This is a genomic window from Bradyrhizobium sp. USDA 336, assembly GCF_044908355.1.
Classification (GTDB): domain Bacteria; phylum Pseudomonadota; class Alphaproteobacteria; order Rhizobiales; family Xanthobacteraceae; genus Bradyrhizobium; species Bradyrhizobium yuanmingense.
In genome coordinates this window covers 7,422,868-7,480,538 of sequence record NZ_JBIYDC010000002.1, presented here as the reverse complement: position 1 = coordinate 7,480,538, position 57,671 = coordinate 7,422,868, and the positions used below count along the sequence as shown (strand labels likewise).

Here is a 57,671-nt window from a genome sequence, read left to right as displayed (position 1 = left end):
CGGACATTCTGAAGCGTGATTTCGGCCGCGCGCAGTCCGTCCTGCGTGGGATATGCGCGTCGCATAAGACCTGGCGCGTTAGCGTCGACCAGGAAAAGACCAATCCCGCCCCTTTCCCGCGCGCCCCCCGCCGTTCGCGCCGACACGATGATCTTGTCCGCCACATCGCCGTGGAGAACAAGACCCTTTGTGCCGTTGAGCACCCAACCCTCGCCGTCCCTCTTCGCCCGAGTTTCCACATCGAAAAGGTCATACCGGGATTGCGGTTCAGCGTAAGCGAAGGCGAGTTTCACCCGACCTTCGGTAATCGCGGGAACGAGATTCGACTTCTGGGCTTCGTTCGCACCATGTCGCAGGATACCGCCCCCGAGGACGACCGTTGCGAAATATGGCTCGAGGACGAGCGCCTTACCGAAAGCTTCCATGACGATCATGGTCTCGACCGCTCCGGCGCCGAGTCCGCCATCAGCCTCCGAGAAAGGCAGCCCAAGGAGCCCCAGCTCAGCATAGCGCGCCCACATCGCTTCACTGAAACCGGACTTCGCTGCCCGGTACTTACGGCGATCCTCAAAGCTATAATGCTCGCGCATCAAACGTTCGACGCCATCCTTAAGGAGCCGCTGCTCCTCGGAAAGATCAAGATCCACTAGAAAACCTCCTGAAACGGGGCCGCATCTTTGCCCCTCAAACCTTTAGAACCTGGGCAGTCAGCGACTTATGGATTTACGGAAGCGTCAGAGGCCGAGGACGACCTTTGCGATGATGTTTTTCTGGATCTCATCCGAGCCGCTATAGATCGGCACCTTACGTCCATTGAAATAGGCGGGCGCAATCGGTCCGGCCCATTCGGGACCGATCGATGCCTCTCCTCGCTGAAGCTCCTCCTCGGATTGATAGGGTAGCGCGTAAGGGCCGATCACATCCATCAGAAGCTCGGCGGTTGCCTGCTGAATCTCAGACCCCTTGATCTTGAGGATCGAGCTCGCGGGATCCTGAGTACCCTTTTCGCGTTTCGATTGGTTGGCAACGACCCGAAGCTGCGTCATCTCGAGCGCCTTGAGCTGGACTTCGACCGCCGCAATCTTCTTGCGGAAATCGGCCCTGCCGATCAATGACTCGCCACCGACGCGAGTCCGCGAAGCAAGCTCCTTAATGCGGCGGATGCGCTCCTTAGAGAGGCCAACACAAGCAATCGTGACGCGCCCATTGCCGAGGACGAACTTGGCGTAATCCCAGCCGCGGTTTTCCTCGCCAACACGATTTTCGACAGGAACCCGCACGTCGTCGAAGAACACCTCGCACACTTCGGGATATCCGTCGAACAACTGGATCGGGCGCACTGTCACGCCGGGAGACTTCAGGTCGATCAGCAGAAACGAGATGCCCCGCTGCTTCTTGGCCTCAAAGTCAGTCCTGACCAGGCAAAAGATCCAGTTGGAATATTGCGCCAACGACGTCCAGGTTTTTTGACCATTGACGACATAGTGGTCGCCATCGCGGACGGCCCGCGTCTTGAGCGAAGCCAGATCGGAGCCAGCTCCAGGCTCTGAGAAGCCCTCGCACCACCAGTCATCGACGTTAACAATGCGGGGCAGAAAATACTTCTTCTGCGCCTCATTTCCGAAGTTATAAATGACCGGACCAACCAAGTTGATGCCGCTACCGGCAGGCTCCGGCGCCGGCGTCTGGCTCACTTCCTCGCCGAAGATGTACTGCTGGACCGGAGTCCATCCCGTGCCACCGTACTCGACCGGCCAGTGCGGCACGGCCCACCCCTTCTGCGCCAGGATGCGCGTCCAGCGCACCTTGTCGTCCCTGCTGGGATGCCTGCCCGCAATCAGTTTCTCGCGGATGTCCACGGGGATTGCAGAGCGGCAGAATGCCCGGACCTCGTCGCGGAAGGCAAGTTCGTCGGGGGTAAAGTTTAGATCCATCGTGGCTTCCTAGTTGCGCGACAGGCGGCGCCGATCACCCATGTCTAATATACCCGCTCGACTGAAGCCAAAATCCGAAATCAAACCAGGAAGAGCTGAAAAGCTGCGCAGAACATCTGAATTTTGAAGTTTTCATGCGCCGCAAAGCTGAGTTGTCGCGGTCTGCGACGCGGTTTCGGGCCACCGTTCATCGGCGCAGATGGCCAACACGACTGGCCTGCCTGAAGGTGCCGCTGGAACGAGTTTCCAAGTAGCGGTCTGCCAAGCAGGGCGAGCCGCGCAGCCACACGGGCGCTCGGATCTGCAGAGCATCATAGCCTCAACGCTAGCCCATGAGAACTCCCGGAGAGGAGTCGCCGCCCACCCGTCCACCTTCAGCGCCGCGTCCTGAATCGCGCGTTGCGACTGATGGATCTGATCCAGGATTGCGCAAAGGGCCCAGCCCCGACTTAGCCAGTCACGCGCGATCGGTACCTGCGAATAAGCCCAGGCGGTGCCGGGCAACCAGAGGCATCGATCAGCGGCTTCACACCCTTGATCGGCAGCCGTTGGGCTTTCTGGTCAGACCGAGATCCAGGAAAGGGCCGCTCCCGCATTCATTCTTCAGATCAACGGGCTAAACGCCGAAAAACTGCGATCGGATCGAGTAAGGCTGCGCATTCATCAAGGCGAAGCGGATTCGGGTTTGGATTCACATCAGAGCCCCCTAAGTCCACCCGGTATCGATCACCGAGCATCACAGCTTTTCTCCTAAAGTAACAACGGGAATGGCTCATGAACAATCTCATTCTCAATGCAGTGAACAAGCATTTTTCATCGAGTTACTTCGAAGCTCGTCAGACGTTTCGCGACTACGTTAAGGATGCCGCCGTCGGTGAGGCACGAATATATCCATCGCCCGCATGCGGACCAGGAGGAGAAGAGCTCCCAACCGACGTTGCCTGGTTTGGTAATCGCCGGGCCTCGAGAGTTGGCGTTCTCATCTCAGCTACCCATGGCGCCGAAGGATATTGTGGATCCGCAGCCCAGCTGGACTGGCTGGCCGAGCGTGGATACGACAGGCTGAAGTCGGATGAAGCGATGCTGTTGATCCACGCCATCAACCCATACGGGTTCGCATGGGATCGGCGCGTTACGCAAGAAGGTTGTGACCTCAACAGAAACTTTATCGACTTTGCGGCTCCCCTACCGCAAAACGAGGCATATGACGCAATCGCAGACAGTCTGGTCCCAAGTGCTTTGGACGGGCCTGTCTTTGCGAAAGCCGAGGCGGCGATTGAAAAGTACCGGACAACATACGGTGAAACTGCCTACCGGAAGGCAAGGACCAGCGGTCAATATCGTCATCCGACGGGAATGTTCTTTGGCGGCTTCGGCCCTACCGTCGCTCGCCAAACTCTGGAACAGATTGTGTCGGACTACAGTATTGCGTCACGTCAGATCGTCCTGATCATCGACTATCACACAGGCCTGGGACCCTATGGCTATGGTGAACTGCAGTGCGAGCAGGCATCGGGAATGATTGGATATCAGCGGGCGCGCGACATCTTCGGTCATTCGGTCACCTCACCCGATCTCGGCACATCATCCTCCTTAGTCCTCAATGGCACGCAGGACGACTACTGGCAGCGGATCCTCGGCGAGCGCCATGTCTACGTTTGCCTGGAATTCGGAACCTACCCTCCGGAGGCGGCCAGACCAGTGTTGCGCGCTGACCATTGGCTCTATGCCTTCGGCCAAGCTCAGATTCATACTGACTTTGGGCGTGAGGTTCGCCGACGCGTGAAGCAGCACTATTACCCGGATATGCCCGATTGGAAGGAGATGGTGCTGTATCGTAGTCGTCAGGTTCTTCGGCAGATGATGGAAGGGATGAGAACGTGACGCATTACGAGCTCTGCCTTGGTTCAAACCACCTCACCTGGCGTTCGAGACCTGCGCATGGCCGAAAACCGTTGGGTGAGCCCGCCGCAGCGCGTCGGCGGCCTCCTCAAAGGGGGTCTATGTACGCTTTCTCTAACTGGCCCGCTCCACCGCAAGTGGGCGCCCCTTTTGTAAAATCATAATCGCCAAGCGAAGTCAGCGCAATTGTAGAAAACAATAGCTATTCAGTGTGGCGGCGCCAGCCAATCCAACTAACCTCGAGAGGACAACATGGTCAATCGCATGAAATTTTACATTGATGGCGCGTGGGTCGATCCCGCCATTATGAAAATGACGCCAATCGTCACTCCGGCGAGCGCGGAAGAAATGTACGAGATTGCGCTCGGCTCAAAAGCGGACGTCGACAAGGCAGTCATCGCAGCTAGGCGCGCATTTGCCAGCTTTTCTCGGACAACGCGCGAGCAGCGCATGAGCATTCTCCAAAACATTCTGGAGATCTACAAAACTCGTGCGAAGGAGATTGGAGATTCCATTTCGGATGAGATAGGCGCCCCGTTAGCAATGGCGGAACAGAAGCAGGCTGGCTCCGCCATCGCTCACCTGGCTACGACGCTTGATGTGCTCAAGAATTACTCTTTCGAGGAGCGAATCGACAGTACAATCGTGGTTCGCGAGCCTATTGGCGTGGTGGGGATGGTCACGCCGTGGAATTGGCCAATAAACCAAATAGCTTGCAAAGTCGCGCCGGCGCTCGCTGCAGGCTGTACAATGATTCTCAAGCCCTCGGAGTTCGCTCCTACTTGTGCACTGATCTTTGCAGAAATCCTTCACGAGGCTGGCGTACCGAAGGGTGTGTTCAACTTGATCAACGGGTTGGGACCTGACGTTGGCGCAGCCATGAGCGAGCATCCCGACATCGACATGATCTCGTTTACCGGATCGACACGTGCGGGGATCGACGTTGCGAGACGAGCCGCTTATACAATCAAGCGCGTTAGCCAAGAACTCGGGGGCAAATCCCCGTACATCGTTCTTGAGGACGCCGATTTTGAAAAGGCCGTTAGAAAATGTATCGCGACGCTTTTCCAAAACTCCGGGCAATCTTGTGACGCACCATCGCGGCTCATTGTCCCGAAATCTAAAATGGCGGAAGTCGCGAGCATCGCGAAAACCATAGCGAACGGGTACAGGGTTGGATACCCGCGCGCCGCGGGTATTCATATGGGCCCCGTCGTACACCGCGGCCAATGGGAGAAGATCCAGGCCCTGATCCAGCGAGGCATTGACGAAGGCGCCACCTTGATCGCAGGCGGATTAGGGCTACCCGAAGGCATCGACAAAGGCTTCTACGTTCGCCCTACCATCTTTGCGGATGTGACAAATGAAATGACTATTGCGCGCGAGGAGATATTTGGGCCGGTGCTAGCGATCATTGGTGCTGCGGACGAAGACGACGCAGTCCGTATTGCTAACGATACACCCTACGGCCTTGCCGGTTACGTATTCTCAGGCTCAACGGAACGCGCGCGAAACGTTGCTCGCCTAATTCGAGCCGGCACCATATATCTGCAAGGTGGATCACTCGACAGCTCCGCCCCTTTTGGCGGGTACAAACAATCGGGTAACGGTCGGGAGTGGGGACGCTTCGGCCTCGAAGATTACCTGGAGGTTAAGTCCGTTGCTGGGTCTGTTGAGCTGAATAGGTCCTAAGCTCATCGAGGTTCAGGATTGCAAGCCTTCGACTTGAGCAATTCGAATGCTTGCAATCTCACGTCAGATTTCGTTCGACTGGCAAGCTGAAAGCTGGTGATGAATTCTCTCACCAGATCCCCAAGCAAGCTCGTTCTTCACGAATTGGCATTTGGCCTCGGGCGCGGCAACTCGCCCGACACGCAATCGCGCTGCTTGGCTGTGCTCAGCTCTCCCACCGATGCCGCGATTAGTCAGATGCGCGGAAGACGGACGCCGTCCGGATGATACGCCAGCGAGGAGGCTTCGGGTGTACATCATGCAGCTCGGCTAAATTGCCCGCGTCCAGGTGACGTGGTTCCATCACCGGGATTCTCCCGTTCGGAGGCACTTCGCTCGACCCGGTTCAAAGCGTTACTATGATTGCGGTCACTCTTGCGAAGATGAAAAGCTCTCGCTGCAGCGGTGTAGCAACGCCTGATGCCGACAGGGAAGACGCAGCACAGAGGTGGTGGCCAGCCGTTTAGTTCAACGGTGTGACGAAGCGCTTCGGCTCACTGGTCGCGCTCGAGAACCATAACCTTCGTTCAGGTGAATCTTGTGCTGGTAGAGGCGCAAAGTTCTGTAGTTCTTGCGCGGTCTACTGCAGAGTATTCGGGGGACGATCGAATCACGTCCTTTTTCAAGCGAGCTTCTCCCAGGACCCACAGCACGCCTTCTGAGCGAGGGGGGTGCTTCTTCCTCGAAGGAGGCCCCCCAAATCGATCAATCTCAGAAAGATAGAGAACTCATGCGGTCCTGCGCGGCCTGAGGCTCAAGTGACTCAAGTGATCTGCACCTCGATCAGGCACGGCCCCGGTGTTGAAAGTCCACGAGCCACTTCGACATTAAACTCATCCATCGTGGTTACCCGAGCCGCCGCCATACCCATGCTTTTTGCAAGTCCCGCAAAATCAATGTCAGGCCGGCTCAAATCGAGCATGTCCAGAGCTTTGCGGCCGACATTTTGTGCCCCGACATTGGCCAGTTCATCCCGGAGGCAAGCATACGACTTGTTGTTGAACAGCACTGTTGTAATATTCAGGCCCTCGCGCACCTGTGTCCACAGTGACTGAATCGCGTACATCGAGCTGCCATCTGCCTGAAGGTTAAGCACAGGCCGATTGGGGCAAGCTATGGCAGCGCCGGTTGCCATCGGCATGCCAAGCCCAATCGAACCACCCATGTTCTGAAGATAAGTGTGTGGCTGCGAATTCCAGCTTGCAGCGAAAAAACTGGCGCTCGCCGAGATTGATTCATCCACCACGATCGCATTTTCCGGAATGAGCGCGCTCAGTGACTGCGAGATGTTGGCGCCGGTAATTGCCCCGGTAGCCAGCGATGGGGGTGCCAGCTTCGCGGCCTGGCTTGGAAACGATTGGGCATCCAGTTCGTTCGCAAGTCTCTCAAGCGAGTCCAAGACGTCTTCTTCGGCACGTGCAAGCGTCAAAAACTCCGTGTCTTCAGAAGCCATCAAGCTTGGTTTGTCCGGATAGGCAAAGAAGGCCACTGGAATGCGGCTCCCCACCAGGACGATATGCTTAAGCCCAGCAAGGCTCGCGCGTGCCTGGTTGACCGGGTATGGGAGCCGATCGACCGGAACGCGACCAGCGCCGCGCTCGATCCGGCCGGGAAAGGTTTGCGACATGAGCTTCGCGCCTGTCTTGGCACATATGCGCCCCGCTAGATCGAGACCGCGTTCTCGCAATGCCAGCCCTCCCAACAGCATCATCGTTGGCTCTCCGGAACAAAGCGCCTTAGCGGTGTCCTTGATGCGATCCTGCGAAACCCGCCTTCGCCTTGGTGCTTCGGCCACAGCAACGGGTCCACTGCCCTCGTTCCATGCGGTGTCGGCAGGAAGAATGAGGGTTGCCACCTGACCTGGCGCGGTGCGGGCGGCCGTGATAGCCGCGGCACCGTCAGCCGCGACACGCGTCGCGTCCGGCGAGGTATGGACCCAACCAGAAAACGGGGCCGCTGCCCCCTCGATATCGGACGTGAGCGGTGCATCGTAGCTGCGGTGGTAGGTTGCGTGATCTCCAACGATATTGACGATCGGCGTCGACGCTTTGGTGGCGTTGTGCAGATTGGCAAGACCATTCGCCAAGCCGGGCCCAAGATGTAACAGAGTGGCGGCCGGCTTGTCCGCCATACGCGCATAACCGTCTGCTGCGCCGGTAGCGATTCCTTCAAACAGCACGAGCACGCAGCGCATACCATCGACGCGGTCGAGGGCAGCGACAAAGTGCATCTCGGATGTGCCGGGATTTGCAAAGCAGGTGTCTACTCCTCCAACAACCAGCGTACGAACCAGGCTTTCAGCGCCGTTCATGGATAGGTTCCTCACACAAAAGTGGTTGCACACTGGCCCGAAGCATCGGGCGGAGCGATGAAAAAACGATAGTCGGTGAAAGTCCGCCAAGCCGCCCTCAAGCGGCGGCACGGGCGCCAGTAGATTGATCCGGCAGCTAGGCACGCAGCCGGATCGCGAAGGTTATTCCGTCAGAATTGTTGCATCATGAGCAGCCCACGATGCGAGGCAGGGGTCGCCGACCTCCGGCATTGTCTTGGCCGATACGTTCAGCACCTTCGACAACAAGTGTAATCCGGCTTCGCTCCGGAATTCGAAGATGGTCGCATCGCCAACGAAGGTCATGCCGCTGATGCGACCCTTGATTCCACCGCAGGAGCCAGACGCGGTCGCGTCGAGACGCATATGTTCAGGCCGCACGCAAAGCGTCGCATCCCGATCGGCATCCTGCCAGGCGGGAGCCGGCAGGATTTCGCCCGCGGGACCATGCACGGCGCCAGATTTAAGCTTGACCGGTATGAGATTGACCTCGCCGACGAAACCGGCCACGAACAAGTCGGCCGGTCTGCGATAAATATCCATCGGTGCCGAGACCTGCCGGATCCGTCCCTCGTGCATCACCGCAACCCGATCTGACATAGCGAGCGCCTCATCCTGGTCGTGGGTGACGTAGATCATTGTCTTGCCGACCTCCTTGTGGAGAGTCTTGATCTCGTTCCTCAGATGCTCACGTAACTTCTTGTCGAGGGCGCCGAGAGGTTCATCAAGCAGAAGAACGGGCGGATCGAAAACCAGGGCACGCGCGATCGCCACGCGCTGCTGCTGACCGCCGGACATCTGGTGCGGATAGCGCGAGGCCAAGGGACCAAGATGGACCTGATCGAGGATACGGCGCACCCGCGTTTCAACCTCCAGTTTGGGCAAACGTCGCATCCGAAGCGGATAAGCAACGTTTTCGGCGACCGTCATGTGCGGGAACAGGGCATAGTTCTGGAAGATCACCCCGAGCTGGCGCCGGTGAGGCGGCAGGCGCGTGATGTCCTTCTCATCCAACAGGACCTGACCGCTGTTCGGCAGCTCGAAACCAGCGATCATCATCAGTGTCGTTGTCTTGCCCGACCCGCTCGGTCCCAACAGCGAGATGAACTCGCCAGGTGACACGGAAAGACTGACATCGTCGACAGCGATCGCGCTACCGTACCGCTTCTGCAGGTTACGCAGGGCAATGCCTCCGGTTTTCACATCAGTGCCGCTCGCGGTCGCTTTCATCAACATTTCAGCTCCCTAGGGTGAATTTACCAATTGGCTTTCGATTGACCTGCGCTCAGACAGCGCCATCAGGTGGTCTTTTTCCGTCTGAGCAGGGTTCCGACCACAATCACGATTGTCGCAAATAGCATTTGCAGCGTCGCTACAGCAGCAATGGTGGGACTGATGTCCTGCCGGATTCCTTCCCACATGCGCATCGGCAAGGTCGTAATCTTGCCGATACCGAGGAATAATACGTAGACGACGTCGTCGAATGAGGTCAGGAAAGCAAAGAAGCTGGCGACGATGAGTGCCGGCATGACGAGCGGGGCAACGATGGTGCGAAAGGTCGCCCAAGACCCGGCACCAAGACTGCGAGCCGCCCGCTCGTAGCTCGGGTTAAGGTCGCGCAGATTGGCAACTACAATCACCACCACATAAGGGATGGCGTGGACCGCGTGACCCAGCGCCAAGCCGAACTCGGTGCCCTGCAGTCCAAACCGCGCCAGAAGGAAATAGGTCGCGACGGCCACGATAACCGTCGGCATAATAATCGGTGAGAGCAGAAGAGCCACCATTGCTCCGCGACCAGGCATGGCGCCGCGCGACAGACCGAAAGCAAGCATGGCGCCGAACGTAGTCGCCATGGTAACTGCCATCAGCGCAATCCGGATGCTGGTGAAGGTCGCACGCACCCACAGCGTATCGAAAAGAAAGGCTTCGTAGTTGCGCAGCGAGTAGCCTGGCAACGGGAATACAAAGTAGGACGAAGCGCTGAATGACAGATATGCAACGATCACGACTGGCAGCAGGAGAAGTACAGCCAGAAGGCATGCCAGGATCGCGATACCTTGGCCTCCCAGCGAAGGAATCCAGCGGTCAAGAGCGTTTGCCGCGGAACCGATCCGCATCAACATTTTGGCACCCATCTGACGGCGGGCAACGGTCGAACCGCGCTTTTCGTCGGAGAAGCCCAGAAGCTGCTCAATGGGGAAGAACCGCGAGCCAATCCACAATATGCTCAGGACGGCCACCAGCAGGACCACTGAAAGCGCAGCGCCAAAATTCCAATTGAGTTGCTCCAGGATCTGGGAGCTGATGGCCATCGTGATCATGACGTCCGACAACCCTCCCATCAAGGCAGGTGTAATGTAGAAGCCAAGACAGTAGATGAAGACGAGCAGCACCCCTGCAATCAGGCCCGGGAGGCTCAGCGGCAGAAACACAGTGAGGAAAGCCGCGAGTGAGCTCGCTCCGTTCGCCCTGGCAGCGCGCATCAGCTTCGGGTCAATGCTGGACATGACCGTGTACATCGGCAGGATCATCATGGGCATGACGATGTGGGTCATGCCGAGAATAACGCCAAACCGGTTGTAGAGCATCGCGATTGGTTGAGATGCCCAGCCGAGCTCAAGCAGATACTGGTTAATGACGCCGTTGCGCCCGAGAAGGACAATCCAGGCAAAGGTGCGCGCCAGAGTACTGGTGAAATAAGGCAGCACGACTCCAATGAGCAGGAAGGTACGCAACGCTGTTCCGGCCGTCGTGAGAGCGTACGCGATAGGATAGCTCAGCACGAAGGCGAGCGCAGTGACGGTGACGCTGATCTCTAGCGTGTTACGCATCACGGTCAGATAGATAGGGGTGTGGCCGATGCGCGCAAAATTCGCCCAAGTCCAGTTTGGCATCCCAAACGCGAGCAACACAAGGCCCGTGAGCGGGACGACAAAAAGCACCACAAGGAAGATACTGCCAGGCAGCAACAGCCAGGCCCAGGGTGTGGGCCACGAACGTAAATTTTGCGCCTGGTCTTTGATTGCAAGAGTACTCATTGTGCCCGCCATGACAACCAGCGCTCCTGAAGGTGGTCCAAATTCGTCTTTCCGTCGGATCGCTTATTGGCGAGCCAAGCAGAATCCTGCTCGACCACCACTGATGCAATTTCCTTATTGATATTGAGCAGCGGAGGAAGGTCGGATGGCAAGAACTCCAGCTGATTCGTATTGGGACCAGGAAGTAGCGTCCCGAGTGTGAAATTGGCGGCGTTCTGGGCGCGGTTTACGAATGCAAGAAACTTCTGAGCATTCGCGGTGTTAGGGCCACCTTTTAGAGGCACCCAATACACATAGACCAAATTGCCATCATCCCAAACGACACGAATGGGCGCCCCCTGACGGATCGCCGCCAAGGCGCGATTATCTCCACAGCTCGTCATTTCCAGTTCGCGGTTCAGCAACAACTGAACCGGTTCGCCTCCCGCGCCCCACCACTTCGTAATATGTGGCTTGATCTGATCGAGCTTCTTGAAAGCTCGATCGAGCTTGTCGTCGGTCACGGGCCAACGCTCGGCTGCCGGCAGCCCAGCAGCTGATAGCGCGAATGCTACATTGTGCCGGACGTTCGAGGCGAGCCCGCGTGGCCCCGGAAACGTTTTTACGTCCCAGAAGTCCGCCCAGCTTTTTGGCGCCTTATCTCGGAAGGCACGAGCATCATACGCGAGCACTGTTGTCGCCCGGTAAGCGACAGCCGCATCCTTAAGACGATTGCCCGCCGGAATGCCCAGCAGCGATTCCGCGTCCCACAAGCTGTAATCGATCGGCTGAAACATCCCGGCTTCGGACATAGCCGGATAAGTCTGCGCATCGATGAAGGCCAGATCCCAATCCATGCGCCCAGCTTCGTTCATTGCCCTCACCTGGGGCTCCGCAAAGTCTCCAGTCACATCGACTACAGCAATGCCTGTCGCTTTCGTGAAGGCCTCATAAATGTATTTCCGCATCCCCTGCGTGAACGAACCGCCGTAGCTGAAGACGACAACTTCCCCACTGCCGGCAAGCTTTTCCTGCGCCCAGGCCCGGGACGCCTTCGCGACAAACGGCGCACTCAGTAAAGCCGCTGTTGATCGAACAAACGATCGCCGGCCCACGACGCGCTGTAGATGGCTGATGCAGCTCTTTTCGGTCATGGCACAGGCTCCTTGACGCAGCACTACATGTTTTAACAGAACCATTTTCACCATCTACGGGCCCCATGACGCTCAAACACAGCAAAGGAGGCTAGATCAGTGAAGAAATTCTGCAAGTACACCGTGCGAACTCGCGGTTCTTCCCGCCGGTTTCGCCGCCCCGTGTTCCAGGGAGACCCACAACAACACCCCCACGCTGCCTCTCGAATTTCATATTTTGCGCCCCTGGCTGGCGCTCGCCGTTCCCAAAAAGGCGATAGCATCGCAGCAATATCAGTGTCTTCGATTGGTCGAACGGGATAGAAGGCCCGGCAAGCTCCATAATCACGAAGCAAACTTCCGGGAGTTCTTTGAGCCCAGCACGAACCTTCCATCGGGCCGATCGAAACCGCCAAAGCAAGCGACGATCAGGGAATTGAGGAGCTGGCGCGGATCGACAGAAGAACAGCCGAGCTCAAATCGCAGATTCTTTCGTAAGCTCGTCCATCACTTGCCTCGTCGCGCGATAGGCGAGTTCAACGATTTCATCGATTTCGTGTTCGGAAACGACGAGAGGTGGAGCAAATCCTAGAATGTCTCCGTGCGGCATTGCTCTGGCAATAAGTCCCCTGTCCCGCGCAGCCTTGGAGATCCGGGCGCCCACCTTCAGCTGCGGATCAAAGCGCCGTTTGGTCTGGCGATCGGCAACGAATTCCACTGCACCGAGCAAGCCTACGCCCCTCACTTCACCGACGATCTCGAGCTGCGCAAACCGCTCATTGAGTCGCCTTAAGAAATGAGCGCCAACGATTTTCGCGCGGTCCTTTAGGTGCTCCTTCTCCACGATATCGAGAACGGCATTCGCAGCCGCCGCCGCAATCGGATGTCCGGAATAGGTATATCCATGGGAGAATGCGCCGACACGGTCGGCGGCATCTTCCATGACCGAATAGACCCTCTCGCCAACGATTGCTGCAGAGAGCGGCATATAACCGGACGTCAGGCCCTTGGCCACCGTCACGAGGTCAGGCTCCATCCCGTAAAGAGTACTGCCGAACTCAGCGCCCGTGCGGCCAAATCCGCAAATCACTTCATCTGCGATCAACAGTACGTCGTAGCGTCGCAGCACGGCTTGAATTTCACGCCAATAACCATCGGGCGGCGGTGTGATGCCTCCCGTACCTAACACCGGCTCCGCAATAAAGGCTCCGATCGTTTCCGGCCCCTCCCGCAAAATCATCTTTTCAAGTTCGGCTGCACGCCGACGAGAGAACGCCTCTTCCGTTTCACCCGGCTCCGCTCCCCAGTAATGGTGCGGCGCCCCGGTGTGCAAAATACCTGCAAAGGGAAGGTCCATATGGTCATGATAGAACGACATACCGGTCATTGAGCCTGAAACGACAGAACAGCCGTGGTATCCGCGCTCGCGCGAGATGATTTTTTTCTTTTTGGGCTGTCCGCGCAAATTGTTGTAGTACCAAACAAGCTTTGCCTGAGTTTCGTTGGCGTCTGAGCCGGACAGACCGTAAAACACCTTGCTCGCCTTACCCGGCGCCATTCGCACGAGGCGATCGGAGAGATTGGCCAGCTCGTCCGTCGTGTGGGCGGCATATGTATGATAGTAGGCCAACTTGTAAGCCTGCCGCGCAATTGCCTCGGCGACCTCGGTCCGGCCGTAGCCGATGTTGACGCAATAGAGGCCGGCAAAGCCATCGATGTAGCTGCGTCCCTGCGCATCCTCGATGCGGATCCCTTTGCCTCCTTTGACGATCGTCGGATCACCAGCTTTACCGGTGGCAAAATCCTTGAGCTGGGTGAAAGGATGTAGAACAGCCGCGCGATCTTTCTCCGCGATCGTCTTGATATCGTTCATACCATTTCTCCTAAGCCACCAGGTCGCCGAAGCAGACGTACTTCAATTCCATGTATTCTTGGATGCCATGCCGCGAACCTTCGCGACCGAGACCGGACTGCTTCCAACCTCCAAAAGGAATTGGCGGCCCTGTGAACGAGGCGGTGTTGATGCCAACCATTCCGTACTCGATGTTCTCAGAAAGGCGCAGCGCACGACGCAAGCTGTCGGTATAGATGTAGGCGGCCAAGCCCATCTCGCTGGAATTTGCTCTGGCCAGGACCTCTTCCTCAGAGTCGAACGGAAGCACTGCCGCTACCGGGCCGAACGTCTCCTCGCTCGAAATGAGCATGCCGTCGGTAACATCGCTCAGCAGAGTTGGAAGGACGAAATTCGGTCCGAACTCCTGATTTTGGTTCGCAGAAACGATCCGCGCCCCCTTAGCCGCAGCATCACGGATTTGCGCCCTGCACTTTTCGGCCACGGACGACTTCGTCATCGGACCGATATCGGTCCCAGCCTCAAGGCCGTGACCAACCTTGAGCCGAGTGATTGCGGCGGCAAACTTCTCGACGAAGGCGCTATAAATACCTCTCTGCACGTAGATGCGATTAGCTGGCCAGACAGTCCTGCCCCGACGTGGCAAACTTTGCATCGATTGCGCCTTTGACGGCCTTATCGACATCGACATCATCGAAGATGATAAAGGGAGCATGCCCTCCAAGCTCGAGCGACACCTTCTTTACAGTCCGCGCAGCCCCTTCAAGCAGCAGGCGACCAACTTCTGTCGATCCGGTAAACGATAGGGCCCGCACTCTGGTATCCCGCAACAGCGGCGTCGACAATTCGACTGGATCACCAATCAGAACCTGAAACACGCCGCGCGGAACCCCAGCCTCTTCCGCCAACCTTGCCAAGGCAAGAGCCGAGAGCGGCGTTTCGGGGGCAGGCTTCACGATGACAGGGCAGCCAGCGGCCATAGCGGCGCCGGCCTTGCGCGTAATCATGGCGATCGGAAAATTCCAGGGCGTAATTACTGCCGCAACACCAACGGGCTGCATTCTTACCTGAAGCAAACTTGCGGGCTTATGGCTTGGGATCGTCTCGCCGTAAGCGCGCTCTCCCTCCGCAGCAAACCACTGCAGAAATCCCGCACCATAGCCGATTTCGTACCTTGCCTCGGCGAGTGGCTTGCCCTGCTCGCTTGTAATGAGGATGGCGAGTTCCTCCGAATGGGCCAGCATTAAAGATGCCCAAGTCCTGAGGATTGCGCCTCGCCCCTCCGGCAGAAGCCCACGCCATTGCGCGAAGGATCGTTCGGCTGCGTTGATCGCAAGATCCATATCCGCAGCACCGCAATTGGCAACTTGAGCGATGACTTCGCCAGTCGCCGGATCAACGACCGCATCTTTTTTGTTGCCTTCAATCCAGCGCCCATCGATGAGAGCGGCTCCGGTGAGAAAATCTCGACGGCGCAAACTCTCAAGATGCTCTTTAGCTAGCCCGACCAGAGGTGGACTTTTGGGTCGAGCAGCTTGAAACATCATTTAGAAATCCCTGTCGGTCATTTTGTTGAAATTCTGCCGCCAATCAGGATACTAATGTCACAGAGAGATTTGCGTCGCTTTTCACCATCGATTGGACGGTTTCCTGCAGAACCTTACCATTTTGCAGCGGAATTCAACTGGAGCCCTGACTAATGCAATACGACCGAACAGACGCCCGCATCCTGGAGATTGTCCAAAAAAACAATCGCCTGACATCTGAGATCATAGGCGAGCTTGCCGGGCTTTCTGCGACTGCATGCCAACGGCGTTTGAAGAGGCTTCGCTCTGACGGCATCATCGAAGCCGATGTCTCGATCGTTTCGGCGAAGGCCGTCGGAAGGCCCATCCAAATGCTCGTACTGGTAAGTCTCGAGCGTGAGCGCGCAGACATCATCGACAGATTTAAGAAAGCGATCAGATCGTCAGCTGAAGTCGTCAATGGATTTTACGTCACTGGGGACGCTGACTTCGTCCTCTATATCACCGCGCGGACGATGGAAGACTACGAGCAATTCACCCGGCGATTCTTCTATGAGAATCCTGACATCAAGGGATTTAAAACAATGGTCGTGATGGACCGCGTAAAGGCTGGTTTTGCGATTCCGGTAGAAGCTCCCGACGAAGGTTGATGTTCGTATCTTTGTGGCCTCTTCCGAGGCTTTTCGCTCTTTTTCATCGCCCATCCAATCATAACGCCAGAAAGGGGCGCGTTTTCTGTAGTAGAGTCCAGCGATATCAAACGTCGCAAGAAGGTAGGGCATGAGACTCCAAGCCAGTGAATGGTCGCGTACGTCTGCACGAGAGGCGATGGTCTTTTTCCTCTCAGCTTAGCGATGACAGCGCCGCATTGCTTTAGAAGCTACGTTGAGCAAAACCGGGAGACGTCCGAGATCAGAGCGCGACAGATTATCCCTAGACGTGGATGTCGTGTTACGGGTCTGGCGGCGGCGAATCCGAAACCGGAACCGCGCATAGGTATTTGAGCGAGCATCAGAGCTGCTCATCCCATTCGCGCCGAATGTTTCACCATTTTCTGAGTTGCGATCAGATTGCCGCGCATGGTCCGCGAACCTAGATGACAAAGCCTTCCGAATTTCAGATCTCCAACCACATCACCGCGCCGCTTCAGAATTCCTCGTTCCGGCGGATTTGGCTGGCGAGCCTGCTGTCGAACCTCGGTATACTTATCCAAGGGGTTGGTGCGGCCTGGGCGATGACGGAGATGACATCTTCCGCTGATAAGGTGGCGCTGGTGCAGACAGCCTTGTTGCTGCCGATCATGTTGATCGCTATGCCGGCCGGCGCGATTGCCGACATGCATGATCGCCGAATCGTAATGCTGGTTGCACTGTCGATCGCTCTTTGCGGCGCCACAGTCCTCACTGCGATTGACTGGTTGGGTTTCACGACACCAAATTTATTGCTGGTGTTTTGCTTTGTGGTTGGTGCCGGGATGGCCTTAATGGGACCGGCCTGGCAATCTTCTGTCAGCGAGCAGGTGCCGGCCGAGAGCTTGCCGGCTGCCATCGCTCTTAATGGCATCAGCTACAACATCGCTCGGAGTTTCGGACCTGCGGTTGGTGGCCTCATAGTTGCAACCGCAGGCGCTGTTTTGGCTTTTGCCGTCAACGCATTTCTTTATCTCCCGTTGATAGCTGCGCTATTCCTGTGGAAGCGGGTGCCGAAGCCCTCGCGCTTGCCGCGAGAACGCTTAAGCCGCGCCATCATCTCCGGCGTGCGCTATATCGCCAATTCGCCGTCAATCAAGGTCGTGATTGCGCGCTCGATGATAACCGGAATAGTCGGCAGCGGCATCCAGGCGCTGATGCCGCTGGTTGCCCGCGATGTGCTGCAAGGAGGCGCGCAGACGTACGGCATCATGCTCGGTGCTTTCGGCGCGGGAGCCGTCATAGGGGCGCTTAACATTGGTGAATTGCGCGCCCGGATCAGCAGCGAGGCCGCGGTTCGGGCCTGCACAATATCGATGAGCGGCGCGATAGCCACGGTCGCCCTCAGCCATGAACCGATATTGACCGTCGCAGCTCTGGTCTTGGCGGGCGCCGTTTGGACGATAATCTGGACGTTGTTCAATATCGGTATGCAGCTGTCGGCGCCGCGGTGGGTTGCCGGTCGATCGCTTGCAGCTTGGCAGGCTTCGTTCTCAGGCGGACTTGCGATCGGGAGCTGGGGGTGGGGACGGCTAACCGATGGACTTGGAGTGGAGATCGCGCTGCTTATTTCGGCTGCGCTGATGCTGCTCTTGCCGCTGCTTGGGCGCTGGCTACCCATGCCGTCGATTACCGAGCGGGGGGAGGAGGCCGAGATGCTTGCCGATCCCAAGGTACGGCTTCCTCTTACCTACCGCAGCGGCCCTCTGGTGGTTGAACTCGAGTACAGGGTGGCTCCCAAGAATGCGCGCGCCTTTTACAATGTCATGCAGGATGTGCAGCTCTATCGCCAACGCAACGGCGCCTATGGCTGGTCGATTGCGCGTGACATCGCCGACCCCGAGCTATGGACGGAGCGCTATCATTGCCCGACGTGGCTAGATTATTTGCGCCAACGCAACCGCTGGACGCAGTTGGAGCGCGCGCTAGATGACAAGGCGATGGCTTTCCACATCGGTCCTGAACCTGTGCGTGTCCGCCGGATGCTGGAACGCCCATTCGGATCGGTACGCTGGAAGGAAGAGGTGCCCGACTGCGCTGCGAATGAGCTCTAGGCTGGTATATCGAAGAAGGCTCACAGGGCAGAGTTACGCCGGCGCGCCCGGCAAAACGGAAGTGGGTTTTGGCGCATTTCATCCACGCGGGTACAGTCCCCGGCATCGCCTCATCAACGCACCCAGAGGATCTCGACTGAAGGGCTCCTTCTGACCTGCAGGAACCGGCTAGCACAATGCACTGCATGAAACCTGCGCGCCTTCCCGACCGGTTGCACATTTTAAACGACAGAGGGGCTTGCCACGAGCGGATTCTGCCTCCATTCGCCGCTATGGTCTCCTTATGCCGCCGCAACATCACCCTTTCGTGGATCCAATCTCGAACGCTGGCTGCCCCTTCGGCAAGGTGCACCTCGACCAAGGCTAGCTTCCTGCCGAATTGGGCCACCTACGATTTCTCCAATGGGAACAACGTCAGCGCAGCTCGGACTGAGATCCCGATCGCCGCGAAGGCCCGAGCCCGCCTGCGCCGCAACCCGCCATGCGAAAGAGGCCCGGCTCCGTTCATTTCGACCGGTCGTCGGGAGCTAGCGCCTACGGAGCCAGCACCTACTAACTCAAAACTCGCTTCTTGCAACGGTTCGCCGTTTGAACGTCTCGGAGTTGATAAATATGCCGGCGCGAGGCGCGGCCGTCGAGAAAGGTATTTCACATGACCAGAGTTCTGATCACCGGCGCTAATCGAGGCATTGGCCTTGCTCTCGCACGCCAATACGCTACCGACGGCGCCGAGGTGATCGCGTGCTGCCGCGCCCCATCAACAGCCGATGCGCTCCAGAAACTCGTGGCCTCGTTCGATAGGCAGGTGCGGATCATACGGCTCGACGTGGCCGACGACGCTTCGATTGCCTCGCTCAGCCGGTCAATCGGCGAGGTGCCTGTCGACATTCTGATCAACAATGCGGGTATCAACGGAACACCTAAAGCCCAGTCGGCTGAGCGCATCGATGTCGAAGGCTGGATGACGACCATGCGCATCAACGCGCTCGCGCCGATACTGATCGCACAAGCAATGCGTGACAACTTGTTGCGTTCTTCCGAGAAGAAGCTAGTGGCGATAAGCAGCGACTATGCTTCCACCGGCACAAATTACGGCTCAAGCCGCGACCGATATGCTTACCGAGCCTCAAAAGCGGCACTCAACAACGGCATGCGCGCCCTCGCACGCGACTGGGCCCAAGACGGAATTCTGGTAGGAATACTTTACCCCGGGTGGGTGCGTACCGATATGGGCGGGGAACGCGCATCTGCCTCCCCTACTTCGATCTCCGCCGAACACAGTGCGCTCTGTCTCACCCGACGAATTGCTGAGCTCACGCCGGCCACTAGCGGCGCGTTCCTGGACTACAACGGCGAGACACTCGACTGGTGACGGCGATCCGTCAAACAACTCGATCGTCCAGACTACTCGTTGAAGCGCCAAGCCGTGCCTTCTCGCCGGGGGACTTCCCTGGCGTGCTATTCCGGTCTTCGGCTCGAGCCCAGTCGGAGTGAACGGCGCTCCATACGGCAAAAACCCCTATTATTCCGCCGACTTCCTGCCGAAAGAAGCCACAAATGGAGATATTCGGCAGCGGAGGTCGGCCATACTCTTAGCGACAAACCTTTGGCCGGGGGACTATGAGCCATTCGGCAGACTGCAAATGCACGACACAACCGCATTCTTCTGTGCTCGGGGCGAGCGAGCTCGTCCGTGAGCGACGGCGCGTCAAAGGCGATTCGCTTGGCTTTTCCTGAAGAGACTATTCACTACTCCAGTTACACGTCGGAGGTGTACCGCGCCGGCATTGACTCTGTGGAACGCGGGCAGTGGGAAAAGCTGCCAAAGCGTTGAACCTGCCCCGCCTTCAAGTGTGGCGATACGTCATCATTCCGCAGGCCGTGCCTCCGATGCTTCCTGCACTTGCCAACTACGTGGGTCTCCATGTTCAAGGAGACACCGCTATTGTCGGTGATCACCGTGGTCAAATTGATGTCTCAGGCGCGTATTGTTGCGAACATCAACTATCGCTACCTTGAGCCGATCACCATGGTTGGCGCCTTCTTTCTAGCCGTTAGTATACCTGCCGTTGCCGGCCTTCGTTTTCTCGAGCGGCGCTACGCTTTCAGACGCAAGCATAGCAGCGAGCTCTCGGTGTTCTAAAATCAAGCGGCTTGCTCGACAGAAGCCTCGATACCTCTTGCGGTTGGTCTGCACCAGGAGCGGCTTGCCAGCCTTCGCCTCGATTTCTCGGGAAGCGAGCCTTGCAGATCACAGGCCCATGGATTTAGGACACGCGTAATCGCACATGCCATCGGTTGAGCAATGTCATTGAGGCGGTAGGAGCACAATATCTTTCATTTGGACTGGGTAGTGCCATACCGCCCACGCGTGACCCACTGCGTTATGGAGCCGCCACACTCCTCGCACATGGCTCGGAGGTAGCATTTGGGCGTTACGAGAGCGCGCTTGCGACCAAGGAAAACGCCTGCGAATCCTGGGGCGCTCTTTGCGAATGAGTGGGTCTCACCACCTCCTGCAGGTTGCCCGTGACAGGTAGCAAAAATGCAAGAAACCTGAAGAACTCCACAATGTGGTGCAGATTTCCGGCAAGATACTCTTCCAAAACGGGAAGATATGTCAGCAAAGCGGTGCTATACTTGTGAGATGGCACCGACACCTTCTCTTGGAATTCTTAATCTCGAACAAGGGCTGACACCCGGTGCTCCGACCCGGGCACCCCGCAATCACTCTATTCTGAACCCGACTTCCTACGATTTCCCGGTCATCTTGGAAACTGTCGCGGGAGCTTGGGCGGAGATCGTCATTCGAGGCGATCCTGCACTTGAGCCAGCCTACATCTCGGCGGCGCAAAGATTGGTCGAGCGTGGGGCCGTTGTCATCACTGCGAACTGTGGTTTCTCTATTCGGCACCAGGCCGCAGTAGCCGCGTCGGTTAAAGTTCCGGTCGTAACCTCCAGCCTACTCTTGCTCCCAAGCCTTCTCCGCCAGCTGCCGATGGCTGCGAAGATTGCAGTGCTGACAGCGGACTCCACGCATCTAGGCCCGGATCTGTTAGTTGTTGATCCTGCCGACAGGTCGCGGGTCGTCGTTGGTGGCATCGAAGGCGGCGAGATGTGGCAAAACGAGATGAAACGTCCAACGCCGCAGACCGAGGTCAGCGTAATTGAACGGGAAGTGGGCGCGTGTGTCGCGCGGCTTCGAAATGAGCATCCAGCGATTGCCGCGATCCTGTTTGAATGCACGGCTTTTCCGTTAGTTGCGCCCACCATGCGCCGTGTGACGAAGCTACCTATCTACGATATCACGACCTTATGCCGCTTGACACTCGCATCTGTCGCGTGACTGGCACGCTCTTAGGCGCAGGAGGCTCGGGCGGCCAACGAGAAAGTCATCCCGATCCGAGCGGCACTCCAGTTTGGCTACGGCTGGAAACGCAACGGATCTTCTTACCATATCCATCCAGAAGTGGTTGCATCTCACACGCTGGAGCCTACCGAGACGAGGGGGCCACAGAGTTGAGCACGTGCGGTAGAGCCACAGTCTGATAGGCCCGTGAAGGGCGAATTCCCCCACGCAGCTACATGCACGTGCTTCGGTCGCCGGAGCAGATTCCATGCACCAGCACGTGTCCGTCCAAGGCGGAAGGTTGGAGAGAGCGGATGCAAAGTCCGGCCGGGCGAGGACGGTGCAGCAATGCTCACCACCCTCCTGCCGACTCGCCAGCTCGATTGCGACAGTATTGTTACAGAACCGTTCAATTACAGTTCGAAAAGTTTCCGCGGAGCCTTGGTCAACACTTCAACGCCGGAGTCCGTCACCCGAAAGGTCTCGCTGAGCACGTAGCCAAAGTCTTCATCGATCCAGTTGCCCAGCATCAAATGGAAGGTCATGTTCGGCTTCAGTTCTGTCCTATCTCCATCCTGCAGGCTAGCGGTCGGCTCCAACCAGCCTATGCCATGGGCGTAGCCGCATCGAGAGTCCTTCTTCAGCCCATGCTTTTCGATTGTACGATTGAAAGCGTTTGCAACATCGCTGCAGGTCGATCCCGGCCGGATCACATCGAGAGCAGCCTCGAGACCTTCCATCTCGGCCTCGTGGACCCGGCGCAAACGCTCAGAAGGCGCGCCGATCGAAAAGGTGCGCATAATCCCGGCGCAATACCCATGTCGCACCCCGCCCAGCTCGAGGTTGATTTGCGAACCCTGACGAAAAACGTCTTCGCTCCAGGAGATATGGGGGGTTCCGGTCCGAGGAGAGGAGCACAGGCTGACGTTCGGAAATCTTGTCGTTCCGGGCTTGCCATTGGCACCGCGGGCCAGCGCTCCCATGATTTCGGCAATCACGTCCGCTTCCCGTACACCAGGCCGTATGACATCGGCGGCGCGCATGATTGCTGCATCCGAAATGGCGGCCGCTTCTCGCATGACAGCTATCTCGAGATCGGATTTGACGATGCGAATCCAGGTCACGACATTCGTACAATCAACGATCTTGGCCTTGGGCAGCCTCGCTCTGAACTTTTCCGCAGCTTGTGCCGAAAGGCCTCTTAGTTCGAGCCCGATGCCACGATTTGCAGCGCCAATTTCGTTGAGAAAATCGATTACCTTGTCGTAACCATCCATCGTGGGATTACCAATGAGCGCTTCTGGGTAACCGATGATCTTGTCACGATCCATGAACGTTTGGTGGATGGCAGCTGGAGCGTCCTGGCGACGCAGAATGAAGGTGGGCTCCTCCTCGTGAAGAGAAACCACTAACGCTTGCGGCACATAGCCAGAGTTGGCGGTGTAACCGGTCAGATAGGTGATGTTGTATGTATCGGAGACGACGAGTGCGTCGATTTCGCGACGTTTCATTTCAGACTTCACGGCCGCGAGCCTTCGCAGAAACTCCGGCCGCGGGAACGCCTGAGGTCCTTTGCTGATTGCCATTAACGTAGCTCCATTGGATCCGATCGATTGAGGTGGTGTCAGAGATCTATTTTGTCCCGGAGATTCATCAACTCTCGAATTCCGAGCCGGCTTTCGCAACTACAGATCGTGCAAACGCCAATGAAGCGATAGTAGTGTCCTGGATACCAGTCCCGGTCAGATCGGCGATTGTGATGTGCGCGTCCTTCGTACGGCCAGACTTTAGGCCAGCTACAATTTCGCCGAGTTCCGTAAACTTTGCATCCTCAGGGACAGTGCGCAAGGCGATGGCATGGTGCAACTCGCCAAGAAGTCGCGTCTGCTTGAGGCTATCAGCGACATAGAGGTCGGCTCGCTTGATCGCTGCTGGCTCTATTTCATTCTTATGTTCAGCGTCAGAACCCATAGCAGTTACGTGCTGTCCAGGTTCGAGCCACGATGATTGCAGAATTGGTTTGTCGGCTGGCGTTGTGGTTACGACAATGTGCGCGCCGGCCACAGCCTGCATGCCGTCATCATATGCCCCTACAGGAAATTTAAGAAGCGCAGAGAGTTCTTGCGCTACCATCTTGGCCTTTGAAGCGTTGCGCGCCCAAATACGAGCCTCACGGATAGGTCGAACCAGAGCAAGCGCCTGCAATTGCAACCTGGCCTGATTTCCGGCGCCCAGGACCGCTGCGACCGAAGCGTCCTTACGAGCGAGATATTTTGCAGCAACAGCGCCCGCGGCGGCCGTACGCACATCTGTCAAATAGCCATTGTCAAGCAAGAGAGCCTGCACCAGACCAGTCTTACTCGAAAGCAGCACCATCATGCCGTTCGTGCTCGGTAACCCGATCTGCGGATTGTTAAAAAAGCCAGGGCTAATCTTGATGGCAAAGGTCTCTAGACCCGGCACGTAAGCCGTTTTGACGTCGACCTCCCCTCGGTGCTCGGGAATATCGAGCCTCAAAATAGGGGGCATCGCCACAGTCTTTGTTGCGAGCGAAGAGAATGCGCCTTCGACACATTGCACTGCCATCATGTCGAGAGGAACAATATTTCTGAGCTCGCGTTCGGTGAGCACCTTCATTTTTGGCATCAATTCTCCTGCTCAAAAGGATTGGCCAGGCCGTTTACGACATTGCGATGCACTTTCATATCGATATTGCGGCCGGAGAGCACCAGTGCCACCGGTCCGCTCAAATTCGGGATCTTGTCGGCTAGCAGCGCAGCGATTCCAACAGCGCCGGCGCCTTCCAGGATTTCTTGTTCGTGCTCGTACGCATGACGAATGCCTGCCGCAATCTCACCTTCGCTTAGCAACACCACATCATCGAGCAACGCCTGACACATCGTGAAGGTCACTTTGTTATCGAGGCCTATCCCGCCGCCTAAAGAATCGGCCAAGCTTGGAAACTCCTCCACCAGTACGGGCCGGCCCGCATCGAGGCTGGCCTTCATCGCCGCGCCGCGTTCCATGGTAAGCCCTACGACCTTCGCATGGGGCCTCATGGCCTTCACGGCTGCGGCGACGCCGGCGGCCAAGCCACCACCGGATAAGGGCACAAGCACAGTGGCTACGTCCGGCAGCGCCTCAACGATTTCCAGCCCAATTGTCCCCTGTCCAGCAACAATGTCCGGATGGTCGAATGGCGGCAGCATGACGAGCCCATCTTCATTCACAAGGCGTTCCACTTCCTTTTGCGCCTCGTCTTGGGAACGTCCAATGATGCGTACATCTGCGCCGAGGCGCCGGACTTCGGCGATCTTGTTTTCCGGCACAAGCCCTGACATGCAGATGGTTGCACGCGAGCCGAGCATGCGAGCCGCCTGAGACAGCGCTCGGCCGTGATTACCGGTCGAGGCTGCCACGATGCCCCGCTCCCGCTCGGCTTTCGTGAGTCTGAGGAGGGCGTTTGTGGCGCCGCGCAGCTTGAAGCTGCCGGTGGCTTGATGATGCTCGAGCTTTAGCTTAACCGTGACACCGCAGATTTTTGACAGTGTCGGCGAACCTACGAGCGGCGTTGGGAGGATGTGCCCCGCGATGCGAGTGCGCGCATCCTCAATTGCAGCGAGGCCGATCATGGAGATCCCTTTACTCAAAGAGGCCAGGTAATGGCCGGCCCCACGATCGACTGAGTTGAGCTGGCCTCAGCATAGGTCGCGGCTCCGCGATGACGATCGGTTCTTGCTTGATCTGCCACCGCGGCTTCGGCCCGTTCAACAGGGTGATCGTAGGAGAGCGACGAACAAATTGGCGAGCGAAGCCGGCGCGACGTTTGCAACATATTGGTCTTTAGCTAGTTGCGATCGCCAGACCGGCTGCATAGGCATTCTTGACATCGAAATCGACGTCAAGCGTTAAGCAGATCGAGGATGTAGCTTACCGTGAGCTCGGCAGCCGGGATGATGAGCTCATCGGATGCCCCAAAGGTCGGGGTATGTACGTGCGACTCGTTGCCAGGTGCGCGCGTCCCTAGCCAGAAATAGATCGAAGGCACGCAAGCCGAGTAGAAGCCGAAGTCATCGCTTCCCGCTATTTCCTTCTTTCCGGTGAAGAAGGCCTCTTGCCCGGCTCTCTCATGAACGGCCCTGCGAAAGCGCTGCACCATTTCAGCATCATTGACCACCACGGGCTCACCCATTCGGACCACGAATTCCGCGGCGCCGCGGTGCATCGCCGCAACGCCTTCCGCGACTTCCCGGATGCGCTGGAACAATAGAGCTCGACGCTCCGGACTTCGGGTCCTGATCGTACCTTCCATGACCACTGAGGGGCAGATGATATTCGTTGCCTCGCCGCCATGGATGGTACCGATCGTAACGACAGCACCGTCATCTGCCGGCATTTCGCGCGAGACCACCTTCTGCACCTCGTTGATAAAGGCAGCCGCGATCGCAATCGCGTCGACACCCTTATGGGGTGAAGCGCCATGCGCCATCTTTCCGGTGAGAATGAGCTTGAACTGGTCGGCAGATTTAGTGACGGCTCCCTCCCGAGCACCAAACATACCCGCAGGAATATCGGGACTGACATGGAATCCGACGGCCTTGTCGAAGCCATCGAGCAACTTCTGATCCTGGACTGTACGGCCACCGAGGGGCTCCGCCTCCTCTGCCGGCTGAAAGAACACACGCACCTTACCAGCAAAACTAGCGCGCAGTCGGTGGAAAGCAAGCGCAGCTCCTAGTGCGATCGAGCCGTGCACATCGTGACCGCAGGCATGCATCACTCCATCAATTTGAGAATGGTAGGGCAGATCTGCGCGCGTTTCGTGGATGGGCAAGGCGTCGATATCGCCGCGCACTGCGATCGACCGCTTTGGGCCGGAGCCAGTGCCCTCGATATCAATAAAAAGACCGGTATTGTGGAAGGTCTTGGCATTGGTGAGCCCGAATTGCTTCAATGCGCCACGAATCCGTTCCTGAGTTTTCCATTCCGCATTGGAAAGCTCAGGTTCACGGTGCATGGCGTGCCGCAGCTCGATGACCGCCTTGCGCTCCACATCCGACAGAATGCCGTTGGTGTTTCTAGTCATATTGGCTTATTGATCCACGTTATTGCCGAGCACGGTTCGCTCTCTCAAAGATAGCTTCGATCGGCGAAGGAAATCGCCAAGTTCACCGGCCGCGGGTACGGAAAAAGCTCATTTTTTTATCTGGAACGCAGGATTTCGGCAGGAAAATCAACATTGAGGCCCCCCCGAAAACACTACGGCACACGCCTGAACTGCTCATCGAGGCAAACGGCAACGTTCATCCCGGGGTTTATAAGCCCCGACCCGCAAAGCGCTGTTTGCCACTCTTCAACCGAGAACTCGCGAGACGGAATCTAGCAATTCAAGACGGTCCAGCCGAAGAAAACTCTCCTGGAAGCCGAGGCCGGACGGATACAACCAAGGCTACGCTTTTTTGGGCCTTTAAGCTCACGCCGCGCGTTCAGCTGGCGACACTATGATGATCGCCAAGCCAGCCACCGCTCTTGGATGTAATCTATGTTCGTTTTTCCGTCGGGACGTTTGGTGACGAGCCAAGCGTTATCCTGAAGCACGAGCTTCGATGCATTTTCCTCGTAGAGACTGAGGTTCGGGACAAGATCAGGCGGCAAAAATTTAAGTTGGTTCGTATTGGGTCCTGGGTAGCCGACGCCCATTGTGTAGGCCGCCGCGATCTCCGCTCGATTGACAAACGCTAGCAGCTTCTGCGCGTTCGAGCTGTTGGGACCGCCCTTGAGCACAGTCCAGTAGATGTAGTTTAGGTTTCCGCCATCCCATACAATACGAAGAGGAGCGGCTTGGCGAATTGCCCCGATAGCCCGACCGTCCGGGCAGCTTGTTGCCGCGTATTCGCGATTCATGAGCAAGGTGACCGGCTCCCCTCCCGCGACCCACCATTTCGGTATTTGCGACTTGATCTGATCAAGCTTTTTGAACGCTCTTTCGATCTTGTCGTCTGTCAGCGGCCAAAGATCTGATTTGGCGACGCCATCAGCTTGAAGTGCGAACACGAGGTTGTGCCTCGCGTTAGGACCAAGTCCACGTGGGCCGGGGAATGCTTTGAGATCCCAGAACCCTTGCCAGTCCTTTGGTCCGCCCTTCGGAAATGCGCGCTGGTCATAGGCAATCATTGTTACAGACCGGAATGCGACCACCGCGTCTTTAATCCGCGCATCCTGCGATGTACCTTTGAGTGCTTCATCGTCCCACAGACCATAATCGATGGGCAGAAACATGCCAGCCTGGTCCATCGCCGGATAATTCTGTGCGTCTATCATGGCTACGTCCCAGTCGACCCGTCCAGCTTCGCTCATGGCCCTGACTTGGGGTTCGGCGAAGTCGGCCACCACGTCGACCACAGAGATTCCCGTCGCCTGTGTGAATGGCTCGAAGACGGCCTTACGCAAAGCTTTCGTATAGGTCCCCCCGTAAGAGAACACGACGACCTCTCCACTGCCGGACAGTTTGTCCTTGGCAAAAGCAGCCGTCGACCTAGCGACCGCGGGAATGCTCATGGCGGCAGCGGCAAACTGCAGGAGAGTTCTGCGATTCATTCCGGCTCGTTGAAACGCTTCGCTCGGCACCCGAGGTCCTTCGCCGCGCCCAATTGACTTAATGCTCCGAATAAAGCCAGACAGATTTGAATGCTTCATTGGTGACCCCTTCTCCAGCAGCTCAGAACCGCGAGGATGTACATTCAGACGGGCAGAGGCCAAAAGTTACAGGCCTGCCGAAGGGTTTTCGAGCTTAATCTCGGCCCGCGGCGCCGGATTAGTGCGGCACAACGCTCCCTTGAGCAGTTTTTCGGCGAAAGTTTCCATCTCACCTATGACCATCGGTGCAGCAGGTGGCGCTATTTGCACTGTCTGCACGCAAGCGGCATTTCCAAAAATTTGAGACATACAGGCGTGTATTCGAAGACCTGAAGCAAGCCATGTGCGAGCATGCCCCAACTCGATAAGGCGTGCTGCTTACCGTCCCTGAAAAACAGGACTTCTCTTCTCTGCGAATGCGCGGACGCCCTCCTTGTGATCAACGCTTAGTTCCGTCCGGATCAGGCTTTCGGCCTCGTAATCCATCGATTCCAGGAATTCGGCATTCAAGGCGTGATCGAGGTTGTTCTTCATGCAACTAAAAGCAAGGGTCGGCCCCCTCGCGAGAGTGGCCGCGAGCGCAAACGCTCTCTCCTGCAGCTCCGCATCGGGGACGCTTTGGTTGATAAGGCCGAGCGATTCCGCGCGACGTGCATCCACCCGCTCCGACAAGAACATAAGTTCGCGCGCGCGGGAGACTCCGACCAGGCGCGTGAGCAGCCAGGCTATGCCACAGTCGCCGGACAGCCCGACGCGCGCGTAAGCCGTGATCAAAATAGCTGACTGTGCGGCAACGCGGATGTCACAAGCGAGCGCAAGCGCAAGGCCCGCGCCTGCGGCAGCCCCCGGAATGGCCGCGACAGTCGGCTTCCTAGCGCCAACCAGTGCGCCCCACACGGCTCGTTGGTTGAACCGCAAGTCAGAAACGCGCTGATCGAAAGTCAATTCGGCCGCCGCCGAACTTTGGCTCATCCCATTTACATCCCCGCCCGCGCAGAACGCTGCTCCCGCCCCGGTGATAAGGATCGCCCGAATTTGCGGATCTTCGTCACAACTCTTGATCAACTTACCCAATGCGCCGCTCAAACTGCTGGACAATGCGTTCCGGACCTCCGGTCGATTGAGGGTGATGACCGCCACCTGGTCGCGAATTTCCGCCAACAGCTCCCCTGTGCCCGTATCGATTTGCAGCCGCTGCGACATGCCCATCTTACTCCTGTTCATCTTCCCTGGTGCATGGCGGGTCGTCCAGTGCTGGACGGCCTGCGCAAGTTCTTCAGTAAAGACCACCTGTGGCCACTACCGCTGCAGAAGGCAATGCGGGCTCGACTTCCGTCCAACTTGAACGGATGCCGCCGCAGCAGCCCGCATGAGCATCAGTCCGACCGACGTCTCATCCAACGCGCGGCCGCCTTCCTCCTCAACCGGCTAGGTCAAACCAGCAACCACACGTCATCAACCAGCGCTTTGCTACCGACGTTCACTTTAGCGGACCGATGCAGGCCAGGGCTTCGGCCTATTTGGCTGACTTCGAAAGCGCCAATCTACCGGATATGGAACGAAAAACATGATTCCCTTCTCGCCTTCGTACTTCAGCTTAGTGTCTTTAGGAAGCCACACGACATCTCCGAATTTCGCATCGATCGCACGACTGTAGTTCTCGCCAGTGCGAATGCGCAGCACCCCACCAAGACAAATCGAGACCTGGTCATATTCAGTCGTCCAATCGGCGGAGGCGTCGTTGTAGGTCGCGATCGTGGCAGCGATGGTCTTACTGATCTCTGGAGTGACCAGGCTGCAGGTAGATGCAAATCCGCCAGCATAGATTTGGATTTGCGAATACATCATATCGGTGCTTCGGAAATGATAGACCTCAGTCAGCGGCTTTACACCCTCCACAGACTCGGTAAGCGTGCGCCAATCGACCGGGTATCGTGCGTAAAACACCTTTGCTTTGTTGCCCTGGTACTTCAGCCGAGTTCCCTTGGTAAGCCAAATCACGTCACCGAATTTAGCTTCAATGACACGGCTATAGGCTTCCCCCGTGAGGATTCGACAAGTGCCGCTAAGCACGACGGCGGCCTCATCGTAGTTAGTGGTGCGCTCGATTGAACAACCGTCGTAAATAGCGATTCCCGCATCAATCGTTCTGCTGTTTTCAGGACCAACCAATTGGCAGCAGGACGCATGGCCGCCAGCCTCGCTATGCATTGGCGAAAACACCATGTCTTCGCTCTTGAAATGGAGCGCCTTAGTCATCTTCGTTCTCCTGTCTTGGTCAATTGGCGCCTTCGAGGCGCTCCCCGTTACAGCTTTCGGTGCATGGATTTCACGGCCTCAAGGGAGACGCCCGTTAATCGTTAGGATGATGGAGCATACCCGCTTCGTTCAGCACCACCGCGCGCCCGCAAACCGAGCCTTCAGCGAAAGATTCATTACAATCCCACTGTAGAGGGCCGCATCTGCGGTCCGTCGAGTAACCAGCGCCCGCGTACCGAACATTACCTGATTCGTTTCTTCACCCTTTAGCGCGACACTCCTGCTACAGAGGACGAACACGGCGTCCGCCGAGCGTTTGGTAGCGAAATCTAGCACACCGACAAACGTGTCGACGCAAAGATAATGCGACAGAATTTGCAGAAATCCTGCAAAATGGAGCAACCTGCGTACGAATTTCGAATACGAGCACCAGGTTGCGTGGCTACCTCCTCGGTCTTGCGCTGACAGCCCGAGGAATCTCGGCAAGAGTATCCACCCGCTACGCAGCGCCCCTTTGACCCCACAGTCGGGTTTTGGGTCAGAGGGTCCGGAAATCGGCCGCGCCGGGCGGCACGACTTGACCAACGAGATACCGAAACTCGGATCGAGAACATGGATCGCCCACCATTCTCATAGCGGCAAAGCTGGATTTCGGATCGGCTCGACACGTGAGCAGCGTGTAAGTTGGCTTTGCCAAGGTGATTACGTGGTTCGGGCTAAGCGAAGCATGTCCCTGCAAGCTTCCGCGTCCCGTCCATTGCGCAACCGTTCTGAAATCAAATGTTTCGATATCACAGCCGATAGCTCGAGGCGAGCAAGTCGGAACGCCTGAGCGGCGAGGAAGGAAAACGCCTTTTTAGCCCGGCTAAGAAGAGCGACGTGTAACCGCGCGACGCTTCAATTCGGCGTCAAGTAGCTCGCTTTTGATAAATATCATCCCGTTGATCGTGCGACCCAACGATTGTTGTAAGCTCAGGCTGCGCCGCTTGGGGCGGAGCATTCCCACTTTCCTACTCGGGCCGTCTGTCTGGGCGTAACCGATGCAGTAAGTGTCGCACTGGAGACGCCACAGCAGGATCAAGGCCGTTCCTTGAACGCATCTTCCGACAGTTGGGCCATGTGGCGCTTGACCATGATTAGCCCATCAAATGACGGTTCCATTCCCGGCAGAGCGAAGTCGCCTTGGGGTCTCAACACGGCGGAACTTGATTTGGCTAAGCGTCCAACACACGTGGAGAACTGCTCTGCTAAAAGTCAGGATCTGGTGCGGCGACGAACGCTGGTGATCAAATCCCGCAACGTTTGTCTGGAAGATTTTCTTCACGTTCGAGCCGAGTCGCTCGGCATTGCCGGAACACAATTAGCGATCTTGATGGCCGTGACGGACTTGGACACGGATGCAGGTGTCGCGGCCGGCATGGTCGCAAAACTGCTGAAAGTCGTCCCATCCTTCATCACGCTGCATTCGAAGGCGCTGGAGAAGGTTGCGTATGTGCAGCGCAAGGCCGGCGCCAAAGATGGGCGTGTCGTGCAACTGTCGCTAACGTTAAAAGCGCGCAAGCGTCTCGCGACCATCACCCCACGAACAGGAGGAACTCGATCGGTTCATGTTCGGTGATCTAGGAAATGAGAAGTTGACGAAATTGTCTAGCGGGTTTGCAGCGCTCAGGAAGCGATCAGAAAGAGCCCGCCTTGAGACCGAACTTGAGACAGGCACAGTACCGGTAAGAGAGAGGAGCCTGCGATAGAAGGCTGTTGTTTTGGCGCACGTTGACCCAGGAGAGGTAAGTTTCCATTCCAGCGGTTATGGGCGCTGAGCACGGCGAGCTCCACAATTCTAACCGTTGAAGTCGACCAAAATGTCTGCTTGTTGCGGCGAGGCGTTGAATGCAAATCTCACTCGCTCAAAGGTCCCGTCCAGGATGCAGGGCCGGGTATTCTTTGCTCGAGACGGCTTGATCAATGTCATCGCCCCTGGCTCTGTATGGCTGTCCGCGTTAATGCTACACGCATTGATGCGCCATCGGATAAGTACGGACACTTGCACATCATCTGATCGACGGCGACCGTAATCAGTTGCAAGTGGAACCCGGAGCGCCCGCGTTAGGCACACTTGGCGGAAAAACTGGAAAGCGATGCGTTTTGGATCTAGTATCTTGCGACCGGGGCTGGACTGCATTCACTCACGATTGGCATTTTAACCCGGAGGGCCGCCGGCGGTATTGTCGGTGCCCTTTTTTCAGGGGGAAGCGAATGAAGAACCGCAAGCTCAGACGGGATGGGCGCCGTAGCCCTTGGATTAATCTATCTGATCAGCGCGGCTCTGCCGCATGGAGCCCTAATGCATAATTGGAAGAAGGAGCTCGACGCGCTCGTTGCTCAAACGACGATCTTCACCGAATCGTTGAAGGTACAGGTCGAGCGGCCCAAGTCTTTGCTAGGGAAAGCCACGGAAGAGGCTCGTGTCAATGCGCCACATTATGGCGACAGTGAACGCGAAGAGATCAAGAAGCGCGTTGAACGTTTCCAAGCGCATCAAGAACGCTTCAGGCGCGAACGTGAGAATTATGCCGATTCCATCCTCCGCCGGATCAGGCTGACCCCGGAAGCGTAGACGAGCTCAACAGCGCAAAAACGTCCGTGCTTCGGCACGATTTGGCAGACTTGTGCGCTTTCATTCAGGTTCGGAAATTCCGCGCACCGCCGCGGACGTTCACGTCTCGGCCGTGAAGGAAGGCACTCAGCCGACATCGTCATCAGGACCTTCGGAAGAAGCTTCATGACACCCGCTGCGGGAACGGTTTGAGGCTGCCGATACTAACGCAAAGATGTTGTTTGAGTTGGCACAGTTCTCTCCGAGGCGGCTTGCGCCGTCCGCCAAAGATCATAGCGATCAGTCTTAATGACTCTCTTCCCTGAAGACATGCCCAAAAGAGTCGGGGCACATCGGGGCACGTTGACGCCAGATCTTTTCACGAAAATGAGACCGACGACTTACTTGGGGAATGGAAGGAAGGTTCAAAAGTTCATTCGATGCTCTGCGAGGAGCAAATCACCAGAGGTGATGCCGAGGAGCTCCTACTCAACGACACCGCGGCTCTCGTACTGAAGGTCTTTCGGCCGGGTGCCAGGGCAACGCGGGCTGATGAACACGTTGTATTCGTTGAAGCCGATTCGTAGCACGGCACTTTCGCGCACGCCTCACTTTCGCGGGGAGAAACGCGTCTTGGCGAGGAGTAGAGTTCTCGACGTTTCCGCAATCGAGCCGCGCATGGGTGCCTATGATGTTCGGCGCAAGTGGGCCCCACCCGTGGCGATATTCGCGAGGCGGCTTTCGATTTCTCGCATTCGTTGGTCGCTGGAGCGCTCTCGAGCGGCTCAATGAGCTATTCTTGCCGCGAAGCCCCCCGACTGCATCGCAAAAATCAACCGGTCTTCCGCTCGGGCTCAATCTGGCTTTCCAACATGGGCATGTCGAGACTTGGAATCTCCGGCATAGCTTTACCCGCGATCGCCTGCAGATCGCCCACCATGCCGACGGTAGATTCAATCACTGACACAATCTGTGTTTCTCGCTTTGCCCACTGGCGTCCCATGAACTTGCGCTCCTTGTCGAGGTCCTCGCGCATATCATTGAATTTCTCGACGACGGCCTCCACCCGCTGCCGAAACTTTGTGCCCGTCAGGTACTGGTAGACCAGCTCCATCTTGGTCTGTTGGCCCTGCTGGACCAAGCGGGCGCTGCTAACGTCGATAAGTGTCTGACGAAGAGCAATAGCTAACGGTACAGCGTAGCGGGGATGCGCCACCCAGACTCCATCGATAAGATCAAAATGCTCAACATGCTTGGGGAGCGCTTGTGACACGATGAGTGCGACGTCGGCGGCGCTTCGCCGCTGGTCCTCGCGTAACTTTCCAAGCCAGCCATCACTCCAAGCCTTGGTACGCTTGGACTCCCAGAGTATCATACCGACTGGTTGGGCGATGGCGCCGTTAACCTGCTGTACTACGTCCGCCCCAAGTTCACCTTTGCCGACTGGTTCGATGAGATCCGTCGGAAAACGGCCGCGAAGTAAACCTTCAAGTTCGAGTTCGAGAACCTCACCCTGGGCCTGCTGGGAGCCCTGTTCAGCCTTCCGTTTGAGCTCTTCGATGGTGCGCGTCATCGATTCAATCGTTTGGTCCTTCTCCGCGACCCGCAGCCGGGCAGCTTCGTCGGCTTCTTGCCTGGCCCTTAGGCGAATCTCTTCAATGGACGCTTGCACGCGCTTTTCAACCGTCAATTCAAGTTCCCGCTTTTCCTCATCGAGTGCACGCTGCTTGCGCATGAGCTCGGCCTGCGCCTGCTGCGCCTCAGCCAGCTTGGCATTATTCGCTTCAAGCGCTCGACGGAGTTCCGCCGCTTCTTCGGCCTGCGCGGTTAATTCGGCTGCGGCGGCTTCGCGAGCCTTCTTAGCTTCGGCGGCAACCAACTGGCCACGCTCCGCTGCCAACCTCTTTGTAATTTCATCATCGATTTGCTCACGATCCTTGAAGAGCTGCTCTCGCTCCTGGCGTAGAGCTTCGGCCTTGATAGCGACCTCGGCATCCTTGTTCGCGAGCAACCCTTGAAAATGCCGTCGCGTTTCCGCGAGCAGAGGAGCGGCGAGAGATTCCGTCAACCGAATCTCATGGTCGCAGTTCGGGCAACGTAAGGTAGGTTCATGAGCGGCGCCAACCGCGACTGCTTTGAAGCTCATGGGCCATCCTGCGTAAGTTCGCTGTGATGCCGGAAACAATGTTCTCCAGCCGGTTTGCCAGTTTATGGGATGCGGGTTTACCGCGATTTCCACATTAGGGGCGAACTGTCTTCACAACCGAATGGGATTTTCCACTGAAACCAGTCTGGACGATGGGCTTCGGCCGGACCAGGCAGATCGCTGTACGTCTCTGGAGTCATGGGGATTGATGCAATATAGCGCCTCGAAAAGATTGCTTTCACGGGCTTCATTCTGACCGACAACGGCAGTCGTCTTCCTTACGTCCATGTGCCCGAATCCCAAATATTTCGGTAATTCTGCACGCTGAACTTTATTAGCTGCATGTCCCTCCTCGCGACCAAGTGGCGCCCCAACATAGTTTCCCTGAGATCGCAGAGAAGCGGGCCAAGCTGATTTTTGGTTAGTCACTATTGGTGAGCGGAAACCGCCAAGCATTGAAAATAATTCGTCTTTGGCCTTCACTGGCAAAACGGGCGTCAACCGAAGGACGCTGTTCTTCTTCTGCCATTTCGATTTTTTATGGTTCAACCCGCGCCGCCCCTCACGCACTGAAAATCAAGAAAGAAATTTTAGGCTTCCAGCTTGCGCCGGTTGCGACGTCCGCCTTTCCGACGAGGAACGCTTCGCGATCTCCCGAAACCCGTCCTCAGCGCACGCTCGAGATCATCTTCCTTAATCGCGAACTTCGGTTCTTCCGGAATAGGCCATTCTTTGGGCGGCGGGAAGTTGGGGCGGTTCAGAACCCGATCCAGCGCCTGCCTCTCTTGAGGGCTGAGACCTTGCGTAATGGAATCGAGTTCTGTCCGTTTCTTTTTTGAGCAGCGTGCGGACTCAACTCACCCACTGAGTGTTCAGGCGCGACGCTGAATACGGTTTAAGGTGAACGTAGGCTTGAGCAAGCTCTGTCACTGAATCCCTCGGCCCGACATTTCAGCACGAAACAACCCCGAACTGAAGCCGGGCGGCTACGGGATGGTTGACAGCTAGCATTCTCGCCGCCGCCGGTTGCCGTAAGGCATTGACTGTACTCTATTTTAGGCTTCCATTTCAATCCAATTTCGATCAACTGCCGGATCGCATCTCAAACATTTGAAATCGGCTTTTGCTTCGCGCGCCATTTGTCGATCGCCAAGGTCCGTGAACGCAGCATCGAGCTGCAATCGGTCCCCGTATTAGACGCGAAAATACCCGCTTCGGTGGAAGCATCCAGCCGGCCTCTACCATCCGATCAATTAAACGTGGTGTTGCTCACGCCGGCAGCGAACACCTGTCGGTTCATGCCCCCCGATGGTCATGCTGACGTACGCAGGCCGTCGGGGGGCGTCCAAAGCAAAGCGGACGCCCCCTCCTCCCGGGCGTTGATAATTCTTTTGGATTTCGTGCACTCACCATACTGATTGACCACTCGCATCATTAAGACTGTGGAAATCGCAAGATAGTCCTGGCCCCCTCCTGACCGCTCATGGCGCCTCTTGGGCGCTTCTGATCGCTAACAGCTACCTTTGACGGGCAAGTCCGAAACGGCGATCCTGAGCGCTCCTGACGCCATCTCAGTGCGCATAGGAGGACAAATCATGGATCTGGCTCAAATCGGCTTTGGCGCCGAAACGTCCGATCTCGATAGAGCCAAGACCAGCGTCAACGCACTGGTCCCCGCTGCCCGTGCTGCCGAACAGGCGGCTGATAACGTGGCTGCGTCGATGGGCGGCGTAAACAAGGCATCGACCGCGACGACCAAGGTGATGATGGCCGAGAGTGGTGCGACGGGCGCAACTGCTGCCGCTAACAAAGTCGCTGCGGCTGCGGCGAACGACAACGTAAATGCGACGAACAAAGTGCGACAGCCGCAAACGGTTTGAGCGCTGATGCAAAGAATTTGTCGTATCAACTTGTTGATGTGGTGCAAGGCGTGGCGTCCGGTCAACCGGTGTTCCAAGTCTTCGCGCAGCAAGCCGGGCAAATCGGTCAAGTGATAGCCACATCGAAACGTGGTCTAACCGGACTGTTCAAGGAATTGACCGGTGCAATCGGTGGCTTCTTCACCGCAACGCGTACTACTATGATCGGCGGTGTTGCGTTCGTCGGCACGTTGACCGCGCTCGCGTCAGCGGCGATCAAATCAGCGCGCCATTGGACGATGTTCGAACCGCGACCGTTGCAAAGTCAATGCAAGAGCTACGTAGGCGCAACATGACAGTGTTAACCACAGAAAGGGAAACGTCGCTAAGAACGTCGATTGCGCCAATAGCGGTTAATCTCGCTCTCAAACCATTGCTCCGCTTCGTTTTCCGCACCTATTTGCGAGCGGAAATTTAGATAGAGACTGCGATGGTGCTTTTCGAGCCATTGTTTGAATTCGGAAAAGCTGGGGTAGTGACCCGGCTCGGGGCAATAGTTGGTTTCATGCATCCACTCGATGAGAAATGCCTTATGCCGTCCTCAGATTCCTTCCTTTTCATCATTGGTTTTCTGCCATTTCCCCCGCTTTGCTCATCGCGTCTCGATAATTTCGGACACCCTACCATCGCTGAATTTCACGATATGACTGATACTGTAAACGTAGTTATCTTCGATCCCAGTCGCTGTGGTCTTCCTGACAATTCGACGCGGTTTCCCCCAACACGAAGCGGTCAATTCAGCGACCGTCATCCCGATCTTAGGTTGACCGCGACGAACGCAATCTTCATCAGCATGTTTTCGAACAGCTACAGCATCGTAGTCGATTAGAAACGGACTAGCTGACCCAACCCACCCACGACGCCCGTCATCGAGCATCACGTAATAGTCATCCGCTCCAACCGACGCTGTGGTTAGGTCTTTCACAACAAAGGAAGCACCCGATTTCAGTTTGAGCGTCCTTTCAGTCGTCCAATCATGTTGTGTAAACGTGACTTCAACAACTTTTGGATTTCCGGGAGGAATCGAAACCCATAGTCGTTTCCCGATAAAGGATCTGCATCCGCTGTTGTCACTCATCCAGCACGTGCCAGGACTTGATCGAGCAACAGCTACATTGGCGAAAAGCAAAATCGATAGACCAATTGCCGCACCTAGAGTTTTCACTGAAATTCCCCAAGCCCAATGTCAGGTTGTATTGATGGCTGTGGAATTTATTCCGGTCAAGGCTGGATGCGGTCTTTGTATTGTTGGGCGGAAACATCATCCGCCGCGTTGCGATGTAAGCAATTGAAAAAGCTTGCGGTGACTATTGCGAAAAACCTTCGCTCACCAAGTAGCTAGCCATTTGGCTTTTGCCGGAGTCGTGAAGCTTCGCCGTCCTGAGGCTGACTGCTCAGCGTGACTACCGGACTTCGGTTCGTGAGACACCTTATTTGCCTGTGCGGCCGTCGCGCTTTTGAATTCCTGCCAAGGCATTCGGAGGTAACGATTCGAACATTGAATTGATGTGGTTTGGAGTTGTGATCAGCGCCTGCACTATGATATTGACCAAATTGAATAGCTTTAGCGCAGTGTCTTTGTCGTCCTTGAGATCGATTTGTCCGGGATGAACGGCTTCGTTTCCCATCACCCTCAAAACGTCGAGCGCTTTTTGAATCTTCGGGTCGAGCCCCTTTGCGACCAAGAGGCCAATACTAGCGTTGACATTTTTTGCCTGTGCGTCGAGGTGCGGCATTAATCGCTCGACAGCAAGCCTAAGCAATGCGGCTGCACCTCTTGGCGAAGCATCGACAATAGCGGCGGCTTCCAAAAATACCTCCCGGACGTCCTGAGGCATGTCCTCTATCGGCGTTATTATTGCTGACGTTGCAGGCCACACAATCTTGTCGACAACCCACACGGTAAGGCGCTTGCAGCTAAAGCAGTGCGACAGATTGAGGTTGTTCACAAACTTCAGTTCGAACTGCCCTGATGCTGAGCCGGAAATCGCCGGCTCGGGATTCAACCCATCGACCCTGGCTGCGCCGCCAAGCCCGGCCATTCTAAGGGGACCGCCCGTGTTGAGGGCATGCCATGTTTGATTCGCGTGAGCACCACAATACGGGCACGTGAACGAGGCTGCATTCAACGTTGGCGTAATCTGCTTGGTCATATCGGAGGTGATACCTAACTAGGGGGAAGGCCGCGTTCGCTGTATAAGCGATTGAAATAACTTGTGGCGACTATCTCTAGAAAATTTCGCTTACCAAATAGCTAGCCAATTGAAACAGGTCTACTCGGACGACCGGTCTTTTTGAATCCAATCCCAAACATTCCGAGGCAGCCAACCTTGTCTATTTGAAAGGTCCAATTCGCAGACGAAAATACTATCGTCCTCATGGACGACCTTTCGTAGGCGCGCATACCAATTGTCGGCCGTTGGTTGCTTTGAATAGATCATCCAGCAATTCGGCGCGTACGTCACCCAATCAGTAGCCTTATTCAATACTTTCTTGATCGCTTCCGTGGGTGGATTCCGACCTTCGAAGTTGAATGAGATATGGTAGAATTTCGCCATTATTCGTTGTCCAGCAATGGCGGCTCTATAAAGGACGGTGGCGGTTTGCTGGGATCACTTGTCAAAACTGTAGTGGTTGCCGGTGGCAATCCCTTAACTTGCGCTTCGAATTTTTTGTACTCGATAAACTCGGCTCCATCCAAGATTGCTTGTGCCGGATTTCGTTCGGCGAAAGCTTGGGTGGTCTTTACCCACCAGATGAAAATGCCCGATGCAACCAACCCAGCAGCGAGCAGGCCCGCGTCCGTAGCGAGGCTATCGGTCCATCGCCACAAAATTACGCCCCAGATACCAAACAGAGCCAACATACCGTGGGTTGTTTTACCAACCACGCCGCGCGGGAACCGCACCGACCGGTAAGATTCGGTGAGGCGCTTAATCCAATCAGCCGGATCGAAAGGGGCGGGACTAGGCTCGGACATGCATCTGCATTGTAGCCAAGGCCGGAACCGGATGGAACCGGCAATTGGTTAATCGCTATTGGTGAGTGGAAAGCCCTTAATATTGAAGATATTGGCTTTTTCGGCTTGACTGGCGGAAGGGGTGACCGCGCTCAACAGAGAACGCGAACCCGAGTCCCGCACGAATACAGGAGGAGGACACGCTAGCCAGCCCCTCCCATTGCTGTCATACGCGGGCGTAGCGGTACTGCCCTTTCACGTTCGAATTTATGAAGCCTCCTATCGAGGAAGCCTGCATGAGCTCTTCGTAAAGCCGCCCGGGCACCTCAAAGTACTGGTACACTGAACCGGTCTTGAACAGGACTTCAAGAATACGGCTATCTGGATCATAACCAATCTCAGCCACGTTCGTGGAAGTCACTGGATCCCGCCTCACTTCTCACCTCCTGTCTCAGAACTTTCTGCAATTGCCTCAACAAAAACACTGGTTGGCCGTGGATTCTGACGCCGCCATAATTCAACAGCTTCGGAATATTTCGCTGGATCTCGCCGTTGATTCCACCCGCCTGGCCCTTCGTAACCGTCCGCTTCCGAGCCAGCGACGACGACTTTCGGGTCAGAACTGTCGGGCCGACGCCTGGCGCTCGGAGGATTGATGAGCGTCCGGATGGGCAAATTCACTGCTTCGCCAATTATGACCGCCTCGCCAGTTCTTAGGATGGGGAGCATCGCAAAGAGCCCATCCAAGTTGTCGGAAGCCGCGCCCTTCACATGACCGCGATCCTCAGCATTGCTAAGACGCAGAGCGAAGAGGGTCCCACACTGTGAAAGAATTGTCTGATCGATCTCTGCTGGCCGTTGACTGACCAGCATCATACCGATCCCATATTTGCGCCCCTCCTTGGCAATCCTGCGCACCGCAGTAGAAGCAATTTGCTTTTCGCTCAGATAGACATGCGCTTCCTCGAGGACGACGAGCAGAGGACGTTCTCGCCCACCCTCGGGTATATTTCGGGCCCAGAAGAGGGCATCATAAACGATGCGCAGCACCGCGCCGACCAGCTCTGATTGGATGGAAGGTGGAATATTCGACAAGTCAAGAATGGTGACTGGACTGCGATCACCCAGCCAATCTGCTAAAAGCGTATCAAGATCTTGCTCGGTATTGCCGTTCTCCGCAGGGCAGTACGGCCCTGGCCGCAGCAAGAAATCAAACCGCGGGTCGCGAATCTTGGAGCCTAACGCATCAATCTGCCTGCTGATCGATAACGCCGATCGACTCAGCCGTATCTTTTCTGCATCGCCCTTTATGTCCTTCGGGGCGCGAAATCTTGGTGGTATCCCTCTTATCGCGCTTCCCTCTTGAACCGGCTTGTTCGTGGCCGGATCATGTTCTAGTGCCCACGTAGCCCGCGATTGAGCTTGCCCATCCCGTTCGAAATGGGTTGATCGCATATCGCAATGTAGGTCAAACCAAAGCTTATGAATGCTGAATGGGATAGGCGTATCAACGCTTAAGCTGTCCGCATCGACACCTGGGCGGGCGCGCGTACTCAGCCCGTGTAATTTGAGGGCCATAATGCGATCAATAACAGCTCCGCGATCGCCGGGGTTTTCGATAGCACCAAGTGTTATCGGCAACAGCTCATCGAGAGTCATTGCCCAATATGGGATATAGAGAGGCCGCTCGCCCTTCCTGATGTCGGGATTGATCCGAAAGATTGCGGCCCTGTCCTGCAGCGCTTTGCCGTACTCTCCGTGAATATCGATAACCAGGATACGCGCGGACGGATAGCGCCCGCCGTCAGACAGAGCGGCGACCAGACCCGCAACGGTCGTTGATTTTCCGGAACCAGTCGTCCCTAGCACGGCACTGTGGCGTGTAACGAGCTTATCAATCTCTATGAGAGCTGGAATGCTGCTTGCGCTCGCAAGCTGCCCGACTTGCACGAAGCGATAATCATTCGGCCGACCGTAAATCGTCCTAAGATCGCTTTCGGTGACCAGATGAACAGTATCGCCGACTGTGGGAAATTGAGAGATTCCTCTATCAAACCGAGCTCCGGGTTGCCCCTCTCCAACAAGCTGTATGGTCATCCACCTGTTGCCATGGATCTCCACCTCCGCCAGCCGCTCTGGTACTGAACTAGCACCAACTTGCGAGATCACTCCGTAAAGATTTACGAAGCCCAGGGGGATCCGAACAAATCCACCGACTTGTCCGACCCGATAGCTTTGTCCTTCGATGAAGCTCAGTCCAGAAACGGTCTCGCTTCCAAGCTTTACCCGGACAGTTGCTCCGCTTACGTCTTCCACCGTACCCAACAGTGTAGGATCTGTCCGTGTCATGACACCTACCTTGCTTCAGCTACAGTGCTGGACACGAGACGCAAGAGGTCTCCAAATCTCGCAAAATTACCGATCTCAAATTCACACGGCCGAGGCGCATCGGAATCAGTACCGGCGGCTTCGGGGCCGGCCGTAAATATATCCGCCAGCGCGGCTACATCTCCGGTTGGCCTCATAAGCCAACCGGCCTCTCGCCGTCTGATGACGGCTCGGTCCTTTGCCATGACGGACAGATTTGAGTTCTCAGTGGCGAGCTTCACAGCGGCGGGGTAACGGGAGAGCGCGTCGTACTGGATTGCGAAGCACGCAGCGGATGGGTTGGAACGCAGGCAATCGATAAGCGCCTCGTTGATATGCTCGTCTCCAAAGGAATATCCCAAGATGAACAGGGCGACAGGACGCTCACCGCGCTTTAGAAATGTCTTCAACCGGTCCGCCATTACCAAATAAGGCATTCGCCGGCTTTCGTCGTATTTCAGATGTGAGGGGTGGATGAGCAACTCATCACCGTCTTCTTGTCGATCTGTGCGGACCACGACTTTCGAAGTTTTGTTAAACCGCCAATTGATGGACCCATGAAGCTTCCACAAACGAGCCCACCTCTGGGGGACCTCTCCGTCCTCAATTGCTTTTTGATCGAGGAAAGGACGAGAAGACCCGACGAACCCGTCAAAATAGGGGACCTGCTGATGCTCCAGAGCTTCTTCAAGGAGCATGTCGTAATTCGTCGTAAATAACTCAGTCGATGGAGAACGATGGCGCCCGACATACTCCGCAAGCGAATGATAAGGAGTCCAATCAAGTGGAAGGGATCGCTTTACGCGAGCTCCGATGGCTTTGCAGATGTGCGAATCAAGGGCCGCCAGCTCAACAGATGAAAGGCCCCTGACGCCGGCTTTCCCGGCTACTTCGCGAAACTGTCGCACCCGGTTGAGCATCAGCTCAACGTTGGGCGCATCGATTTCATCCTCCCTGAATACTTCCAAAAGCTTTGAATACGCTTCTCTCGTATCCTCAGCCGTCATCAGGACTTCGTGGATGTAGGCAGTGAGACCTCGAATATCGGGTATAATTGACGACATTCCCGCTCCCTTGCCTCCATCGACCATGACTGCGCAAGGGCAGCCTGCACCGAGGAAAAATCCAATCGGGAGTTTGTCTGCAGCGAGCGTTTGCCGCAGCTGAGATACACACTGATGGGCGTCGTGCCCGAATGCCATTGTCCGTTTCCTATTTCTCGAGAACCTGCCTCTTGCAGAGATCGCAGTCCCGCACGTTGCAATCGACAACAAGCGCAATATCACAGCTCACTGAGCGGTGCCCCGCGAGCCATCAACGCCCAAAAGCTTCAGTAGGGGTACATCCAGTAGGTCGTATCGGTCTCGTCGGGCATCGAACGTAGAGTGGGCGTCCGCTGCGGCGGTTTAAGATGTGCCGAAGAGGAGATGATCCGACCGATGTCATCGAGAACCGCGCGGCTCGTTGAGTAAGTACTGTGGTTTAGAGCAAACATTTCGCCTCCGACGGCCGAAACATCAATCGTTTCGATGCCAGGGACCAAGGTTGGGCCGCTCTTGGTCACGAATCCCATTCGCGATTTGGATTGCGCTTTCTTCATCGAAGCAAGCAGTGCCAGATCCGTCGAGGAGGCATAGAGAGTCACCGCCCCTGCGGCTGCCTTAATCTGACTTGCACGTTGCAGATAAAGATCGCGGTCCACGTCAGGGGCAGCAAAAATCAGCTCGGTAATTCCAAGCGTCGTCTGGCTCAAGGCAGCTTGCTGCAAGGCGCCAAGGACGACTTCGCTGCCGAGGCTATGCGCAATGACGATGATTCTGGAGACCTTTCCCTCCTTTTTGATCAGCTGGAGAAGATCGAACAGGCCATCCGGCGCGAACAATGCACTCTCGCGGTCGTAGTCATAGTCCTTCCACCCACCCTTGGACGGCCAGGAATACATCATCACGCGACCTTTATAGTTGGCGTCGAAAGCGATTTGGGCCGCCTTGAAAGCAGCCTCGTTAAACCCAACGTTATAGCCGTGGACAAAGAGCATCAGGCTATCTGCCGGATTTTTGATAGCAGCCGCAAACTCTTCGCGAGAGAGCCGATTCAGCTTCTGAATTCGAAAGTGTTTTCCGTCCTGCTCCGCCTCTTTTATTCCCCACCAGTTCGTTCCAGGAGTTTCCACTTCGCCCATCTTGTGAATGACCGGAATGCTGACCGTCACATAGCCAAAGGTGTTGGAAGCGGCCCGGCCATACGAGATCTGGCTCAGTTCCAGACCTGGCCCGCCTGTCACAACACGATTGGTGGCAAAGTAGACCGGCACCAAGCCCTTAATCGCAGACTTGTCGACCACCACCTCGGCTCCGGTGGTGCTCTTGTTCGGAGGCGCCTCCTCGCTTGCCTCACCGGTCGTCGGCCGCCATGGCCGATAGCCATGATAGTGCCGGACATGGTGGTAGTACCCAGGGCCGTAGCGGTAGCCATATCTCTTCAGAGCGCTCCCATGTTTCTTGGGAGCCTTGTGGACATGCGGCTTGAGCGGCTGCGAGGTCGGCCCCTGATGGGCGCAACCGGTCGCGAGCGCGCAGCACAAAACGATGAGCACGGTGCGGAGACGTCGACAAACCTCTCCGATCCGTTGCAGACGGTTCGAGGCTCGAATTTGCGATGCAAGCATGACCAACTATAAACACCTACTTCGCAAGGACCTGAGACACGTTGACCGTAGCCCCGAGCCATCCGCGGTACCTGTCCACAGCGGGCCCGCTGGTGAGCTTATAGGTGAAGCGTGCCTGCGCTCCGCCGTCGTTGATGGCGCAAGCGATATTGCTTGCACCATTTGCCGTCTCGACATGCCATTTGCATCCTGTGATGCGGTAGCCGGGTTCAGCAGGGAAGTTTTCGGTATAGTCCGCCGAGTGCTCGGCAAACACGACCGGGTGATCGTCCTTGGTCTTGTCCACCGTATAGGAGCGATCGATTTGCTTCGGCTCGACGAGCTGCGAAACCGGCACGTTCACGATGAGGCGGCGGTCTTCGGGCACAAGAGTGTGGATTGCTCCGGCCAGAATTTGGGGAATCTTCACGCCGGCATCGGCCTGTGTCTGCACATGCGTGGAGTTCAGCTTGCTCCAGTTCTCAAAAGAGATCGTTGTGTCGACCCATTTCGTCCAGCAAACGGAGGGCTGGGGAATGGCGGCGATCATGTTGTAGAGTGGGCTTGCAGTAATCAGGGTCGCGGGGATGATGAAGTTGACACCCGAAACCTGTGCCTCATTCCACTTGACGATACCGCCGACCGCGATCCCAAGCAGTGCACCGAACTCATTGAAAGCCGGCCCGCCACTGTTGCCGACGTTCATCACCGTATCGGTCTGCCATCGGCCATTGGGGCTCGTTTGGTTGCTGATCAGGCCGCTCGATATGCTGAGATCCAGATCGAGAGGATAGCCGAGCAGATATAGCTGGGTTCCCATCGGGGCTTGCTGATTGTGGTCGATCACAGGCATCGGACACCGCGAGGCTCCCCCGCTGTTTCCCGCGGGCTGTGCCAACCCGAGGAGGGCCATATCTCGGGTGTCGTCGCGATGCACGGCAGTGACTTTTATCGGATTTGCATTGCGCGACCCGAGCCGGGCATCAACCTCGAGGGTTTTGTAGTTCTCCTCGCGTCCGATCACGTGGCTGTTGGTCAGCACGAGGCTGTCGCCGATCAGTAGCCCGGAACCGCCACCGACTTCTTGCTTGCCGTTGAACATCAGGCCAACGAACTGGACGTGAACCGTCCTGACGTTGTAGCGCGCGGCAATCTGCACCGCCGCACGGTCCGCTCGCACCGGCGCGCACATCAGGGCAAGGACGCAAAATGTCAGGACGGATAGAACGTCCTGACAGCGGCGATATCGAGTGGGCTTAATTGTCCGTTTCCGTTCCATGCTGAATTACAGTAGTTCATTATTGAATCGGGATCGTATTTGGTGACTATGTAATCGCCGACTGAGCCGGACGCTTTTTCGTTGCGACATTGCTCCGGAGCATCATCACGATTCTGCTCATGCGTAAAGCCAAGCGCGTGTCCGAATTCATGGACCGCGATCGCGCGAATGCAAAATTCTCGTTTGTCCTGGCAACCTTTGCTCCAATGATTGAAACTGAAATTGAGAGTCATGCCTGAGGACTTGCCGTCGAGGTATTTCCGACAAGGTCCGTGTGAGCACCGTCGTCGGCTATCCGCACGTGAATGCCAGGCGCACCGTCTGTGCAGGCGGGCCAATTCTTCGAAAACCGGACGCCCCCTTCGCCGCCGTCTCCCAAGTCTCGGCAACGGCTTTCCGAACGAGGACGGCATATTTGCTGTCCTGCGCTTTGAGGTTTTCCCAGCACACTGGGATTTCCTTGATGTCCCATTTTGAGCCGCGGATGACCGTGCCGTACAACTCCATTTCGGACACGCCCGAAGGAAGCGCAGGCTGAGCATTCGCGCTCAAAGAGAACGAGAGCGCGAGCAGCAATACTAATCTGGGCACCCAGAGGCGAAGCATGCTTCCTACTGCGTAGGGGTTGGGCTCGGCGGGAAGACCGGCACCGGCGCCACAATAAAACCATTGGTCCGAGGTCCGCCTCCGGCACGGCGACCGCCAGCTCCCGCTCCCCCGGGGAATTCCTGCGACTTCTCCCCGCCCGGCGAGGGCGCCGTATAAATGGGGTTGTCCTTTGATCCGAGCGGCGGCCTTTTTGCCGCATAACCAGCCGAGCCGGACTTGGCTCCATTGGCGAGGACCGCATTCGGACCATTGATGTAAATCCCAAGATTGCTGAACTGCTGCGCGGAGGCAGAAGCCTGGACTGCAGCAGGGGTCCAACGCACCGAGGTGAGGGAGTACTTTGCCTCGACGCCGCCGGTTACCTGAACCGAGAAGGTGTAGGTCATTTGCGCTGGCTCCGCGCTCTCCGACGGCATGGCGGGCGTCAGATTGTTAGCGGAGATGAGAACAGCGTTGTCCCGCAACCACGTCGCGAATGGTTTTGAAGCATCGACAATGATGCGCTTGTAGGCGACCCGCTCCGGAAATTTGTTCTCGGCGAGAGCCTCGAGCTCTGGCAGATCAATAGGCGTTCCACGATAGCAACCACGTTCATAGGTCGCCGAACCGGCCGAGGCCGGAGTATTATCGGACGCAAGCTGGGCATTCTGCTTCATGAGGAATGACCAGATCAGGTCATAAGTGTCCTGAGCCGAAGCGGTGGGACCGACATGAGTAACGTCGTTGCTTATCGCGTTGAGAATCCGCTTGTAGTCGAATGCTGTACCGGATCCGAGTCCGCCTGTATCGGTCACCTTCAACTCCAGGAAGAAGGTGCCATAGAGAAAGGGGTCGATGTCAAAATGAGCGTACTTGTCGAACGCTTCTTCAGGCTGGGTTTTGTAGATTTTCAGGTATTCCTTCCGCCTCTCGCGCTCGATCTGGTAGAAGGTCACGACCTCACACCTGATTGACTTGAGAAAATACGGCAGCTCACCGGCTGTGACCACGCCGGTCTGCGGATCATGAATGTAGTAGAGGCTCGTGCATCCACCCATCGCAAGGCAGATGCCAGCGCATGGCGCGGCGCGGCAGAAATTCCACATGATCGCCCCCCTCCGCGTCGCTGAGCGCGCAGATCTCCCGCGCAGATTGAAAAGCAGTCGCATCGGTTCGTCAATAGCATCGTGAGCACATTGCAGCTTTTCGTTGTCCCTGGCCCTGTTTGCGCAGATTTTCCGCGCGCCGCGACCGCGTCATTGAAAGCCAGGCTGAACAACAAGCAGCATTGACACCAAGAGGTGTGAGCAACGCGTCAAGCCGATTGCAAACAGATCCGCACGCGCCTATCGAAGAAACATATTGCTTGCATGATTTGGACGAAGATTTGCCGCGGCCCGTCAACAACCGAACTGAGAGAGAGGCCTTTGCTGTTTGGAAAAAGGCAGCCCAAGGGCTTGCTCGCGGGCACGAGGCGATTACGAATGCCAGTCGGGACGAGCTCAGGAAAGCTCTGGTTGATCTTGACGCACTGTTTCGCAGTGCTCCCGGCAGCATCCACAAGGCCTATCGAAATCTGACGGAAAGGCGGATCGAGAAGGCGCGGGAAACCTTCACCGACTCGATAGGAGACGGCCACCTTTCGTGGTCGCTATCAGAAGAAACGCCCGAATTGGCAGCCTTGAGGATGGGCGGCCTCATACGGGAAATCGATCGGGTGCTTGCCGAGCGGCGCTCTCACTGGCCGATGGCGCCAAGTGAGTGGCACTTCGAGCAGCTCGGATGCTGGTTCATTCCGCGGCAGGGCGTCAGCGCATTGCGCCCTGCCCGACGGGGGCAAGCTTACTCAAAGCGAGGCACGCTCTTTCACCGGATATTACCTACACTGATACAGGGCTACCCCGTCCACGTGGTCGATACCCGGACTTTGCATAGTGCAGCGAGGAATGCGAGCAAGTGGAAGATGGGAGCTTGCCTGTTCAAGGCGCTGAAGCTCAATCCCGAATTCATTTCGGTGGAAGACGATAAGCGCTTCACGGTCGCCAGCATAGAGGCGCCTTCTGCAGGAGAAGCGATTGCGGTGCAGATCGGCCAGGCACTGCGAGAAAATTGCATCGCGGTCGTCTGGCCTGAGCTGACCGTTCCCCCGGATTTGCGGGAGAGAATCATCAAACTTATCCGCGAGCGTGACGTCGCTGATGAGCTCGAACCGCCCGAAATTCTGATTCCCGGGACTTGGCACGAAGCAGGCGACCATGGGATCGTGAACCGGGCCCGGATCTATGACGGGTATGGTGAGGAGCGCCTGACGTACGACAAGATCGCCCCTTACGCGGACGATGATTGGGGCACGGAAAACATCATCGCGGGCGATCGCATATGTGTCCTTGCCACCGAGGGTGCGTTAATCGGAGTCGCCATTTGCCTTGATTTTTGCGACCTGTGCGAGACGCCATTCATCGACCTCGATGTCGATGTGATGCTGGTGCCCTCAATGGGAAACGACCGCACCATGCAAGGGCACCAGACCACAGCAGCCCAAGTGGAGGTGCGGTTCGGCACCCGAAGTTTCGTGGTGCAACATCCCACCCACACGGCCTTCAGAGACGGAAGACTAGGTACCATATTACCGCTACTGAAAGAACCCAACTCGGTTTCAGCCCTTCAACTGGGTCAAAAAAACGTTTGGACTGCCTACAAATGGGCTCTTGACACCTAGATTCGGGGATTAAAATCAGAGTAAAGCGTTGTAAAACGTTCTTAACGGTTGTGATGTAGGTCTAGCCCATGCCTGACGTAGCCTTGGAAAAGATAGAGACGGGCGAAGCAACGGCCAGAGAGGCCAGGCGGCTCATTTCGGAATTGCTCAAAGAGGGATCCGAAAAAACTCTGGAGCGGCTCTACGCCACCCTCGGCGCGTGGATTTGGAACGCGCTCGAGAGCCGCCGGCGTGATCCAGAGCTGCGAGAGTGGTTCGACATTCTGCGACGGACGAGCGCAACTCTCGGGCCGAGGAATGCTGCCTACGCGGAGCGGTTCCGAGCATTCTACGATCTTCTGCAAATGTCGATCAACACCTCCAAGCTCGCGCGTCCAAGCGAGGTCATGCACCGTCAGCACGTGGTCGCAATCCTTCGGCTGCTCCGCGACGCACCGTCGCGTCAGATGGAGAAGGCCGCGATCGCTAAGAAGTTAGAACTCAAAGACGCCAATCTGAGCCGTATTTTACGGCTGATGATAAACGCGCGATTTGTGGAACGAACGGCACAGGGAAAATTCGCTCATTTCGCTTTGACGCGCGACGGTTTGCTTGAGCTGGAAAAGCGCGAAGGGAAGAAGCGCAGCCAAGTGCCCGCACTGCTGGGAGATAAATGCTCGCCAGCTGGAGCCGCTCACCCTCACTATCTGGTGGCAAATGTGGATGCGGTTCTTCGCTCCTTTGACCTGGCGATACAGAACTCTGGACACGCCCCGCATACGGCTGGGCTGCTCAGTGCCGGAGATAGTGGCTTCCGTCGCGCCATGGAAGAATATCTGCTTCATTTTCAAGGACCCGCACCTGCAGCGCCCGAATACATGAAGGTGAGGACTAAGAATTCATACCAAGGTTTTTCCGTCACCGTCGTCCAGACAAAAAAGACCGAAGCCCACGGCTCTTACGCCATCGAGGCGGCAAGCAGTCCCAAAGCCGCCTCATTCCCCGTAGGGGCACTGCATCTGTACGAAGAGGATGAACATGTCGAATGAGGATCTCAATGCCTTGAAAGCGGATGAGGCGGGCGATCCCGGCTCTGTGGTGCTGTATGGAAGTGCTCTCGTCGATCGACTGACATATATCTCAACGACCTTCAGCTCGCTGATCATGAGTATGGGCAAAGCTGCTCGTGACGATCGCGATGTCCTGGTCCCCCTGGTGGAGGTGAAGTTCGACGGCCCGACCGGCCAGGACGACGCTGTCTCGAAGACCTTCTTTTCAGAGCTGGTGCCGCTCGAAAACGTAGCTTTCGTTCTTGAGGACATATCCAACGATCTCACGACCATTTGCCGTCACCTGAGTGCGGTGAGTGGCGGTCCGGTGAAGCCCGATTTCAAGCGTTTGGAAGAAACGAAAAGGCTTCTGAACGAAGCCAAGGACAACATCGAAAAATGCCTGGCAGAGTTGGAAGGGATTGGCTGAGACCCTAAAAAGCCCTAGCGTTTTCGAGCGGTCCTCGGTCGAGAGTATGGCGAGAATAATGGACGAGAGTCTTCGCCGCCCGTGCGACCGTCCCCAGTAAGAACTTGCCGTCGCTGCCGGCGACGCTACCGGAGATCTGGTGAATAGCTTTTTCGGCTGCATCTTCGCACTCACCGCATCACTCGGTGCTGGCCCTTGGTTCGAGCCCGCCTTGATCAAACGCGCTCATCACGAGATGACGCGCCTTCACGGGGCGGAGTGGCGCGGTGGAGATCCCTAGTCTAACTGCCTCGCGTCTTCAAAAGAAACCGCCATAACCGGATGGCGTATCTCGACGCAGGCATGCGAAGGCCGTGGCTGGGCGCTGGAATTGTCAGGCTCGATCCGAGCGGGGCTCATCGTCTCGTCAGGCGCCACCGGTAGGGAAAGTGAACCAAAGTCGGATCTCAAGTTTGCGAATCGCTCTGTAGCGAGCCTTCAAGCTCCTCACTTGGAATATCGTCGAAAGAGGCGTAGTTAAGGTTGTAGAGTTTGGAATAGAGACCGCCTGCGGCCATCAGTTGGTCGTGGTTGCCACTCTCAATCATCTGCCCAGACTGGAGCACGATAATGCGGTCCGCTCCGCGGATCGTGGCGAGCCGGTGAGCGATGACGAGGCCCGTCCGCCCCTTCAGTAGCCTGATCAGCGCCTTTTGGATCAACATCTCGGTGTAGCTATCGATATTGGCAGTGGCCTCGTCGAGGATAAGGATCTTGGCATCCGCGACGAGGGCGCGAGCGAAGCTGATCAGCTGCCGTTGGCCCAGAGAAAGATTGCCGCCGCGTTCGCCAAGCTGGGCTTCATACCCGCCGGAAAGTCTCATGATGAAGTCATGCGCGCCGACTGCCTTGGCGGCTTCGATCACCTCTTCACGCGTGGCTTCAGTCTTGTGGTAACGGATGTTCTCAAAGACCGTGCCGGTGAAGAGGAAAGGTTCTTGCAGTACCATCGAGACCTATCGGCCCAGCGATTCCTGTGTCAAGTCTCGCACGTCCTGTCCGCCGACCAGCACCTGACCTTGCTGCACGTCGTAAAAGCGGTGGACGAGCGCCATGGCGGAAGACTTGCCCGAGCCGGTGGGGCCGACAAGCGCAACGGTCTCGCCGGAATTGACCCGGAAGGAGACCTTCTTCAGCACGGGGTACTTTGAATTGTAGCCGAAGGTAACGTTCCTGAACCCTACCGAGCAGTCCATGTCCGGCGAAAGCACCTTGGCGTCCGATTTGTCGTTAACGTCTATCTTGACGTCCAGCACGTCGGTGAGCCGCTTGCCGGAGGCCATGGCGCGCTGCATGACCGAATATTGTAGGGTCAGCGAGCGGATCGGGTCGAAGAAGCGCTGGATGTAGAACAGGAAGGCAACTACCACCCCGACATCGAGCCGCCCGTTCAAGACCATGGAACCGCCGACAACGATGACGACGGCCATGGCAAGGCCGGTGAGGCTGTCGACGATCGGCACCATCACCTGAGCGTATTTGGCGGCCCTCAGATGCCTCTCGAGGTTAGCGCGCGCCTTGTCGTCGTAGAGCATGAAGTTGACCCGCTGGCGGTCCATGGACTGAACCGCCCGCACACCGTGGATGGCTTCAGCCAGCGCACCATTGGCGACCGAATTGGTTTCGTGGGCGGCGATAAATGCGTCTCGGGCCCGCGGCAGCCAAAAGATGCGGACGATGAGGAGTACTGGCAGCACCGCGAATGTCAAAAGGCCGAGGCGGACATCGAGCCACAGCATGACGATGACGATGCCGAAGAGCAGCGCGATATCGCCGACCGAAAGCACGCAAGTTTCAAGGAATTCCTGCATGGAATTGACGTCGCCCTGCAGGCGCGACCTCAGCCGCCCCACCTCCGTCTTGTCCATGAAGGATAGCGAAACCCTCTGTAGGTGGCCAAACATGGCACGACGTATTTCGAAGAGCACGTTCTCGGCTATTTGGCCGACGACAGTCTCCTGGGTGTAGCTCGCCGCATAATTGATAAGGATCGCCGCCGCAAACTCGGCTACCGCCCACGTCAGCACTGCGCGGTCCCCGCCACCCGGGCGCATGCCATCGTCGATCGCGTAGCGGATAATCAGCGGGATCAGGAGCTGGGTCCCGGTGAAGATCAGCACCGCGGCGACCGAGACAGCCAGCTTCGGACGATAGGGCCGAACAAACGCCCAGATACGCTTGAGGATGTCCTTATCGAAAGCGCGGCCGAACATCTCCTCTTCGAGGCGCTGCGTGCCGACGACAGCACGGGGCGGACGGCCTCCGTTGTCGAGCACGTCGTTGCGGTCGGCCCCGATCTCGCCTGCATGCCCCTGGATCATGAGCGCCGGTCCTTCAGAACCTCATCGCCAGGACGCACCTGAAGCTCATAGAGCGCGTTGTAGCGGCCACCCTTGTCGAGAAGCTCGTGATGCGTGCCACGCTCGACGATCTCGCCGTTCTCAACGAAGAGGATCTGGTCGGCGTGCATTAACGAGCTCAGCCGGTGGGCGATGACGATCGTCACGCGATCCTTGGCGAAGCGGCGCATGGCAGAGCGGATGCGTAGCTCGGTCGCCGCATCGATCGCCGCCGCGGAATCGTCGAAGACAATCACCGAAGGCCTGAGCATCATGGTGCGAGCGATCGCGAGCCGCTGGCGCTGGCCGCCCGAAAGCGATACGCCGCGCTCGCCAACCACAGTCTTGTAAGCGGTAGGCAGGCCGAGCACGTAATTATGGAGCTGTGCCGACTCGCTTGCCCGCTCGATCCGCTGTTCGTTGGCCCAGGGGTCGCCATATGCGATGTTATTCTCGATGGTGGTGGTGAAGAGGAAGGCATCCTGCTGCACCACCGCCACGCGCCTGCGCAAGGAGGTCAGAGTGACCTTGCGGATGTCCTGTCCGTCGAGCGTGATCCGTCCGCCCGTAACATCGTAGAAGCGCGGAATGAGATGCGCGATCGTCGATTTGCCCGAGCCGGGTGGGCCGACGATGCCCACGGTCTCGCCCTTGCGCGCCTCGAAGCTCACATTCTTTAGGATCGGCCAGCACCCGGCCGCAGCGTAAACGAAGGAAACGTTCTCGAAGCGGAGCGTGCCCTCGGCAATCGTCAGCGGCCGGGCATCCGGCGCATCCTTAACGGCGGGCTCGACGTCGAGGAGATCGAAAAGACGCGACCCGCATGTGGAGGCGCGTGCAAACGCATTGACCATCAGCCCGATCTGGCGGACGGGCATCTGCAGGATCGTCATGAACGTCAGGAAGGTGGTGAGCCTGCCCACGCTGATCTCGCCGGCAATCAACTTGCCTCCTCCGACCAGCAGCACCAATCCCATGGCAATAAAGAACGAGAAGGTCATGGCTGAGGTGCTGCGCACGCGAATGCCTATGCGCTGATGCGCAAGTTCCAGCGCATTCCTGGAGGCGCGATCGAATTTGAGCATTTCGTAAGCTTGGCTCGCAAAGGCGCGCACAACACGGATGCCGCCGAGATTTTCCTCCATCACGCGGGAGAGGACCGAAAGCCGCTCCTGTAGTTCCAGCCAGGTTCCGCGCAGCCGGAGCTGGGTGACGGACGAGCGCCAGCCGACAAAAGGCACGAAGCTGAGCGCCAGAAGACCGAGCACCAGATCAGTGGAGATCAGCATATAAGCCCCGATGCCGATCAGCATCGTGAGGAGCACTGCACGGACCAGTGCTGTCGAGAAGTACATCCGCACACCGTCGAGGTCGAGCATGCCGATGGTGATCAGATCGCCCGAGTGCACTTGATCGTGGAAGGAGAAGCTGAGGCGCTGGATTTTCTCGTAGCATGCAAGGCGCAGTTCGTAGGCAAGGTGATGGCCGACTGCCTCGGAGAAATAGTTCTGCATCATTGTGAAGAGGCCGCGCAGCACGCTGACGAATAGCAGAAGGGTTGCGGAAATCCAGAGAGCATGCCCCGCGGCGGCCCCTGTAGCGCCGCCGCCCACAGCGGCTTGGGATTGATCGACGGCGCTACCGAGCAGCTGGGGAATGAGCAGTTGCAAGGTTGTCGCAATGACGGTCGAGCCAATCGCCAAGGAGACTTGCCAGGGGTGCCGCAAGTTCATGCGTGTCACACGTAGCAATGTGCTCAGACCACGGCCCCAGCTCGCCGCCTTTACGTGCGCGAGCGATTTCCCAATGTTCGTCGCACCATCAATGGCATCGCTGCTCAAGGTATGTTCCAGACTTATTCTTCGTGCCTTCAGGGCGAGGAGCCAAGCCACTCGATCAAATGCGCCTACTCAGCATTGACAAAGGCTACACGGATTCGACTTAACCCGTGTGACGGATTTACGGAGCCAGTATTGCAGTTTCGCTAAGCTCGATTCGGTTGATTTCCTGTGCGGAGCGCAGAAATTCGGCGATCACATTCGCCATATAGCGCACTAGCGCCAGGTAAGCTCCAGAGCGCGATAGATCGGGGAGATCAATTCCAACCAGAACGGGGGGGCCAAGTTTGCATGGTCACGCGAAGCAGACGCATATGGCAACTCGGCGCGGCTGCGAGATCGCTTTGCAGGACAACACATCTCGGAGCTGGCAAGCTCGTCGTCACTGGCGATTGTTAGGGTGCGCTCGAAACTGTTTCTTTCATCGACGGGCCAGCTGGAGTCGTGGCGTGGCCATACCTTGGAGGTTCCGTCAGTTTCGCCACGATCCTTCGATCGAGGTGGGGCGTAGCCGAAACCGATCTCGTCCGCTTCCGCTGTTTCTCCTCTTGGCCGCGGCTCCCTGCATAAGTGCGATGGTCCTGCTCTTGTCTCTTGCTCTCAGATGGAGGTGAGCCGGTCTTGGCAATTTCGGGAATGCGATCGACGGCACCCATCTAAGCGGAGGGTCTCCACGGAACTTATCACCGGCCAAATCCAACGAACTCGCTCGTTGTCGTAAGAGCGCTTGAGCGGTTTGTGTTGCAAGTGTCTTCCGTGTTTGGGCAACAACCGCGAAACCTACCGAGATCTCCCGCGAAGGACTTCCACCGCCGGTGTCGAGCAAATTTGCTTGCGGCGCGTTCGCGAGCCTACTCGAGACGCCGCCTACTCCGGTCAAAAACAACGTGCTCTAAGCAGCGGCTAGCGGTTTTATGTTACCTTGATTAAAGAAGATCGCTCCTCTCGCGGGTCGACCCTGCTCGTTAGTTGAAAATAAGCAGCGGCCTCCAACATCTTCGAGTCGACGTGAGCGCGCGCTCCCGCATCATGATTGGAAATATGTTCGCAGACTTCATCTAGGACGGCACGCAGAAGTGCTGTGGTTGCAGGATCACGTAGCCCCCCAATAGAAACCCTATCGTAGCGAAATCCCTCTTGCGCAGAATTTAAGACTGCTAAAATCCTAAGTCCGCAGGGGCTCTAAGTTGAAGTCAGCTGATACTCGCGGCGAAGGCAAGCTGAACGATCTCTCCGCGGGAACTCCACCTGAAGAACAACGCTCAAGCATCCAAGCGTTCTCCGACCGAGCATACGCGCTCGGACTCACGGGTCAGACGCCGCCGTCTGACTTAGGCGATGTATTCACGAGGGCTAATCGAGCAGCGGCTTGGCCATCTGCGCTTATGTCCTCTCGCGACACATCCGTTGGATCAGACCTGTTTACCAATCCTGTCATTTCCGATGAAGGATTGTCCGGCGTCACAGAGCCGCCGTTTGCAGTGGCAAACGAAGCGGCAGACCCAACGCCCACCCCTTCTCGCTTAGTACCTACGTAGCGCAACGTCATGGCAGGCCCCTGTCAACATGACGAAGCTTTATGCCGTCACTGAGAACAACAACAACGCACCCGCGAACTTTGATCGTTCCTGGTCGACTTCTGCAGGTGCGCTCACGACCGCGGTCGGTGATCGGCACGAAAATCGCTCCCCCGGCCATTGCGATCGCATTCGATATCCGACACGGGCAAGTCATTCCGATTCGGTGCATGCGCTTGCCACTTTCAACAGCGGTGAGCCGACCTAACGCTAGGTCAGTCCCCGACAACTACTATCACGCCAAAGCAAGCTGTATCTTGGCGATTTTAGCCCCGAGATGGCAGTCTTTCTGCGCTCTCCGAGCACCCTTGACGTATTAACTCGTCATGGTCGCCGTCGGCGCGGCCCTCGCCGCCCGTAATGACCGATTGAGAAACACGAAAGCAACGCGCGCCTTTGGCCTGGACGCGCAAAATAGGCTCCATCTGTTGCAGATCCGCAGCAAGCGATCTTAACGCCAGGCATCGCTCGCTCGTACTGTAGGCTCGGCTTTCCTCTTCTCCCAGAACGAGATTCAGGCAGCCCTCGCCGCCTCAGGCTTTAGCGGGTTACTACGTTGCGCGTGGCCATGTCCATTCACGCTCGGCGACAGTTCGCAAGGCAGATTGTCATGACGTATTGCATCTTTCTGGCGGTCATCGACCCAAAAGTGCTGGGTCGCATGATTGTCCCATATCGCTATATCTCCAAGCTTCCAGCTCCACCGAACGGCATTTTCCGGCGCCGAAATATAGGACTGGAGTAGATGAAAGAGCTTTCGGCTGGTATTCTTCTGCAATCCGACGAAAC

42 protein-coding genes and 3 pseudogenes (2 of these 45 only partly in view) are annotated in these 57,671 nt (G+C 56.9%); 15 read left to right on the top strand and 30 right to left on the bottom strand.

The annotated features are described in order from the left end of the window. Together ABIA45_RS35885 and pimC are read right to left on the bottom strand one after the other, a co-directional pair. A protein-coding gene (locus ABIA45_RS35885; RefSeq protein WP_404655164.1) for an acyl-CoA dehydrogenase family protein crosses the window boundary here: on the bottom strand, positions 1–647 show its 5' portion. It extends 520 nt beyond the left edge of the window; the window shows 647 of its 1,167 coding nt (coding positions 1–647); the start codon lies at positions 645–647; its stop codon lies beyond the left edge, outside the window. A gap of 87 nt (positions 648–734) precedes the next feature. Next, entirely contained in the window at positions 735–1,934 is a 1,200-nt protein-coding gene (gene pimC / locus ABIA45_RS35880) for a pimeloyl-CoA dehydrogenase large subunit (RefSeq protein WP_404655162.1), read from the bottom strand. 774 nt (positions 1,935–2,708) lie between these two features. Between pimC and ABIA45_RS35875 the strand changes: the two genes are divergently transcribed. Both ABIA45_RS35875 and ABIA45_RS35870 read left to right on the top strand, forming a co-directional pair. Further along, positions 2,709–3,818 carry a M14 family metallopeptidase gene (locus tag ABIA45_RS35875; RefSeq protein WP_404655161.1) on the top strand — a complete coding sequence of 370 codons (1,110 nt, stop codon included), beginning with the start codon at positions 2,709–2,711 and terminating at the stop codon, positions 3,816–3,818. Between the two features lie 270 nt (positions 3,819–4,088). Continuing rightward, positions 4,089–5,528, top strand: a complete 1,440-nt coding sequence (locus ABIA45_RS35870) for an aldehyde dehydrogenase family protein (RefSeq protein WP_404655159.1) — start codon at positions 4,089–4,091, stop codon at positions 5,526–5,528. Between the two features lie 802 nt (positions 5,529–6,330). On the opposite strand, the gene ABIA45_RS35865 is transcribed toward ABIA45_RS35870, so the two are convergent. The 6 genes and pseudogenes from ABIA45_RS35865 to ABIA45_RS35840 all read right to left on the bottom strand — a co-directional run bounded on the left by ABIA45_RS35865 (position 6,331) and on the right by ABIA45_RS35840 (position 15,412). Continuing rightward, positions 6,331–7,878, bottom strand: coding sequence for an acetolactate synthase large subunit (locus ABIA45_RS35865; protein WP_404655158.1), 1,548 nt, complete (start codon positions 7,876–7,878; stop codon positions 6,331–6,333). A 162-nt stretch (positions 7,879–8,040) separates the two neighbouring features. Then, positions 8,041–9,132: an ABC transporter ATP-binding protein gene (locus ABIA45_RS35860; RefSeq protein ID WP_404655156.1), complete on the bottom strand. Its 1,092-nt coding sequence runs from the start codon at positions 9,130–9,132 to the stop codon at positions 8,041–8,043. A gap of 62 nt (positions 9,133–9,194) precedes the next feature. After that, positions 9,195–10,949, bottom strand: coding sequence for an ABC transporter permease subunit (locus ABIA45_RS35855; RefSeq protein WP_404655154.1), 1,755 nt, complete (start codon positions 10,947–10,949; stop codon positions 9,195–9,197). Next, positions 10,934–12,070 (bottom strand): ABC transporter substrate-binding protein, encoded by a 1,137-nt coding sequence (locus ABIA45_RS35850; RefSeq protein WP_404655153.1) that lies wholly within the window; start codon positions 12,068–12,070, stop codon positions 10,934–10,936. Before ABIA45_RS35850 ends, ABIA45_RS35855 begins: the two co-directional genes overlap by 16 nt. A 454-nt stretch (positions 12,071–12,524) precedes the next feature. After that, a complete protein-coding gene (locus tag ABIA45_RS35845) occupies positions 12,525–13,922 on the bottom strand; it encodes an aminotransferase (protein ID WP_404655152.1) in 1,398 nt (465 codons plus the stop codon). A gap of 10 nt (positions 13,923–13,932) precedes the next feature. Continuing rightward, positions 13,933–15,412: pseudogene (locus ABIA45_RS35840) on the bottom strand (NAD-dependent succinate-semialdehyde dehydrogenase). Positions 15,413–15,600: 188 nt separating this feature from the next. Here ABIA45_RS35840 and ABIA45_RS35835 point away from each other — a divergent pair. The 5 genes and pseudogenes from ABIA45_RS35835 to ABIA45_RS35815 all read left to right on the top strand — a co-directional run bounded on the left by ABIA45_RS35835 (position 15,601) and on the right by ABIA45_RS35815 (position 21,516). After that, positions 15,601–16,077: an Lrp/AsnC family transcriptional regulator gene (locus tag ABIA45_RS35835; protein WP_247333674.1), complete on the top strand. Its 477-nt coding sequence runs from the start codon at positions 15,601–15,603 to the stop codon at positions 16,075–16,077. A 446-nt stretch (positions 16,078–16,523) separates the two neighbouring features. Beyond that, positions 16,524–18,170 (top strand): MFS transporter, encoded by a 1,647-nt coding sequence (locus ABIA45_RS35830; RefSeq protein WP_404655150.1) that lies wholly within the window; start codon positions 16,524–16,526, stop codon positions 18,168–18,170. A gap of 652 nt (positions 18,171–18,822) precedes the next feature. Then, positions 18,823–19,542, top strand: coding sequence for an SDR family oxidoreductase (locus ABIA45_RS35825; protein WP_404655149.1), 720 nt, complete (start codon positions 18,823–18,825; stop codon positions 19,540–19,542). A gap of 372 nt (positions 19,543–19,914) precedes the next feature. Then, positions 19,915–20,313, top strand: a pseudogene (locus tag ABIA45_RS35820) (ABC transporter permease subunit); the annotation flags it as partial. Between the two features lie 855 nt (positions 20,314–21,168). Next, positions 21,169–21,516 (top strand): hypothetical protein, encoded by a 348-nt coding sequence (locus ABIA45_RS35815; protein ID WP_404655148.1) that lies wholly within the window; start codon positions 21,169–21,171, stop codon positions 21,514–21,516. A 416-nt stretch (positions 21,517–21,932) separates the two neighbouring features. On the opposite strand, the gene ABIA45_RS35810 is transcribed toward ABIA45_RS35815, so the two are convergent. The 7 genes from ABIA45_RS35810 to ABIA45_RS35780 all read right to left on the bottom strand — a co-directional run bounded on the left by ABIA45_RS35810 (position 21,933) and on the right by ABIA45_RS35780 (position 30,414). After that, positions 21,933–23,105: a M24 family metallopeptidase gene (locus tag ABIA45_RS35810; protein WP_404655146.1), complete on the bottom strand. Its 1,173-nt coding sequence runs from the start codon at positions 23,103–23,105 to the stop codon at positions 21,933–21,935. Between the two features lie 67 nt (positions 23,106–23,172). Next, a complete protein-coding gene (gene eutC, locus ABIA45_RS35805) occupies positions 23,173–24,165 on the bottom strand; it encodes an ectoine utilization protein EutC (protein WP_404655145.1) in 993 nt (330 codons plus the stop codon). Further along, positions 24,165–25,151, bottom strand: a complete 987-nt coding sequence (eutB, locus tag ABIA45_RS35800; protein WP_404655144.1) for a hydroxyectoine utilization dehydratase EutB — start codon at positions 25,149–25,151, stop codon at positions 24,165–24,167. Before eutB ends, eutC begins: the two co-directional genes overlap by 1 nt. 269 nt (positions 25,152–25,420) lie before the next feature. Next, complete coding sequence (locus tag ABIA45_RS35795; RefSeq protein WP_404655143.1) at positions 25,421–26,605, bottom strand: M20 family metallopeptidase; 1,185 nt, start codon at positions 26,603–26,605, stop codon at positions 25,421–25,423. 413 nt (positions 26,606–27,018) lie between these two features. Next, complete coding sequence (locus ABIA45_RS35790) at positions 27,019–28,215, bottom strand: ABC transporter substrate-binding protein (RefSeq protein ID WP_404655141.1); 1,197 nt, start codon at positions 28,213–28,215, stop codon at positions 27,019–27,021. Between the two features lie 318 nt (positions 28,216–28,533). Continuing rightward, the gene (locus ABIA45_RS35785) at positions 28,534–29,358 is read right to left on the bottom strand and encodes an enoyl-CoA hydratase-related protein (protein WP_404655825.1); all 825 of its coding nucleotides are present in this window, start codon (positions 29,356–29,358) and stop codon (positions 28,534–28,536) included. Positions 29,359–29,640: 282 nt separating this feature from the next. Beyond that, on the bottom strand, positions 29,641–30,414 hold the full coding sequence (locus ABIA45_RS35780) for a hypothetical protein (protein ID WP_404655140.1): 774 nt from the start codon (positions 30,412–30,414) through the stop codon (positions 29,641–29,643). A gap of 1,090 nt (positions 30,415–31,504) precedes the next feature. Here ABIA45_RS35780 and ABIA45_RS35775 point away from each other — a divergent pair. Beyond that, positions 31,505–32,032, top strand: coding sequence for a hypothetical protein (locus tag ABIA45_RS35775; protein ID WP_404655138.1), 528 nt, complete (start codon positions 31,505–31,507; stop codon positions 32,030–32,032). Positions 32,033–32,755: 723 nt separating this feature from the next. Next, positions 32,756–33,028 (top strand): hypothetical protein, encoded by a 273-nt coding sequence (locus ABIA45_RS35770; RefSeq protein ID WP_404655136.1) that lies wholly within the window; start codon positions 32,756–32,758, stop codon positions 33,026–33,028. An 811-nt stretch (positions 33,029–33,839) separates the two neighbouring features. Here the strand turns inward: ABIA45_RS35770 and ABIA45_RS35765 are convergent. Next, positions 33,840–35,153, bottom strand: a complete 1,314-nt coding sequence (locus ABIA45_RS35765; RefSeq protein ID WP_404655134.1) for a DUF2130 domain-containing protein — start codon at positions 35,151–35,153, stop codon at positions 33,840–33,842. 1,595 nt (positions 35,154–36,748) lie between these two features. On the opposite strand from ABIA45_RS35765, the gene ABIA45_RS35760 reads away from it, so the two are divergent. Both ABIA45_RS35760 and ABIA45_RS35755 read left to right on the top strand, forming a co-directional pair. Then, positions 36,749–37,033: a hypothetical protein gene (locus ABIA45_RS35760; protein WP_404655133.1), complete on the top strand. Its 285-nt coding sequence runs from the start codon at positions 36,749–36,751 to the stop codon at positions 37,031–37,033. Beyond that, complete coding sequence (locus ABIA45_RS35755) at positions 37,030–37,368, top strand: phage tail length tape measure family protein (protein WP_404655132.1); 339 nt, start codon at positions 37,030–37,032, stop codon at positions 37,366–37,368. The genes ABIA45_RS35760 and ABIA45_RS35755 overlap by 4 nt, the downstream gene beginning before the upstream one ends. Positions 37,369–37,664: 296 nt before the next feature. On the opposite strand, the gene ABIA45_RS35750 is transcribed toward ABIA45_RS35755, so the two are convergent. The 11 genes from ABIA45_RS35750 to ABIA45_RS35700 all read right to left on the bottom strand — a co-directional run bounded on the left by ABIA45_RS35750 (position 37,665) and on the right by ABIA45_RS35700 (position 48,018). Further along, on the bottom strand, positions 37,665–38,150 hold the full coding sequence (locus ABIA45_RS35750) for a hypothetical protein (protein WP_404655131.1): 486 nt from the start codon (positions 38,148–38,150) through the stop codon (positions 37,665–37,667). 352 nt (positions 38,151–38,502) lie between these two features. Further along, complete coding sequence (locus ABIA45_RS35745) at positions 38,503–39,225, bottom strand: DUF4145 domain-containing protein (protein ID WP_404655130.1); 723 nt, start codon at positions 39,223–39,225, stop codon at positions 38,503–38,505. 404 nt (positions 39,226–39,629) lie between these two features. Beyond that, positions 39,630–40,052 (bottom strand): hypothetical protein, encoded by a 423-nt coding sequence (locus ABIA45_RS35740; protein WP_404655128.1) that lies wholly within the window; start codon positions 40,050–40,052, stop codon positions 39,630–39,632. A 205-nt stretch (positions 40,053–40,257) separates the two neighbouring features. After that, entirely contained in the window at positions 40,258–40,437 is a 180-nt protein-coding gene (locus ABIA45_RS35735; protein WP_404655823.1) for a KTSC domain-containing protein, read from the bottom strand. 26 nt (positions 40,438–40,463) lie between these two features. Beyond that, positions 40,464–42,380 (bottom strand): ATP-binding protein, encoded by a 1,917-nt coding sequence (locus tag ABIA45_RS35730; protein ID WP_404655127.1) that lies wholly within the window; start codon positions 42,378–42,380, stop codon positions 40,464–40,466. Positions 42,381–42,385: 5 nt separating this feature from the next. After that, positions 42,386–43,405 (bottom strand): SIR2 family protein, encoded by a 1,020-nt coding sequence (locus tag ABIA45_RS35725; protein WP_404655125.1) that lies wholly within the window; start codon positions 43,403–43,405, stop codon positions 42,386–42,388. Between the two features lie 323 nt (positions 43,406–43,728). Further along, the gene (locus tag ABIA45_RS35720; RefSeq protein ID WP_404655821.1) at positions 43,729–45,066 is read right to left on the bottom strand and encodes an alpha/beta hydrolase; all 1,338 of its coding nucleotides are present in this window, start codon (positions 45,064–45,066) and stop codon (positions 43,729–43,731) included. 16 nt (positions 45,067–45,082) lie between these two features. After that, entirely contained in the window at positions 45,083–46,204 is a 1,122-nt protein-coding gene (locus tag ABIA45_RS35715; protein WP_404655123.1) for a serine protease, read from the bottom strand. A gap of 53 nt (positions 46,205–46,257) precedes the next feature. Further along, positions 46,258–46,485: a M12 family metallopeptidase gene (locus tag ABIA45_RS35710; RefSeq protein ID WP_404655819.1), complete on the bottom strand. Its 228-nt coding sequence runs from the start codon at positions 46,483–46,485 to the stop codon at positions 46,258–46,260. Between the two features lie 130 nt (positions 46,486–46,615). Beyond that, the gene (locus tag ABIA45_RS35705; protein WP_404655122.1) at positions 46,616–46,900 is read right to left on the bottom strand and encodes a hypothetical protein; all 285 of its coding nucleotides are present in this window, start codon (positions 46,898–46,900) and stop codon (positions 46,616–46,618) included. Positions 46,901–46,935: 35 nt separating this feature from the next. After that, positions 46,936–48,018: a hypothetical protein gene (locus tag ABIA45_RS35700; RefSeq protein WP_404655121.1), complete on the bottom strand. Its 1,083-nt coding sequence runs from the start codon at positions 48,016–48,018 to the stop codon at positions 46,936–46,938. A 119-nt stretch (positions 48,019–48,137) separates the two neighbouring features. Here ABIA45_RS35700 and ABIA45_RS35695 point away from each other — a divergent pair, with 119 nt between their 5' ends. From ABIA45_RS35695 to ABIA45_RS35685, 3 genes are all read left to right on the top strand, one after another. Continuing rightward, a complete protein-coding gene (locus tag ABIA45_RS35695; protein ID WP_404655119.1) occupies positions 48,138–49,631 on the top strand; it encodes a hypothetical protein in 1,494 nt (497 codons plus the stop codon). Positions 49,632–49,699: 68 nt separating this feature from the next. Continuing rightward, complete coding sequence (locus tag ABIA45_RS35690) at positions 49,700–50,659, top strand: hypothetical protein (protein ID WP_404655117.1); 960 nt, start codon at positions 49,700–49,702, stop codon at positions 50,657–50,659. After that, a complete protein-coding gene (locus tag ABIA45_RS35685; RefSeq protein ID WP_404655115.1) occupies positions 50,649–51,089 on the top strand; it encodes a hypothetical protein in 441 nt (146 codons plus the stop codon). Before ABIA45_RS35690 ends, ABIA45_RS35685 begins: the two co-directional genes overlap by 11 nt. A gap of 446 nt (positions 51,090–51,535) precedes the next feature. Here ABIA45_RS35685 and ABIA45_RS35680 read toward each other — a convergent pair. Together ABIA45_RS35680 and ABIA45_RS35675 are read right to left on the bottom strand one after the other, a co-directional pair. After that, positions 51,536–53,449: pseudogene (locus ABIA45_RS35680) on the bottom strand (ABC transporter ATP-binding protein). Beyond that, the gene (locus ABIA45_RS35675) at positions 53,446–55,308 is read right to left on the bottom strand and encodes an ABC transporter ATP-binding protein (protein WP_404655114.1); all 1,863 of its coding nucleotides are present in this window, start codon (positions 55,306–55,308) and stop codon (positions 53,446–53,448) included. Before ABIA45_RS35675 ends, ABIA45_RS35680 begins: the two are co-directional and overlap by 4 nt. A 1,563-nt stretch (positions 55,309–56,871) precedes the next feature. On the opposite strand from ABIA45_RS35675, the gene ABIA45_RS35670 reads away from it, so the two are divergent. Beyond that, entirely contained in the window at positions 56,872–57,090 is a 219-nt protein-coding gene (locus ABIA45_RS35670) for a hypothetical protein (protein ID WP_404655113.1), read from the top strand. Positions 57,091–57,396: 306 nt separating this feature from the next. Here the strand turns inward: ABIA45_RS35670 and ABIA45_RS35665 are convergent, their stop codons facing one another. Next, positions 57,397–57,671 carry the 3' portion of a TauD/TfdA dioxygenase family protein gene (locus ABIA45_RS35665; RefSeq protein ID WP_404655112.1) on the bottom strand. It continues 373 nt past the right edge of the window, so the window shows 275 of its 648 coding nt (coding positions 374–648); its start codon lies beyond the right edge, outside the window — the gene reads right to left on this strand; its stop codon occupies positions 57,397–57,399.

What these genes read in the sequence shown, in the direction of transcription:
- pimC (WP_404655162.1), bottom strand. Translation starts at nt 1,934, where the DNA reads ATGGATCTAAACTTTACCCCCGACGAACTTGCCTTCCGCGACGAGGTC.
- ABIA45_RS35875 (WP_404655161.1), top strand. Translation starts at nt 2,709, where the DNA reads ATGAACAATCTCATTCTCAATGCAGTGAACAAGCATTTTTCATCGAGT.
- ABIA45_RS35870 (WP_404655159.1), top strand. Translation starts at nt 4,089, where the DNA reads ATGGTCAATCGCATGAAATTTTACATTGATGGCGCGTGGGTCGATCCC.
- ABIA45_RS35865 (WP_404655158.1), bottom strand. Translation starts at nt 7,878, where the DNA reads ATGAACGGCGCTGAAAGCCTGGTTCGTACGCTGGTTGTTGGAGGAGTA.
- ABIA45_RS35860 (WP_404655156.1), bottom strand. Translation starts at nt 9,132, where the DNA reads ATGTTGATGAAAGCGACCGCGAGCGGCACTGATGTGAAAACCGGAGGC.
- ABIA45_RS35855 (WP_404655154.1), bottom strand. Translation starts at nt 10,949, where the DNA reads ATGGCGGGCACAATGAGTACTCTTGCAATCAAAGACCAGGCGCAAAAT.
- ABIA45_RS35850 (WP_404655153.1), bottom strand. Translation starts at nt 12,070, where the DNA reads ATGACCGAAAAGAGCTGCATCAGCCATCTACAGCGCGTCGTGGGCCGG.
- ABIA45_RS35845 (WP_404655152.1), bottom strand. Translation starts at nt 13,922, where the DNA reads ATGAACGATATCAAGACGATCGCGGAGAAAGATCGCGCGGCTGTTCTA.
- ABIA45_RS35835 (WP_247333674.1), top strand. Translation starts at nt 15,601, where the DNA reads ATGCAATACGACCGAACAGACGCCCGCATCCTGGAGATTGTCCAAAAA.
- ABIA45_RS35830 (WP_404655150.1), top strand. Translation starts at nt 16,524, where the DNA reads ATGACAAAGCCTTCCGAATTTCAGATCTCCAACCACATCACCGCGCCG.
- ABIA45_RS35825 (WP_404655149.1), top strand. Translation starts at nt 18,823, where the DNA reads ATGACCAGAGTTCTGATCACCGGCGCTAATCGAGGCATTGGCCTTGCT.
- ABIA45_RS35815 (WP_404655148.1), top strand. Translation starts at nt 21,169, where the DNA reads ATGGCTGCGAAGATTGCAGTGCTGACAGCGGACTCCACGCATCTAGGC.
- ABIA45_RS35810 (WP_404655146.1), bottom strand. Translation starts at nt 23,105, where the DNA reads ATGGCAATCAGCAAAGGACCTCAGGCGTTCCCGCGGCCGGAGTTTCTG.
- eutC (WP_404655145.1), bottom strand. Translation starts at nt 24,165, where the DNA reads ATGCCAAAAATGAAGGTGCTCACCGAACGCGAGCTCAGAAATATTGTT.
- eutB (WP_404655144.1), bottom strand. Translation starts at nt 25,151, where the DNA reads ATGATCGGCCTCGCTGCAATTGAGGATGCGCGCACTCGCATCGCGGGG.
- ABIA45_RS35795 (WP_404655143.1), bottom strand. Translation starts at nt 26,605, where the DNA reads ATGACTAGAAACACCAACGGCATTCTGTCGGATGTGGAGCGCAAGGCG.
- ABIA45_RS35790 (WP_404655141.1), bottom strand. Translation starts at nt 28,215, where the DNA reads ATGAAGCATTCAAATCTGTCTGGCTTTATTCGGAGCATTAAGTCAATT.
- ABIA45_RS35785 (WP_404655825.1), bottom strand. Translation starts at nt 29,358, where the DNA reads ATGTCGCAGCGGCTGCAAATCGATACGGGCACAGGGGAGCTGTTGGCG.
- ABIA45_RS35780 (WP_404655140.1), bottom strand. Translation starts at nt 30,414, where the DNA reads ATGACTAAGGCGCTCCATTTCAAGAGCGAAGACATGGTGTTTTCGCCA.
- ABIA45_RS35770 (WP_404655136.1), top strand. Translation starts at nt 32,756, where the DNA reads ATGCATAATTGGAAGAAGGAGCTCGACGCGCTCGTTGCTCAAACGACG.
- ABIA45_RS35765 (WP_404655134.1), bottom strand. Translation starts at nt 35,153, where the DNA reads ATGAGCTTCAAAGCAGTCGCGGTTGGCGCCGCTCATGAACCTACCTTA.
- ABIA45_RS35760 (WP_404655133.1), top strand. Translation starts at nt 36,749, where the DNA reads ATGGATCTGGCTCAAATCGGCTTTGGCGCCGAAACGTCCGATCTCGAT.
- ABIA45_RS35750 (WP_404655131.1), bottom strand. Translation starts at nt 38,150, where the DNA reads ATGAGTGACAACAGCGGATGCAGATCCTTTATCGGGAAACGACTATGG.
- ABIA45_RS35745 (WP_404655130.1), bottom strand. Translation starts at nt 39,225, where the DNA reads ATGACCAAGCAGATTACGCCAACGTTGAATGCAGCCTCGTTCACGTGC.
- ABIA45_RS35740 (WP_404655128.1), bottom strand. Translation starts at nt 40,052, where the DNA reads ATGTCCGAGCCTAGTCCCGCCCCTTTCGATCCGGCTGATTGGATTAAG.
- ABIA45_RS35730 (WP_404655127.1), bottom strand. Translation starts at nt 42,380, where the DNA reads ATGACACGGACAGATCCTACACTGTTGGGTACGGTGGAAGACGTAAGC.
- ABIA45_RS35725 (WP_404655125.1), bottom strand. Translation starts at nt 43,405, where the DNA reads ATGACGGCTGAGGATACGAGAGAAGCGTATTCAAAGCTTTTGGAAGTA.
- ABIA45_RS35720 (WP_404655821.1), bottom strand. Translation starts at nt 45,066, where the DNA reads ATGCTTGCATCGCAAATTCGAGCCTCGAACCGTCTGCAACGGATCGGA.
- ABIA45_RS35700 (WP_404655121.1), bottom strand. Translation starts at nt 48,018, where the DNA reads ATGTGGAATTTCTGCCGCGCCGCGCCATGCGCTGGCATCTGCCTTGCG.
- ABIA45_RS35690 (WP_404655117.1), top strand. Translation starts at nt 49,700, where the DNA reads ATGCCTGACGTAGCCTTGGAAAAGATAGAGACGGGCGAAGCAACGGCC.
- ABIA45_RS35685 (WP_404655115.1), top strand. Translation starts at nt 50,649, where the DNA reads ATGTCGAATGAGGATCTCAATGCCTTGAAAGCGGATGAGGCGGGCGAT.
- ABIA45_RS35670 (WP_404655113.1), top strand. Translation starts at nt 56,872, where the DNA reads ATGACGAAGCTTTATGCCGTCACTGAGAACAACAACAACGCACCCGCG.